The sequence below is a fragment of the Bradyrhizobium ingae genome (assembly GCF_055791185.1).
This window is the reverse complement of the sequence record NZ_JBVUBB010000023.1, coordinates 52,712-110,382: the sequence shown is the minus strand read 5'-3', so window position 1 is coordinate 110,382 and position 57,671 is coordinate 52,712. Positions and strand designations below refer to the sequence as shown.

At 63.6% G+C, this 57,671-nt stretch carries 46 protein-coding genes (2 of these 46 running past the window's edge); 17 read left to right on the top strand and 29 right to left on the bottom strand.

Annotated features, from left to right (window positions below; translation table 11 throughout):
- Window positions 1–683, bottom strand: partial view of a maltose alpha-D-glucosyltransferase gene (gene treS, locus ACV1FX_RS27785; RefSeq protein ID WP_473120752.1) — the 5' end (the start) only. It extends 2,611 nt beyond the left edge of the window; the window shows 683 of its 3,294 coding nt (coding positions 1–683); it begins with the start codon at window positions 681–683; the stop codon falls past the left edge of the window.
- A gap of 11 nt (window positions 684–694) precedes the next feature.
- The gene (locus ACV1FX_RS27780; RefSeq protein WP_473120751.1) at window positions 695–2,635 is read right to left on the bottom strand and encodes a maltotransferase domain-containing protein; all 1,941 of its coding nucleotides are present in this window, start codon (window positions 2,633–2,635) and stop codon (window positions 695–697) included.
- Window positions 2,636–2,839: 204 nt separating this feature from the next.
- Between ACV1FX_RS27780 and malQ the strand changes: the two genes are divergently transcribed.
- A complete protein-coding gene (malQ, locus tag ACV1FX_RS27775) occupies window positions 2,840–4,795 on the top strand; it encodes a 4-alpha-glucanotransferase (RefSeq protein ID WP_473120750.1) in 1,956 nt (651 codons plus the stop codon).
- A 33-nt stretch (window positions 4,796–4,828) separates the two neighbouring features.
- On the top strand, window positions 4,829–6,634 hold the full coding sequence (locus ACV1FX_RS27770) for a glycoside hydrolase family 15 protein (protein WP_473120749.1): 1,806 nt from the start codon (window positions 4,829–4,831) through the stop codon (window positions 6,632–6,634).
- 6 nt (window positions 6,635–6,640) lie between these two features.
- On the opposite strand, the gene ACV1FX_RS27765 is transcribed toward ACV1FX_RS27770, so the two are convergent.
- From ACV1FX_RS27765 to ACV1FX_RS27740, 6 genes are read right to left on the bottom strand one after another with little or no spacing between them, the layout of a single operon-like run.
- The gene (locus ACV1FX_RS27765) at window positions 6,641–7,453 is read right to left on the bottom strand and encodes an HAD family hydrolase (protein ID WP_473120748.1); all 813 of its coding nucleotides are present in this window, start codon (window positions 7,451–7,453) and stop codon (window positions 6,641–6,643) included.
- Entirely contained in the window at window positions 7,450–7,992 is a 543-nt protein-coding gene (locus ACV1FX_RS27760) for a gluconokinase (RefSeq protein ID WP_473120747.1), read from the bottom strand. The genes ACV1FX_RS27765 and ACV1FX_RS27760 overlap by 4 nt, the downstream gene beginning before the upstream one ends.
- Window positions 7,979–8,728 (bottom strand): 6-phosphogluconolactonase, encoded by a 750-nt coding sequence (pgl, locus tag ACV1FX_RS27755; RefSeq protein WP_473120746.1) that lies wholly within the window; start codon window positions 8,726–8,728, stop codon window positions 7,979–7,981. The genes ACV1FX_RS27760 and pgl overlap by 14 nt, the downstream gene beginning before the upstream one ends.
- Window positions 8,728–10,242, bottom strand: coding sequence for a glucose-6-phosphate dehydrogenase (zwf, locus tag ACV1FX_RS27750; protein WP_473120745.1), 1,515 nt, complete (start codon window positions 10,240–10,242; stop codon window positions 8,728–8,730). Before zwf ends, pgl begins: the two co-directional genes overlap by 1 nt.
- A gap of 12 nt (window positions 10,243–10,254) precedes the next feature.
- The gene (gene gnd, locus ACV1FX_RS27745) at window positions 10,255–11,256 is read right to left on the bottom strand and encodes a phosphogluconate dehydrogenase (NAD(+)-dependent, decarboxylating) (protein ID WP_473120744.1); all 1,002 of its coding nucleotides are present in this window, start codon (window positions 11,254–11,256) and stop codon (window positions 10,255–10,257) included.
- 14 nt (window positions 11,257–11,270) lie between these two features.
- The gene (locus ACV1FX_RS27740) at window positions 11,271–14,120 is read right to left on the bottom strand and encodes a bifunctional transaldolase/phosoglucose isomerase (protein ID WP_473120743.1); all 2,850 of its coding nucleotides are present in this window, start codon (window positions 14,118–14,120) and stop codon (window positions 11,271–11,273) included.
- 318 nt (window positions 14,121–14,438) lie between these two features.
- On the opposite strand from ACV1FX_RS27740, the gene ACV1FX_RS27735 reads away from it, so the two are divergent.
- The 4 genes from ACV1FX_RS27735 (at window position 14,439) to ACV1FX_RS27720 (ending at window position 20,144) form a co-directional block, all read left to right on the top strand.
- Entirely contained in the window at window positions 14,439–15,065 is a 627-nt protein-coding gene (locus ACV1FX_RS27735) for an STM3941 family protein (RefSeq protein ID WP_473120742.1), read from the top strand.
- Between the two features lie 303 nt (window positions 15,066–15,368).
- Window positions 15,369–17,312 carry a PrkA family serine protein kinase gene (locus ACV1FX_RS27730; RefSeq protein WP_473120741.1) on the top strand — a complete coding sequence of 648 codons (1,944 nt, stop codon included), beginning with the start codon at window positions 15,369–15,371 and terminating at the stop codon, window positions 17,310–17,312.
- Between the two features lie 13 nt (window positions 17,313–17,325).
- Window positions 17,326–18,603, top strand: coding sequence for a YeaH/YhbH family protein (locus tag ACV1FX_RS27725; RefSeq protein WP_473120740.1), 1,278 nt, complete (start codon window positions 17,326–17,328; stop codon window positions 18,601–18,603).
- Window positions 18,600–20,144 (top strand): SpoVR family protein, encoded by a 1,545-nt coding sequence (locus ACV1FX_RS27720; RefSeq protein ID WP_473120739.1) that lies wholly within the window; start codon window positions 18,600–18,602, stop codon window positions 20,142–20,144. The genes ACV1FX_RS27725 and ACV1FX_RS27720 overlap by 4 nt, the downstream gene beginning before the upstream one ends.
- A 219-nt stretch (window positions 20,145–20,363) precedes the next feature.
- Here the strand turns inward: ACV1FX_RS27720 and ACV1FX_RS27715 are convergent, their stop codons facing one another.
- Together ACV1FX_RS27715 and ACV1FX_RS27710 are read right to left on the bottom strand one after the other, a co-directional pair.
- Complete coding sequence (locus ACV1FX_RS27715) at window positions 20,364–20,813, bottom strand: DsrE family protein (RefSeq protein WP_473120738.1); 450 nt, start codon at window positions 20,811–20,813, stop codon at window positions 20,364–20,366.
- Between the two features lie 27 nt (window positions 20,814–20,840).
- The gene (locus tag ACV1FX_RS27710; protein WP_473120737.1) at window positions 20,841–21,440 is read right to left on the bottom strand and encodes a hypothetical protein; all 600 of its coding nucleotides are present in this window, start codon (window positions 21,438–21,440) and stop codon (window positions 20,841–20,843) included.
- 199 nt (window positions 21,441–21,639) lie between these two features.
- Between ACV1FX_RS27710 and ACV1FX_RS27705 the strand changes: the two genes are divergently transcribed.
- From ACV1FX_RS27705 to ACV1FX_RS27695, 3 genes are all read left to right on the top strand, one after another.
- Complete coding sequence (locus tag ACV1FX_RS27705; RefSeq protein WP_473120736.1) at window positions 21,640–22,620, top strand: ABC transporter substrate-binding protein; 981 nt, start codon at window positions 21,640–21,642, stop codon at window positions 22,618–22,620.
- 244 nt (window positions 22,621–22,864) lie between these two features.
- The gene (locus ACV1FX_RS27700; RefSeq protein WP_473120735.1) at window positions 22,865–24,421 is read left to right on the top strand and encodes an SUMF1/EgtB/PvdO family nonheme iron enzyme; all 1,557 of its coding nucleotides are present in this window, start codon (window positions 22,865–22,867) and stop codon (window positions 24,419–24,421) included.
- A 17-nt stretch (window positions 24,422–24,438) separates the two neighbouring features.
- Window positions 24,439–24,882: a DUF4399 domain-containing protein gene (locus ACV1FX_RS27695; protein ID WP_473120734.1), complete on the top strand. Its 444-nt coding sequence runs from the start codon at window positions 24,439–24,441 to the stop codon at window positions 24,880–24,882.
- Between the two features lie 30 nt (window positions 24,883–24,912).
- Here the strand turns inward: ACV1FX_RS27695 and ACV1FX_RS27690 are convergent, their stop codons facing one another.
- From ACV1FX_RS27690 to pqqA, 9 genes are all read right to left on the bottom strand, one after another.
- Window positions 24,913–25,968 (bottom strand): 2-oxoacid:ferredoxin oxidoreductase subunit beta, encoded by a 1,056-nt coding sequence (locus ACV1FX_RS27690; RefSeq protein WP_473120733.1) that lies wholly within the window; start codon window positions 25,966–25,968, stop codon window positions 24,913–24,915.
- A 130-nt stretch (window positions 25,969–26,098) separates the two neighbouring features.
- Window positions 26,099–27,946, bottom strand: coding sequence for a 2-oxoacid:acceptor oxidoreductase subunit alpha (locus ACV1FX_RS27685; RefSeq protein WP_473120732.1), 1,848 nt, complete (start codon window positions 27,944–27,946; stop codon window positions 26,099–26,101).
- Window positions 27,916–29,715 carry an FAD-dependent oxidoreductase gene (locus ACV1FX_RS27680; RefSeq protein ID WP_473120731.1) on the bottom strand — a complete coding sequence of 600 codons (1,800 nt, stop codon included), beginning with the start codon at window positions 29,713–29,715 and terminating at the stop codon, window positions 27,916–27,918. The genes ACV1FX_RS27685 and ACV1FX_RS27680 overlap by 31 nt, the downstream gene beginning before the upstream one ends.
- Before the next feature lie 360 nt (window positions 29,716–30,075).
- Window positions 30,076–31,062 carry a prolyl aminopeptidase gene (gene pip / locus ACV1FX_RS27675; protein ID WP_473120730.1) on the bottom strand — a complete coding sequence of 329 codons (987 nt, stop codon included), beginning with the start codon at window positions 31,060–31,062 and terminating at the stop codon, window positions 30,076–30,078.
- On the bottom strand, window positions 31,052–32,269 hold the full coding sequence (gene pqqE, locus ACV1FX_RS27670) for a pyrroloquinoline quinone biosynthesis protein PqqE (protein WP_473120729.1): 1,218 nt from the start codon (window positions 32,267–32,269) through the stop codon (window positions 31,052–31,054). Before pqqE ends, pip begins: the two co-directional genes overlap by 11 nt.
- Window positions 32,266–32,577 carry a pyrroloquinoline quinone biosynthesis peptide chaperone PqqD gene (gene pqqD / locus ACV1FX_RS27665; RefSeq protein ID WP_473120728.1) on the bottom strand — a complete coding sequence of 104 codons (312 nt, stop codon included), beginning with the start codon at window positions 32,575–32,577 and terminating at the stop codon, window positions 32,266–32,268. The genes pqqE and pqqD overlap by 4 nt, the downstream gene beginning before the upstream one ends.
- Before the next feature lie 13 nt (window positions 32,578–32,590).
- Window positions 32,591–33,346: a pyrroloquinoline-quinone synthase PqqC gene (pqqC, locus tag ACV1FX_RS27660; protein WP_473120765.1), complete on the bottom strand. Its 756-nt coding sequence runs from the start codon at window positions 33,344–33,346 to the stop codon at window positions 32,591–32,593.
- 20 nt (window positions 33,347–33,366) lie between these two features.
- The gene (gene pqqB / locus ACV1FX_RS27655) at window positions 33,367–34,296 is read right to left on the bottom strand and encodes a pyrroloquinoline quinone biosynthesis protein PqqB (protein ID WP_473120727.1); all 930 of its coding nucleotides are present in this window, start codon (window positions 34,294–34,296) and stop codon (window positions 33,367–33,369) included.
- Between the two features lie 116 nt (window positions 34,297–34,412).
- Window positions 34,413–34,493: a pyrroloquinoline quinone precursor peptide PqqA gene (gene pqqA / locus ACV1FX_RS27650; RefSeq protein ID WP_007595659.1), complete on the bottom strand. Its 81-nt coding sequence runs from the start codon at window positions 34,491–34,493 to the stop codon at window positions 34,413–34,415.
- Between the two features lie 283 nt (window positions 34,494–34,776).
- On the opposite strand from pqqA, the gene ACV1FX_RS27645 reads away from it, so the two are divergent.
- From ACV1FX_RS27645 to tarD, 5 genes are all read left to right on the top strand, one after another.
- Entirely contained in the window at window positions 34,777–35,034 is a 258-nt protein-coding gene (locus ACV1FX_RS27645) for a DUF6894 family protein (protein WP_473120726.1), read from the top strand.
- 82 nt (window positions 35,035–35,116) lie between these two features.
- Entirely contained in the window at window positions 35,117–36,517 is a 1,401-nt protein-coding gene (locus ACV1FX_RS27640) for an amidase family protein (protein ID WP_473120725.1), read from the top strand.
- Between the two features lie 9 nt (window positions 36,518–36,526).
- Window positions 36,527–37,003, top strand: coding sequence for a glutathione peroxidase (locus ACV1FX_RS27635; protein ID WP_473120724.1), 477 nt, complete (start codon window positions 36,527–36,529; stop codon window positions 37,001–37,003).
- A gap of 11 nt (window positions 37,004–37,014) precedes the next feature.
- Entirely contained in the window at window positions 37,015–37,257 is a 243-nt protein-coding gene (locus ACV1FX_RS27630) for a DUF3297 family protein (protein ID WP_038950952.1), read from the top strand.
- Window positions 37,258–37,377: 120 nt separating this feature from the next.
- On the top strand, window positions 37,378–38,544 hold the full coding sequence (gene tarD / locus ACV1FX_RS27625) for a D(-)-tartrate dehydratase (RefSeq protein WP_473120723.1): 1,167 nt from the start codon (window positions 37,378–37,380) through the stop codon (window positions 38,542–38,544).
- Window positions 38,545–38,719: 175 nt separating this feature from the next.
- Here the strand turns inward: tarD and ACV1FX_RS27620 are convergent, their stop codons facing one another.
- Both ACV1FX_RS27620 and ACV1FX_RS27615 read right to left on the bottom strand, forming a co-directional pair.
- Window positions 38,720–40,069, bottom strand: a complete 1,350-nt coding sequence (locus ACV1FX_RS27620; protein ID WP_473120722.1) for a malonyl-CoA decarboxylase — start codon at window positions 40,067–40,069, stop codon at window positions 38,720–38,722.
- Between the two features lie 176 nt (window positions 40,070–40,245).
- Complete coding sequence (locus tag ACV1FX_RS27615; RefSeq protein WP_473120721.1) at window positions 40,246–41,043, bottom strand: AraC family transcriptional regulator; 798 nt, start codon at window positions 41,041–41,043, stop codon at window positions 40,246–40,248.
- Between the two features lie 59 nt (window positions 41,044–41,102).
- On the opposite strand from ACV1FX_RS27615, the gene ACV1FX_RS27610 reads away from it, so the two are divergent.
- Together ACV1FX_RS27610 and ACV1FX_RS27605 are read left to right on the top strand one after the other, a co-directional pair.
- A complete protein-coding gene (locus ACV1FX_RS27610) occupies window positions 41,103–42,275 on the top strand; it encodes an MFS transporter (protein WP_473120720.1) in 1,173 nt (390 codons plus the stop codon).
- Between the two features lie 103 nt (window positions 42,276–42,378).
- Window positions 42,379–44,643 carry a cation:proton antiporter domain-containing protein gene (locus ACV1FX_RS27605; RefSeq protein WP_473120719.1) on the top strand — a complete coding sequence of 755 codons (2,265 nt, stop codon included), beginning with the start codon at window positions 42,379–42,381 and terminating at the stop codon, window positions 44,641–44,643.
- Between the two features lie 235 nt (window positions 44,644–44,878).
- Here ACV1FX_RS27605 and ACV1FX_RS27600 read toward each other — a convergent pair whose 3' ends face one another.
- A complete protein-coding gene (locus tag ACV1FX_RS27600; protein ID WP_473120718.1) occupies window positions 44,879–48,037 on the bottom strand; it encodes an efflux RND transporter permease subunit in 3,159 nt (1,052 codons plus the stop codon).
- Between the two features lie 12 nt (window positions 48,038–48,049).
- Window positions 48,050–49,243 carry an efflux RND transporter periplasmic adaptor subunit gene (locus ACV1FX_RS27595; RefSeq protein ID WP_473120717.1) on the bottom strand — a complete coding sequence of 398 codons (1,194 nt, stop codon included), beginning with the start codon at window positions 49,241–49,243 and terminating at the stop codon, window positions 48,050–48,052.
- 236 nt (window positions 49,244–49,479) lie between these two features.
- Here ACV1FX_RS27595 and ACV1FX_RS27590 point away from each other — a divergent pair, with 236 nt between their 5' ends.
- Window positions 49,480–50,277, top strand: coding sequence for a transporter substrate-binding domain-containing protein (locus ACV1FX_RS27590; protein ID WP_473120716.1), 798 nt, complete (start codon window positions 49,480–49,482; stop codon window positions 50,275–50,277).
- Between the two features lie 342 nt (window positions 50,278–50,619).
- Here the strand turns inward: ACV1FX_RS27590 and ACV1FX_RS27585 are convergent, their stop codons facing one another.
- The 6 genes from ACV1FX_RS27585 to ACV1FX_RS27560 form a co-directional block, all read right to left on the bottom strand.
- A complete protein-coding gene (locus ACV1FX_RS27585) occupies window positions 50,620–51,855 on the bottom strand; it encodes an acyltransferase family protein (protein ID WP_473120715.1) in 1,236 nt (411 codons plus the stop codon).
- An 81-nt stretch (window positions 51,856–51,936) separates the two neighbouring features.
- Window positions 51,937–53,079, bottom strand: coding sequence for a helix-turn-helix domain-containing protein (locus tag ACV1FX_RS27580; RefSeq protein ID WP_473120764.1), 1,143 nt, complete (start codon window positions 53,077–53,079; stop codon window positions 51,937–51,939).
- Between the two features lie 116 nt (window positions 53,080–53,195).
- Window positions 53,196–54,524 (bottom strand): MFS transporter, encoded by a 1,329-nt coding sequence (locus ACV1FX_RS27575; RefSeq protein ID WP_473120714.1) that lies wholly within the window; start codon window positions 54,522–54,524, stop codon window positions 53,196–53,198.
- A 115-nt stretch (window positions 54,525–54,639) separates the two neighbouring features.
- Entirely contained in the window at window positions 54,640–55,488 is an 849-nt protein-coding gene (locus ACV1FX_RS27570; RefSeq protein WP_473120713.1) for a fumarylacetoacetate hydrolase family protein, read from the bottom strand.
- On the bottom strand, window positions 55,485–57,092 hold the full coding sequence (locus ACV1FX_RS27565; protein WP_473120712.1) for a bifunctional 3-(3-hydroxy-phenyl)propionate/3-hydroxycinnamic acid hydroxylase: 1,608 nt from the start codon (window positions 57,090–57,092) through the stop codon (window positions 55,485–55,487). Before ACV1FX_RS27565 ends, ACV1FX_RS27570 begins: the two co-directional genes overlap by 4 nt.
- On the bottom strand, window positions 57,089–57,671 hold the 3' portion of the coding sequence (locus ACV1FX_RS27560; RefSeq protein WP_473120711.1) for a VOC family protein. Its footprint extends 320 nt past the window's final position; 583 of the gene's 903 nt are visible here — the last part of the coding sequence; the start codon falls outside the window, past its right edge; it ends in the stop codon at window positions 57,089–57,091. Before ACV1FX_RS27560 ends, ACV1FX_RS27565 begins: the two co-directional genes overlap by 4 nt.

Below are 57,671 nucleotides of genomic sequence, written 5' to 3'. Positions count from 1 at the left end.
CCCTCGCGCTCGCAGAGATAGGGAATTGCGTCCAACCGGAATCCGTCGACGCCGGCGTCCAGCCAGCGCTTCATCACCTGGATGATGGCGCTGACCACCCGCGGATTGTCGAAATTGAGGTCAGGCTGGTGCGAGAAGAAACGGTGCCAGTAGAACGCACCGGCCTCCGGATCCCAGGTCCAGTTCGACTTCTCCGTATCCGTGAAGATGATCCGCGTGCCCTGATATTTCTGGTCGGTGTCGCTCCAGACATACCAGTTGCGGGCGCTCGAGCCCGCGGGGCTCCTTCGCGCGCGCTTGAACCATCTGTGCTGATCGGAGGTGTGGTTGACGACGAGCTCGGTGATCACTCGCAAGCCGCGCCGCTGCGCCTCCTGGATGAAGCGCTTGAAATCCTTCATCGTCCCGAAATCGGGATTGACCGAGCCGTAATCGGCGATGTCGTAGCCGTCGTCGCGGCCCGGCGAGGGATAGAACGGCAACAGCCACAGCGCGGTGACGCCGAGATCCTGCAGATAAGGCAGTCTTTCGGTCAGCCCGGCGAAGTCGCCGATGCCGTCATGATTGCTGTCGGCGAACGCCTTGACATGGAGCTGGTAGACGATCGCGTCCTTGTACCAGAGCTCGTCCACGACCTCGGCAGCTTCGATCTTCTTCTCGTCAACGGAGGAAAGAACGTTCATGCCGTAGACCCTCACGCCAGGCAGCGGAACAAGAGCGCCGGATCGCGATAGGGATCGATGCGCAGCCGGATTCCGCCCCATTCGATTGCGGACTGCTCGTCGGTGAGAAGGTTCTCAACGCGTGCGATGTAGCGACGTTCCCCGTTCACACCGATCGTGACGTCGTCGAGCGGCAGCCACACTTCCCGCACGTTGGGCGATAGCGCGACGGCGACGAGGACGGTGTTGGTTCCGTCGATCGACTCCTTGACGAAGGCGATCACATCGCCATCGTCGCTGCGGAGAAAGCGCAAATTCGATGTCTGTTGCAGTGCTTTGTTGTCGCGGCGGATGCGATTGAGTTCGGCGATGTAGGGCTTGATGTTGCCGGACTGGTCCCAGTCGCGGATCCTGATCTCGTATTTTTCGGAATCGAGGTATTCTTCGAGCCCGGGAACGGCCTGGTGCTCGAGCAACTCGAAGCCGCTATAGATGCCGTAACTGCCCGACAACGACGCCGCCAGCGCGGCGCGCGACTTGAACATCCAGGGCTTGCCGCTCTGGAGGTGATGCGGCAAGACGTCGGGCGTGTTGACGAACAGGTTGGGGCGATAGAAGTCGCGCTCAGGATAGCCGGTCATTTCAGCCAAATATTGCTCCAGCTCCCATTTTTGCGTTCGCCACGGAAAATAGCTGAACGACTGGGCGAAGCCGAGCCTGGCGAGCCCTTTCATCAGTTTCGGCCGGGCGTAGGTCTTGGAGAACAGGATCACCTCGGGATGGCGGCGGCGGATGTCGCGGATCAACCACTCCCAGAAGCTGAAGGGCGCGGTATCGTGATTGTCGATCGCGAAGATGGTCACACCATGGTCGATCCAGAACAGCATGACGTCGCGGAAGGCGTTCCACAATTCGCTCCGGGTCAGGCAGGAGAAATCGGGAGCGACGATGTCAGGGTAGTCCGCCGTCCGCATCGAGCCGTCCGGCCGCCATTTGAACCATTCCGGATGCTGCGTCAGCCAGGGATGATCCGGCGAACACTGAACCGCGAAATCGAGCGCGAGCTCGACACCGTATTCCAGGCAGGTCGCAACCAGCGCGCGGAAATCTTCAATGGTGCCGAGCTCCGGATGTAGTGCATCGTGACCACCCTCGGATGCGCCGATGGCGTAGGGGCAGCCGGGATCGCCTGCGGCTGCAACCGGCGAATTGTTGCGGCCCTTGCGATGGGTGCGGCCGATCGGATGAATCGGCGTGAAATAGAGCACGTCGAAACCCATTGCGGCGATATCGGGGACGCGTCCGATACAATCCCTGAGCGTGCCGTGCTGTCCGGCCACCGTGCCCTGGCTGCGCGGCATCATCTGGTACCAGGTACTGAAGCATGCTTTCTCGCGGTCGACGACCAGCGGGAATAGGGGCGAGCGGGTGAGATCGGGCCGCGACTGGCTGTCGGCCATGGCGTCCCTCAGCTCAGCCGCCATCAGCGGCGCAACCTCGCCGCTTTGCAGGAAATCCTCGCATTGCCGCAGGATGATGGCTGCGGCATCATCGTCCGCGCCATGGGCCTTGGTCAGCAGTGCCGCGCCTTCGATGGCATCGAGCGTGACGTCGGCTCCGGATCGCTGCCTGAGCGCGAGGCCGTGGCGCCAGGTCGCAAATTCGTCGGTCCAGGCTTCGATCGCGTAAACATATTGGCCCGGCTCCGGCGGGGTGAACGCGCCGGTCCAGCGGTCGTTGCCGTGATGGAGCATCGGTGTGCGCTGCCATTCCCGATCCTGTTCGCGGCGCCATAGCAGCGCGGCGCGGACTGCGTCATGGCCGTCGCGGTAGATGTCCGCCCAGACATCGACGCGCCCGCCCACGACGCGCTTGACGGGAAAGCGGCCGCCATCGACCAGCGGATAGACGTCTTCAATAAGGAAAGCGCCGCCGGCTGCGACACTCTCGACAGTTTGAATTGTCTTGTTCACGGGTGATGCCATTGACAAGAAAGTAGCGTCTCGTGTCCCCTGTCGGGAACCGACGCTTGGTACCTATATAGAAAGCCTCTTGTGTGTCATTAGTTCCCATCAGGAACGATAGCCGCTATCAGCGCGTTAACTTCGACTATCCTATTACTCCGTCTCACAAAAATGAATGTCGCCCCTGATGGTGGCCTGCAAACTGCGTGCCGAATGGATCATTTAGCTGAAGCCAGAATCAAGGGCGTCCAGTCCGAATTCGTCGACGCCTTGGGCAAGTTACGGGTCACCGCGCCCGATGCCCTCTCGTCGATCCTCAAGGCCTTGCCGGAAAAGCGCGCCTACCGCTTCGTCAGCGGTGCTGTCGTGGTCCGGACCGGCCGGCGACCACGCACCGACCTCACCGAGGCTGCCCAGCTTCCGCTGCGTTGGTCCGTCGCCAACGGCACCGTGCTGGTCGCGCAGGGCGAGGCGCGCGAGCGCGTCATTGTCTGGCCGGACAACCTGCCGTCGGGCTACCATCGGCTGAAGCTCGTCGATGCCTCGGGGGCGACAGAAGAGGCGCCGCTGATCGTGGCGCCCGAGCGCGCTTTCACCGGCGATTTCGACCGCGGCTGGCTGCTCGCGGTGCAGCTCTACGGCGTGCGCTCCGCGCGCAATTGGGGCATCGGGGATTTCACGGACCTTGCCGATCTCGTTGGGCTTGCCAACGAGCTTGGCGCCGATGGCGTCGGCCTCAATCCGCTGCACGTTCTGTTCGACGACCGGCCGTCTGATTGCAGCCCCTATTCGCCAAACAGCCGGCTATTCCTCAATCCGCTCTACATCGACGTCGAGAAGATTCCGGAGTTTTCGGCCGATCTGCTGCCGAAGGCGCGCGCCACCGCGGCATCCTTGCGCGAAGGCGACCGCGTCCGATATCGCGAGGCAGGGCCGCTGAAATGGCGCGGCCTGCGCGCCGCGTTCGATGCGTTCAAGGCCAAGGCCGGCCCCGGGCGCCGAGAAGCATTCGATGCCTTCCGCCTCGAGCGGGGTCCGCTGTTGTCGCGCTTTGCCTGTTTCGAGGTGTTGCGTCATCGCTTCACCGGACGACCGTGGTGGGAATGGCCGTCAGAGTGGCAGCGGCCGGACGAGACGAAATGCGCAGAACTGCGCGCAGGCCCCGATCACGACGAGGTCGAGTTCGTCGAGTTCGTGCAATGGACGGCCGACCGGCAGTTGGGTGCGGCCAAGGAGCTCGCAACCCGGCTCGGCATGAAGGTCGGGCTCTATCTCGATGTCGCCGTCGGCGTGCAGTCCGACGGGTTCGATGCCTGGAACGAGCAGGGTGCGATCTCCCGCCATCTCGCGGTCGGCGCGCCGCCCGATGTGCTGAACACGGTGGGCCAGGATTGGGGCCTCGCCGGCTTCAATGCCGGCGGACTGGAGGCACAGTCCTTCGTGCCGTTCGCTGACATGCTGGCCGCCTCGATGCGCCATGCCGGCGCGATCCGGCTCGATCACGTGCTCGGGCTGAAGCGGCTCTACCTCGTGCCGCGCGGCTTCAAGCCGGACAACGGCGCCTATGTGCAGATGCCGTTTGAAGCGCTGCTGGCGGCCGTTGCGCGTGAGAGCGCCGCTCACGAATGCATCGTGATCGGCGAGGACCTTGGCACCGTGCCGGAAGGTTTTCGCGAGACCATGCAGGATTGGGGCATCTGGTCCTATCTCGTGATGATGTTCGAGCGCGATGACGCCGGGCGCTTCCGCAACCTCGATCATTACAAGTCCAACGCGCTGGTCACGTTGAACACGCATGATCTCTGTACTTATGCCGGCTGGCGGTCCTTCAGCGATCTCAAGATGAAGCTCTCGCTCGGGCTCGATCCCGGCGAGAACGAGGAAGCGCGCTGGCATGCGCTCGGCATGCTCGACGACATCCTGCGCTTCAACTCCATCCAGGCCAACGATCTCTATTCGGTGCTGGCGTTTCTGTCCCGGACGCCCTCCCGCCTGCTCGCGGTGTCGCTCGAGGATCTCCTGGGCGTGGTCGATCAACCCAACATCCCCGGCACGATCGACGAGCACCCCAACTGGCGCCAGAGGCTGCCGGTCGCGCTGGACAGAATTGCGTCGAGCATCGATCGCGCTGCGCTGAAGGCGGCAACACGGGAGCGCTCGCACCGTTAGAGTTCACCACGACAATTCGGACGGCAGACGGAATTGTCACAGAAGATCGAAGACTATGCGCTGATTGGCGATTGCGAGACTGCGGCCCTCGTCGGCCGCGACGGCTCGATCGACTGGCTGTGCTGGCCTGCCTTCGATTCGGACGCCTGCTTTGCCGCGATCCTTGGCACCAGCAGGAATGGACGCTGGCAGATTGCGCCAAGCGAAGCCCTCACGGCCAGCTCCCGCCGCTATCTCGGCAACACGCTGATCCTCGAGACTCGTTTCGAGACGGACGGCGGCTCCGTCGCCTTGATCGACTTCATGCCGCCGCGCGGCAAGGCCTCCGACATCGTCCGGCTGGTGCGCGGCCTGAAAGGCCGCGTCAAGCTCAGGATGGAGCTCATCATCCGCTTCGGCTTCGGTGTCGATATCCCCTGGGTCAGGCGGACCGAGGATCGCTCCGCTGTGCTTGCGATCTGCGGGCAGGACATGACGGTGCTCCGCACCCCCGTCGAGACCCGCGGCGAGGACTTGACCACAATCGCCGAGTTCGAGGTGGCCGCAGGCGAGACCGTCCCTTTCGTGCTGACCTATGGGCCATCGCATCTTGCGCCTCCCGAGGCGATCGATCCCGAGCGCGCATTCGCGGAGACCGAAACGTTCTGGAAGGACTGGTGCAGCCACGCCAATCGCGACGATGAATACCACGATCTCATCATGCGCTCGCTGATCACGCTGAAGGCGCTGACCTTCGGTCCGACCGGCGGCATCGTCGCGGCCCCGACGACGTCGCTGCCGGAAAAGCTCGGCGGGATGCGCAACTGGGATTATCGCTATTGCTGGCTGCGCGATGCCACCTTCACGCTGCTGGCGTTGATGAACTCCGGCTACACCGAGGAAGCATCCACCTGGCACAGCTGGCTGTTGCGCGCGGCCGCTGGTTCACCGGCGAACATGCAGATCATGTACGGCATCTGGGGCCAGCGGAGGCTGCTCGAATGGGAAGCCGGGTGGCTCGACGGCTATGAGGGTGCAAAGCCGGTCCGTGTCGGCAACGCAGCGCACGCGCAATTGCAGCTCGACGTCTATGGCGAGTTGATCGACGCGTTCCATCAGTCGCGCATGGCGAAGCTGAAGCTTGACGACGAAAGCTGGGCGCTGGAATGCGCCGTGCTGAAACACCTCGCAGAGGTCTGGGATCAGCCCGACCATGGCATCTGGGAGCGCCGCGGCGAGCCTAAGCACTACGTCTTCTCGAAGGTGATGACGTGGGTCGCCTTCGACCGCGGTATCAAGAGCGCCGAGACCTTCGGCTTCAAGGCGCCGCTGCTGCACTGGCGTACCCTGCGCGACGCCATCCATCGCGATGTCTGTCGGAGCGGCTTCGATACCGAGGCGAATGCTTTCGTCGAATCCTATGGCTCGAAAGTTCTCGACGCCAGCGTGCTGCTATTGCCGGCGGTCGGCTTCCTTCCGGCAAAGGATGCGCGGGTGCGCGGCACCATCGTCGCAGTCGAACGGCACCTGATGCGTGACGGATTCGTATTACGGCATGATCCCCGCGAAGTGTCCGAGGAGACGCAGCCGATCGAGGGGGCATTCCTCGCCTGCAGCCTGTGGCTTGCGGACGCTCATGTGCTCGCCGGCGACCTCGACAAGGCGCAGGCACTGTTCGATCGCGTCGTCCGCATCGCCAACGACGTCGGGCTCCTGGCCGAGGAATACGACCCGGTGGCGCGACGCCAGACCGGCAATTTCCCGCAAGCGCTGACGCATATCGCGCTGATTAATACGGGCCATAATTTGTCGGCTGCCAGGACCCGCAGCGAGAAGCCGGCGGTGCAGCGGTCGCAATAAGCCGGCTTAACCGATCCCGTTCCGATTCAGGATCGTCTCCATGGCTTCGGCAAAACCGTCCTGCTCGTTGGTCGCGGTCACGTTCATCGCCTCCCGCTTGACGTTGTCGGTGGCATTGCCCATGGCAAATGAAAGACCGCTGACGCGGAACATCGCGAGGTCGTTCTGCATGTCGCCGATGGTGGCGATCGCGTCAGTCGAAATGCCGAGGCGCTTGGCCATCGCCTGCACGAAGGTGCCCTTGTCGAAACCGGGCGGCGTGATGTCGAGATAATAAGTTTGCGAGCGGACCGCGGTCGCCTCTTTGCCCAGAGCCTCCTGCATCACCTTTTCGCAACGCTCAAGGCCCGTCGCATCGGCGCTCGCGCCGACGATCTTGCAACCGCTCGCAAGATATGGCGAAAAATCCGCCACGACAGTCGGGTCGGACCGGATCGTGTGCTGCTCGTGCGCGACGTAAGCGCCCTTTGGATTGTCAATCAGCCATTTGTCGGCGGTGAAGACCCAGACGTCGGCGCCGAATTCCCGGAGGATCTGCAGGCAGCGCTCGGCTGCCGCTTTCGGGATCAGGTGCTGCTCGACCGGCTTCATTTGTGGATCGATGATCGAGGAGCCGTTGAACGGGCCGACAGGCAGGGTAATCGCAAGTGGCTCGATCAAAAACCGCATGCCGATCGCAGGACGGCTCGAAGTGATGGTGAAACCGATGCCGGCCTTGTGCAGCCGCTGCACTGCGGCCCTGGCGCGGTCGGTCAGCGTCTTGTCCTTGGTCAGCAGGGTGCCGTCGACGTCGGAGACCACGAGTGAGATGGGCGTCATGACATGGCCTTGTGCTTCTCGCTGCCGAATTTCAGCTGCCGCAGGACGCCGTCCACGATCGCCTCGACGGTCTCGTCGATCGAGACGGTGATCACATGTTCGCTCGCTTCGGGCGGCTCCAACGTTTTGAACTGGCTGGTCAAGAGCTCGGGCGGCATGAAGTGCCCCTTGCGATGGGCGAGCCGCTCGGCGATCAGCTCCTGGTTACCCCTCAGAAAGACGAAGCGGACGTCATCGCGTCCACGCAAGAGCACATCGCGATAAGTGTGCTTCAGCGCCGAGCAGGCGATGATGACGTGATCGCCAGCCTCGCAGACACGCGCGATCTCGTCGGCGATGGCGTTGAGCCAAGGCCAGCGGTCCTCGTCGGTGAGCGGCTGGCCGGCGCTCATTTTCGCGACATTGCTCGGCGGATGGAAGCTATCGCCGTCCTCAAAACGCCAGCCGAGCCGCTGGCCGAGCGCACTGGCAACCGTACTCTTGCCAGAACCCGAAACGCCCATCACGATCAATGCACAAGGTGCTTCAGCGCCCGCCACGAAAATCCTCCGGAAGCGCGGCTCCGTCGACCAGCCAGACGGTCTCACCATTCGAGCGCGCGCGTACGGCAGGCAGATTCTCGCCATTGAGGAGGCGCGTCAAGATCGGTCGCTTGCCAGCGCCTTCGATTTCAAACAGCATTTCGCGGCAGGAGGCAAGAGCCGGCAATGTCAGGGTGACCCGCGGCACGAAGGGCGCGACATTGGCCTTGGGCACGCCGACCACCCAGCGGTCGGTCTCGTCGATCGCGGGGAAGCCGGGAAAGAGCGACGCGGTGTGGCCGTCGGGACCTGCGCCCATCAGGACGAGGTCGAACAGCGGCTTTGACGAGTCGAGGCGATCGGCCCCGTAGAACGTTTGCAGCTCCCGCGCATAGACGGCCGCGCTCTCGTCGGGGCCGCCGGTCGCTGTCGGGATCGAATGGATGTGGGCGGGCGGCGCGTCACGGTCGAGAAACGCCGCGCGCGCAACGTTCATGTTGTTGAGGGGATCACTGTCCGGCACGAAGCGCTCGTCACCGATGAACCAGTGCACGCGCTGCCAGGGAATCCTGCTGCGATAGGCGTCGCTTCCGAGCAACTGGTAGAGCTGTTTCGGGCTCGATCCGCCGGTGAGGCAGATCGCGATGCGGTCGGGGCCAGCTGATATCCGCGCCATCACACGTTCGGCCGCGGCACGTGCGAGCGCTTCGGCATCGGCGACGACGATCAGCCGGGGCTGGTCAGTCGCGGCCATCAGGTCGGCTTCCGCCAGCTTCGCCCCTCGCGTCTCAACAGCTCGTCCGCGCAGGAGGGGCCTTCGCTTCCAGCGCGATACGTCTCGATGCCGTTGGTGCCGGCCTTTTTCCAGGCATCGAGGAACGGCTGCACGGCTTGCCACCCGGCTTCGACACCGTCGGCGCGCTGGAACAGGATGTTGTCACCGATCATGCAGTCGTAGATCAGGGTCTCGTAGCCCGTGCTTGGATCGGCCTTGAAATAGTCGCCGTAGCGGAACTTCATCTCGACGCCGTCGATCGTGACGCTCGGTCCCGGGATCTTGGCGTTGAACTGCAATTCGATGGTCTCGGTCGGCGCAATTCCGATCGTCAGGAAATTCTGCGACAGGCGGTCGACCGTCGTGCCGCTGAACATCGACAGTGGTGCCTGCTTGAACTTGATCGCGACCTCGGTCCGCTTGTGAGCCAGCGCCTTGCCGGTGCGCAGATAGAAGGGCACGCCGGCCCAGCGCCAGTTGTCGATCATCAGCTTGAGCGCGACAAAGGTCTCGGTGGTGCTGCCGGGCTTGACGTCTTCGGTCTTGCGATAGTCTGGAATATCCTCGTCCCCGATCCGGCCGCCGAGATATTGCGCGCGAACCGATCTCCTCAGTGCCTCCTCTTCGCTCGGCTCCTGGATTGCGGCGAGTACCTCGGCCTTTTCGGAGCGCACGGCATGAGCGTCGAAACGGGAGGGCGGCTCCATCGCGACCAGCGACATCAGCTGAAACAGGTGGTTCGGCACCATGTCGCGGAGCGCGCCGGTGGCGTCGTAGAAGCCGCCGCGATGGCCGACGCCGAGCCGTTCCTCCACGGTGATCTGGATGTGGTCGATGTGGTTGCGATTCCAGATCGGCTCGAACATGCCGTTGGCAAAGCGCAGCACCAGGATGTTCTGCACCGTCTCTTTGCCGAGGTAGTGATCGATCCGGTAGATCTGGTGCTCCTCCATGATCTTCAGGAGTTCGGCATTGAGCGCGCGCGCCGATGCGAGGTCGGTGCCGAAGGGCTTTTCGACCACGAGCCGCCGCCAGGCGCCGTTGTCTTCCTTCATCAGGCCGGTGCGGCCGAGCTCGCGTGCGGTCGGCGCAAACGCCGCCGGCGGCGTCGCAAGATAAAACAGCCGGTTGCCGCCGGTGCCGCGGGAGCATTCGAGCGCGTCCAGGTGCTCGCGCAGCGCGTCGAAGGATGGCGGATCTTTTGCGTCTGCCTCGACGAAGGTCACGCATTGCAGGAGTTGCTGGGCGACGACGTCGTCCACCGGACGGGTCGCGTGCTCCCGAAGCCCCTTCATCAGGCTGTCGCGCAGCTCGTCATCCGACATGCCCTTGCGGGCGACGCCGACGACGCAGAACTTCTCCGGCAACAGGTTCTCGGCGGCGAGATTATAGAGCGAGGGGATCACCAGGCGATGGGTCAGGTCTCCGGTGACGCCGAAGATGACGAAGGCGCAGTTCTCAGGTTTGCGTTGGGGCTGCGGGTCTTTCATCACGAACGGGCGCCTTCAGGCTTTGGGCTTGGATGCGCCCGGTTGTTTCGGCTCCTTGTGCCCCCCGAAGCCGGCGCGCATGGCCGAGAGGATCTTCTCCGCAAAGGTATGCTCCTTGCGCGAGCGGAAGCGGGCAAACAGCGCTGCCGTCAGCACTTCGGCGGGTACCGCCTCGTCGATGGCCGCATTCACGGTCCAGCGTCCTTCGCCGGAATCCTCCACGAACCCCGAATATTCCGCCAGCGCCGGGCTGTCGGCGAGTGCGGTCGAAGTGAGGTCGAGAAGCCAGGACGGGATCACGCTGCCGCGCCGCCAGACCTCGGCGATATCGGCGAGATCGAAGTCGAAGCGATGGTCCGCCGGCACGGTCTCGGTGTTGGCGTTCTTGAGGATGTCAAAACCCTCGGCATAGGCCTGCATCAGGCCATACTCGATGCCGTTGTGGATCATCTTGACGAAATGGCCGGCGCCGATCGGTCCGGCATGGATGTAGCCCTGCTCGATACGGGGATCGCGGCCCTCGCGTCCCGGCGTGCGCGGGATGTCGCCGGCGCCCGGCGCCAGCGCGCCGAAGATCGGGTCGAGCCGGTCGACGACCGCCTTGTCGCCGCCGATCATCATGCAATAGCCGCGGTCGAGTCCCCAGACGCCGCCGGAGGTGCCGACATCGACATAGTGGATGCCACGCTCCCTGAGCGCCTTGCCGCGGCGGACGTCGTCCTGCCAGAAGGTGTTGCCGCCGTCGATGATGACGTCGCCGGCTTGCATCAGTTTTGCGAGCGTCTCGATCGTCGTCTCGGTGATGCGCCCGGCGGGCAGCATCACCCAGGCGGTACGCGGCTTGTCGAGCTTGGCGACGAACTCTTCCAGCGTGGCGGCGCCTTGCGCGCCGTCCGCGGCAAGGCCGGCGACGGCCTTGGCGTCCTTGTCATAGACCACGGTCGAATGGCCATTCCGCATCAGCCGGCGAACAATGTTGCCGCCCATCCGGCCAAGGCCGATCATGCCGAGCTGCATTGAAATATCCTCTTTCAGTTCAACGCTTGCGACAGCGCGGCGTTCAGCGTCGCAAGGCTTTTCTTCAGCCCGCCCTTCAGGTGCACGCGGAGTGCGCGTCGTCCGCGCTCGGTGAGCACGTCGAAGTCGCCACGCGCCTGCGCCGCCTTGATGACGCCAAAGCTTGCTTTCTGGCCCGGCACCGGAAGGTCCTTGGCGTCGTCGATCGTGATTTGCAGGAACACGCCGCTGTCGGGCCCCCCCTTGTAGGCCTGTCCGGTCGAATGCAGGAAGCGCGGGCCGAACTCCGCGGCGGTGGCGACATGGCGCTTTTCGAGCACCTCCTTCCGCATCGCCTGCAAAGCCTCGATCGTGGTCTTGTCGCGCGCGATGTAGCCGAGCAGGGCGACATAGTGGCCTCGTCCCGAGCGGTCGAGATGCGCTCTTAGCCACGAGACGAGGTCGCCGTTGGCGCCGGCCGCACGGAGCGCTGCGGCGTTGGCGTCGTCGGTATAGAGATCGGCATCCGCGGTGCTGACGACAGGCTCTTCTGGCGGTAGCTTGCCGGTCTTTTCGAATGTGGCGGTGAGCTCGCGGGTCTTGATCTTGGCAGCTTCCACGTCGGGCTGGTCGAACGGGTTGATGCCGAGGATGGAACCTGCGACCGCCGTCGCCATCTCGAAGCGGAAGAACTCCTGGCCGAGATGCTCGACGGACTTCATGAGGATGCGCACGACAGGATGGCCGGCCTTCTCGAGCGCCGAGAGCATCCCGTCATGGACCGCGTCTGCTTCACCTTCGGTGCGGATGTCGATGAAGAAACGGTCGTTTTCATAGACTGAATGATCGACCAGCGGCTCGCCGTCGATCGGGATCAGGCCCTTGCCTTCCTTGCCGGTCGATTCGGCGATGAGCTGCTCGGCCCAGGCGCCGAAATCGGCGATCTTCTTCGAGGTGTAGATCGTCACCTTGTCGCGGCCTTCCAGGCCTGCAAGGCCCATCGCGAGGCCGAGTTGCACGCCGGGATTCTCATGTGGCGGCACGTCCGGTCCGCATGAGCGCACCATCGCCAGCGCGTGCCCGATGAAGCTCTTGACGTCTATGCCGGCGGTCGCGGCGGGCACGAGGCCGAACGGCGAGAGCACCGAATAGCGCCCGCCGATCGAGGGCTCGCCGTGGAAAGTGCGGGCATAGCTGAGCTTCTTGGCGGCCTTTTCCAGCGAGGAGCCGGGATCGGTGACCGCGATGAAGCGGTGGCCGGTTTTCACCGATGGCCCGACCACCTTGGCGACGCGATCGTAGAAATAATCCTTCATCGCGTTCGGCTCGGTGGTGCCGCCGGATTTGCTGGAGACGATGAAGACGGTATTGGCGAGATCGATCCTGTCTTCCATCGCCCGGACCTGGGCGGGATCGGTCGAGTCAAGCACATGCAGCTTGGGAAAGCCGGCCTTTCTCGGGAATGTCTCGGCTAGAACTTCCGGGCCGAGGCTCGATCCGCCCATCCCGAGCACGACTGCGTCGGAAAATTTCTGGCCCTTCACCCGGTTCGCATAGTCGGCGTAGTCGGCGACGTCGGCCTTTGCCGCGCTGTCGAGCCAGCCAAGCCATTTGTTCTCGTCCGTGCCGGTCCAGACCGACTTGTCGCGCTGCCAGAGCCTGCGGATCTTGGCCTCTCCGCGCCATTCTTCCGTGGTCTTGGTCACGGCCTTGCCGAGTCCGTCGCCGAGCGCAAGCTGCTGGCGGTTGATCGCCGTGCCGAGCACGGTCGAGCGCTTATGGGCGACCGCGCCATAGAGCTTGTCGGCGGCGTCGGCAAACAGCTTCACGCCATCCTTGACGAGCTCCCTGGTGATCTCGTCAAGGGAGATGCCGGAGCGCTCGAGCTCATCCAGGACGCGGGCGGCCTCCTCGATATTCTCCTCGAGGCTGTCGCGCAGCTTGCCGTGATCGCGAAACGCATCGAGCGTCGCCGGCGGCACAGTGTTGATGGTGTTCGGGCCGATCAACTCCTCGACATAGAGGACGTCGCTATAGTCCTTGTTCTTGGTGCCGGTGGAAGCCCACAGCATCCGCTGCGGCCTGGCGCCCTTGGCGGCGAGCTTGTCCCAGCGTGGCCCGGAGAACAGGCGCTTGTAGTCCTGGTAGGCGAGTTTTGCATTCGCGATGGCGACCTTGCCCTTGAGCGCCGCCAGGCGCTCCTTTTCGCTGGGGTCGTTGGCGCGGGCGATCTTGTCGTCGAGCTGCTTGTCGACCACGCTGTCGATCCGGCTCACGAAGAAGCTTGCGACACTTGCGACATGCGACGGATCGCCGCCGCCTGCCACGTATTTCTCGAGGCCGGCAAGATAGGCCTCGGCGACTTCCAGATAGACCTCCTTGGAGAACAAGAGGGTGATGTTGACGCTGATGCCTTCGCCGATGAGCTGCTCGATGGCCGGCAGGCCCTCCGGCGTCGCCGGCACCTTGATCATCAAGTTTTTGCGATCGACATCCTTCCAGAGCCGCCGGGCTTCCGCGACCGTCCCGCCGGTATCCATCGCCAGATAGGGCGACACCTCCAGGCTGACGAAGCCGTCCTGGCCCTTCAGATGGTCGTAGACGGGACGCAGCACGTCGGCGGCGTTCTGGATGTCCTCGACCGCGACCTGCTCGAAGAGGTCGGCGACCGTACGGTCGCCGCGCTTCAGCGCCTTGCCGATCGGGGCGTCATATTCGTCGGAGCTGCCGATCGCCTTCTCGAAGATCGACGGATTGGAGGTGACGCCCTTGACGCCGTCGGTCTCGATCAACCGCTTCAGGTCGCCCTTGGCGATGAAGCCGCGGGCCAGGAAGTCCAGCCAGACGGCTTGACCGTGCTTTTCCAGTTCTTTGACGGGATTCATGATCTCTCTTTTCTCCGAGCCGGTGGCGGGCGAGGGGTTCCAGCGTCGGTCCTGACGCGCTATGGTGTGTTAACATGACCTTCGGAGGGAACCAATCAAGGGTATGTACGTCATACTCTCAGCATAACTCTGTTGAGATCATAGCGATCCTGCCGATCGGTTGTTCTGTTGCGTGAAAGTCGTGGGCCGCAAACTTTTCGGCCCGGGTCTGTAGCGTAGGGTCAGCCTTCGCTGAATGGAGTTTCGTCTCGCGGGCTCATTTGCCCGTGTAGCAGGTTGCGTTAGTTCATTCATGAACTGCCATGCTGGGGGATAAGCATGCACGCAAATTCTGACGGCCTTGCGATGGCCGTCACGCCGCATCGACCGACCTTTCCTACCGATCTCGATGCGTCCGGCGATCTCGAAATCGGCCATAGCTTTTCTCGTCTCGGAGGGTTCATTGCGCTGGGGTTCGTCATGACCCTTCTCAGCGCCGCGCTGGCCTTCGAGTTGTGGGGCGGGCTCGGCGCTTATGAGCGGGCGGCGGGCTGCGCGGGTGTCCTGCTGTTCGGGCTCGTCACCTGCCGGCTGATCTGGATGTTGCCGGCCGAGCGAGGGCCGGTCGTCATCGTCAGCCGCTACGGCATCCGCGATTTGCGTATCGGCAATGAATTCCTGCTCTGGGACTCGATCGAAGACGTTTCGGTGCGCGAAAGCAGGGGATGCAAAACGGTTGTGCTGACGCCGACGCCGGCGCTGCGGCGGCAACTTCGCTGTGTCAGACGCACGATCTCGCCGCCGCGCGATACGGATTTCATCGTCATCGATCCGGCCGGGCTCGCGACGGACTTCGCGACGCTGCTGCGAGCCTGCCAGGCGTGTCACGACGCGAGCGAGCACCGCACCGCATTGCAACAGAAGGGTGCTCATGACGCTCAAAGCTTCGCCGTCAAAGCGTCATAAGTTTGCCGTCGGCGGACCGCTATGTTGCGCTGCCGGATGGATACATCCCCGGTAACGCCCGGATGTTGCGGCAAGGCGACATTTGCTGGAAATTAGCGAATACAGGTATAGATTCGCATAAATAACAGGCAGGTGCCTGTTCGTAACTCACCCGGTTGCCTACGTTGTGCGTTGCGCCGACACGGCGCTCGGGTGTCCAATGATCGTCATGTGCTCACGCTGATTCGAGACGGGCGCTACGGAACGGTCCGGTAACTCCTTTCGTTTCAGCTTGAGTAAGCGGAAATCACGCGGAGAGGGATCATGTACAACGATTCTTTGTTCAACGCTTTCGCTCGGTCGTTCGAGGCGAGAAGCCAGCACGACATGTCGATGGCGGAATATCTAGAATCGTGTCGAAGCGATCCGATGAAGTACGCGAATGCAGCCGAGCGACTACTAGCTGCGATCGGTGAACCCCAGACGATTGACACGGCCAAGGACCCACGCCTTGGCCGTATTTTTTTGAACCGTACGATCCGCACTTATCCGGCCTTCGCCGGTTTCTACGGCATGGAAGAAACGATCGAGCGCATCGTTGGTTTCTTCCGCCACGCTGCGCAAGGCCTCGAAGAACGCAAGCAGATCCTCTATCTGCTCGGCCCTGTCGGCGGCGGCAAATCATCGCTGGCCGAGCGGCTGAAGTCGCTTATGGAGCTGCACCCGATCTACGTGCTCAAGGCCGGGGACGAACTCTCGCCGGTGTTCGAGAGCCCGCTCAGCCTGTTCGATCCTGATCAGCTCGGGCCGATGCTGGAAGAGAAGTACGGCATTCCGCGCCGGCGTCTCACCGGTCTCATGAGCCCGTGGTGCTACAAGCGGCTCGAGGCCTTCGGCGGCGACATCTCGCAATTCCGCGTCGCCAAGATCCAGCCGTCGCGGCTGCGCCAGATTGCCATAGCCAAGACCGAGCCCGGTGACGAGAACAACCAGGACATCTCCTCGCTGGTCGGCAAGGTGGACATCCGCAAGCTCGAGACCTACGCGCAAAACGATCCCGACGCCTACAGCTATTCCGGCGGCCTCAACCGCGCCAATCAGGGCGTGCTCGAGTTCGTCGAGATGTTCAAGGCGCCGATCAAGATGCTGCACCCGCTGCTCACGGCGACGCAGGAGGGCAACTATATCGGAACCGAGAACATCGGCGCGATTCCCTTCACCGGCATCATCCTCGCGCACTCGAACGAGGCCGAGTGGGCGAGCTTTAAGTCAAACAAGAACAATGAAGCCTTCATCGACCGCATTTGCGTGATCAAGGTGCCGTATTGCCTCAGGGTCACGGAAGAGCAGAAGATCTACGAGAAGCTGATCCAGGGCTCCGAGCTCGCGTCGGCGCCGTGCGCGCCGTCGACGCTCGAGACGATGGCACGTTTCTCGGTGATGTCGCGCCTGCGCAGGCACGAGAACTCCACCCTGTTCGGCAAGATGCGGGTCTATGACGGCGAAAGCCTGAAGGAGTCCGATCCGAAGGCGCGCAGCGTCCAGGAGTACCGCGATGCCGCCGGTGTCGACGAGGGTATGGACGGCGTCTCCACGCGCTTCGCCTTCAAGATCCTGGCCGCGACCTTCAACCACGATCCGCAGGAAGTCGCTGCCGACGCCGTGCACCTGATGTACGCGCTGGAACAGGCGATCCGCCGCGAGCAGCTGCCCGAGGAAACCGAGAAGCGCTACCTGGAATTCATCAAGGCGGAACTCGCCCCGCGCTACGCCGAGTTCATTGGCAACGAGATTCAGAAAGCTTATCTCGAATCCTACACGGACTACGGCCAGAACCTTTTCGACCGCTACGTAGACTATGCAGATGCGTGGATCGAGGATCAGGATTTCAAGGATCCGGATACGGGTCAGTTGCTCGATCGCGAGCTGTTGAACCAGGAGTTGACCAAGATCGAAAAGCCGGCCGGTATTGCCAACCCGAAGGACTTCCGGAACGAGGTCGTCAAATTCTCGTTACGGGCCAGGGCCCAGAACAGTGGCAAGAATCCGAACTGGACCTCCTACGAGAAGATTCGCGACGTGATCGAAAAGCGGATATTCTCCCAGGTCGAGGATCTGCTTCCGGTGATCTCGTTCGGATCGAAGAAGGACGGCGAGACCGAGAAGAAGCACGGCGAGTTTGTCGCACGCATGGTGGAGCGCGGCTACACCGAGCGTCAGGTTCGGCGGCTTGTCGAATGGTACATGCGTGTGAAGCAGGCCGGTTGAGACGGATGAGAAAGTGGCCCACATCATTGACAGGCGCCTGAATCCGGGCGGCAAGAGTCTTGAGAACCGCCAGCGGTTCTTGCGTCGGGCCAAGTCCCTGGTGCAGGGCGCCGTCAAGAAGACCTCGCAGGAACGCGATATCAAGGACGTCCTGGAAGGGGGGGAGGTTACGATCCCCCTCGACGGGATGCACGAGCCGCGCTTCCGCCGCGAGGGCGGCACGCGCGACATGGTGCTACCCGGGAACAAGAAGTTCATCGAGGGCGACTATCTGCAGCGCTCGGGGCAGGGCGGTGCCAAGGACTCCGGTCCCGGCGAAGGCGACAGCGAGGATGCCTTCCGCTTCGTCCTCAGCCGCGACGAGTTCGTCGATCTTTTCCTCGACGATCTCGAGCTGCCCGATCTCGCCAAGCGCAAGATCGCCCAGACCGAAAGCGAGGGCATTCAGCGCGCCGGGTACACCACGTCCGGCTCGCCTGCGAACATCTCAGTCAGCCGGACCGTCAAGCTGGCGCTCGCCCGCCGCATCGCGCTGCGCCGGCCGCGTAAGGACGAGATGGACGAGCTGGAAGCCCGGATCGCCGAATGCACCGACGAGGACGAGCGCGCGGCGCTCGTCGCCGAGTTCGAGAAGCTGAAGGCGAAGTCCAAGCGCATCCCGTTCATCGATCCGCTCGACATTCGCTACCGCCGCTTCGAGACGGTGCCGAAGCCCGTGGCGCAGGCGGTGATGTTCTGCCTGATGGACGTCTCCGGCTCGATGTCCGAGCACATGAAGGATCTCGCCAAGCGGTTCTACATGCTGCTCTACGTCTTCCTGAAGCGTCGCTACAAGCACGTCGAGATCGTCTTCATCCGTCACACCGATCGCGCGGAGGAGGTGGACGAGCAGACCTTCTTCTATGGTCCGGCCTCAGGCGGCACGCTGGTGTCGAGCGCGCTCCAGGCGATGCATGAGATCGTGCGCGAGCGCTTCAATCCGTCGGACTGGAATATCTACGCGGCGCAGGCCTCCGATGGCGACAACTCCTATTCCGACGGCGAACTCGCCGGCATGCTGCTGACCGAGAAGATTCTGCCGGTCTGCCAGTTCTTCGCTTATCTCGAGGTCGGCGAGTCCGGCGGCAGCGCGTTCGACCTGTCCGACTCCTCGCTCTGGACGCTTTATGATCGCCTGCGCAACAGCGGCGCGCCGCTGTCGATGCGCAAGGTCAGCGAGCGCAGCGAAATCTTCCCCGTGTTCCACGACCTGTTCCAGCGCCGCGCAAATCAGGAGAAGGCCGCTCCATGACGGACAAGACCGGGCGATTGTTCGAAGGCGCGGACTGGGACTTCCACACCTTGCAGCGTATTCACGATGCCTGCGAGGATGTCGCGAAGAAGGAGCTCGGTCTCGACGTCTATCCGAACCAGATCGAGGTCATTACCGCCGAACAGATGCTGGACGCCTACTCCTCCGTCGGCATGCCGCTGTTCTACAAGCACTGGTCGTTCGGCAAGCACTTCGCCTTCCACGAGGCCTCGTACCGCAAGGGCCTGATGGGCCTTGCCTATGAGATCGTCATCAACTCCTCGCCCTGCATCTCCTATTTGATGGAGGAGAACACGGCGACGATGCAGACGCTGGTGATCGCGCATGCCGCCTTCGGTCACAATCACTTCTTCAAGAACAACTACCTGTTCAAGCAGTGGACCGACGCCGACGGCATTCTGGACTATCTCGATTTCGCCAAGAACTACGTCTCGCAATGCGAGGAGCGCTATGGCCGGGTCGAGGTCGAGCGCACGCTGGATGCCGCACATGCACTGATGTCGCACGGCATCGACCGCTATCCCGGGAAGAAGAAGCTCGATCTGCGCGTCGAGGAGAAGCGCGCCGGCCGCCGCCGCCAGCATGAGGAGGAGGTCTTCAACGACCTTTGGCGCACGGTGCCCAAGGGCGCGGCCAAGAGCCGGTCGGTGCTGAGCATCGAGCGGCGCCGCAAGCTGCTCGGCCTGCCGCAGGAAAACCTGCTCTATTTCCTGGAGAAGAGCGCGCCGCGGCTGGCGCCCTGGCAGCGTGAATTGCTGCGCATCGTCCGCCACATCGCGCAGTATTTCTATCCGCAGAGCCAGACCAAGGTGATGAACGAGGGGACGGCGACCTACGTCCATTATCGCATCATGTCGACCCTGCACAAGCAGGGCCGCATCACCGACGGCAACTTCCTCGAATTCCTCCAGTCACACACCAACGTGGTGTTCCAGCCAGAGTTCGACGATCCGCGTTTCTCCGGCTTCAATCCTTACGCGCTCGGATTTGCGATGATGCAGGATATCGAGCGGATCGCGACGCATCCCGAGGCCGAGGATCGTGAGTGGTTTCCGGACATTGCCGGCAAGGGCGATGCCATGGGCGTGCTGCGCGACGTCTGGGCGAACTACCGCGATGAGAGCTTCATCGGGCAGTTCCTCAGTCCCCGGCTGATGCGGCATCTGCGCATGTTCCATCTCCACGACGATCCGGAGGAGCGCGCCGGCATCCGGGTCGACGCCATCCACGACGAGCGCGGCTTCCGCCGTGTCCGCCGTGAGCTCGCGCGGCAGCACGATGTCGGCTTCATCGACGCCAATATCGAGGTGGTCGACGTCGACCTCGCCGGCGACCGCCGGCTGATCCTGCATCACCACGTCATCAAGGGCTCGCAGCTCAACGAGACCGATGCCAAGCGCGTGCTCCAGCATCTGGCCGATCTCTGGACCTACGACGTGTCGCTGATCGAGGTGGATGCCAACGACAAAGTCTTGCGGGAGTACGTGGTCAGTCCGCGGCCGATCCCCGCGGCGGCTTGAGCTACTCTTGAGGATGCTCTCACCCTCTCCCCTTGCGGGAGAGGGTGGCTTCGCGAAGCGAAGCCGGGTGAGGGGTCTCTCTCCGCGAGTTCGTCTTTCGCATCTGAAGTCGCGGAGAGAGACCCCTCATCCGGCGCTTCGCGCCACCTTCTCCCGCAAGGGGAGAAGGAAGAAAAGTCGCTCGCATTGACGTGCGCAATAGCGCGTTTGGTACGGGACCTACGGCCTCAGGTACAGATACCCCTGCGATTGCAGCTCCGCGAGGTGGACCACGCCGCCTTTTTCCGCGCTGACGAAGCCGGGCAGGAGATCCTTCAGCGTGATGTTCTGCGCCTTCATGGTATTGCCGCAGGCAGCAAGCTCCACGCCATCCCCCGAGAGATCGGCGACGCGCTTGCTGACGTCGGGATTGGCTTGCGCGGAGTGAAACGCCTTGAGCGCCGGCCCGTGGATGACGAGTGCGATGGTCACGTGCTCCGGACCGCCGACGCCGTCGATATGGTTCTGGATGTTGCCGAGCACGAAGTTGACCTTCTCGGCATCGCTCAAATGATAGGCGACCTTCAGTCTGTCCGCTGCCACCGGTTCGGTCGCAGCCTTCGCCCGCGACGTGGCGAAGGCCGCGCCCAAAGCCGATGCTGCGCTCCACAAGATATTACGTCGGTTCATGACGTTCTCCGAGTTCGGGCGAACCTATCATTTGTGGCGGAGCGCGGCGAGTTCCTTGCGGTCGGTCACGAGCGAAGCGCACTCGCTCGTGTCGGCGCGGTCGAGCCGAAAAATCTTGTCGTCGGCGCCGGCCACCAGCGACTCCTCGGCGTCGTCGTCGAGCTTGTTGTTCTGCCAGACCTTGACGCGCTCGAGCCGCACGACCGCCGATTTGTCGTCCTTCGACAGCGCGATTCCGATGCCGCCGCCGTCGCAATCGACGCCGCAGCCGAAGCGGACCTCGTCGCCATTGTCCTGAAACAACGCGTGACCGCAGGAGCCGGAGGAATCGAACTCGCCGGAGCGATGCCGGTATCGGAAGCCAAGGCGGAAGGCGTAGTGCAGCTCCTTGTCCTCGTTTTCGTATTCGGCCGAAACCAGCAGCTTCATGGAGGCGACCTTCTGCTTGGGATGGTGAGCCAGATGGTCGGCATCGTAGCGGCGGATGAAGCAGGCATAGGCCTTGTGGCCCGGCGCGCCCGCAAACATGCGCGCGTCAAAAGCGTCGGACTGGGCCTTGGTGGCCTCCTGAGCATGACCGGCGCCGGCGAGAGCGGTGAGGGTGAGGGCGGCGAAGAGAAGTTTCATGTGGTTCCGAACGCTTCGAACCGGTGAGGTATCCGGCCGGCGGCCGGTGTTTGGCGGTTAGTCGCTACGCGGGCGGGATGCGTTCACCTGGCCGCGATGACCCGGCGCGTCTGGCGTGCCCGGATTTACCTATCCCCTGGATGGCCGAATGCTGATACACGCGCGTGATGCTGTCGACTCCTGCCAATCCAGGCCGCGCATGATCCGGCGTAGCTTCATCCGCGCAATCGGGCTCGTGGCGGCTGCGCCATGGCTTGCGGCGAGCGCCCAGCCCGTGCCGCGCAAGCTCGTCGGCATGGTCTCCTCGTTCAGCGAGCAGCAATTGCTGCCGCTCCGCGCCGCGCTCCTGGAGCGGCTGCGCGAACTCGGCTGGCGCGACGGTGATAATCTGGAGTTCGACCTGCGGCTGGCTAAACCGATGTCATCCTCCCTGTCGGAGGCGTCGGCTTCGTTGGTGCAGCGGAAGCCGGACCTGCTGATTGCGCAGGGAAGTCCGACGCTCGAGGCAATGCGCAAGTATTCCGGCGCGATACCCGTCGTATTCCTGTTGGTGGCCGATCCCGCCGAGCTCGGCGTGGTGGCGTCCTTGTCACATCCCGGAGGAAGCCTCACCGGCTTCACGAATTTCGAGCTCGCGGTCGGGGGCAAATGGGTCGACCTGCTCAAGGCCGTCGACACGACCATCGAACGGATCGTCCTGATCGCCAATCCCGACAACAACACTAGCGCGCCGTTCGCTCGCCAGATCGAAAGCGACGGACGTGAAACCGGCGTGAACGTGCAGACGATCGACGTCCGCGATGCCGGCGAGATCGAGCGCGCCATTCGCAGCGCCGCTGGTTTGCCCAGGGCCGGGCTGATGACGCTCCCCGACTCCCTGCCGATCCTGCATCAGGATCTGATCGTCAGCCTGACCAACGAGCTGCGCATTCCCAGCATCCATCCGTTCCGCAGCTTTCCGGCAAGCGGCGCGCTGATGTCGTACGGGCTCGATTTCCCGGAGCTGTTCCGCGAGGTCGCCTCCTACGTGGACAGGATTCTTCGCGGAACGAAGCCGGCCGATCTTCCCGTGCAGGCGCCGACCAAATTCGAGCTCGTCATCAACTTGAGAACGGCAAAGCTGATGGGGATCGAGGTGCCGCCGGCGGTGCTTGCCAGCGCCGATGAAGCGATCGAGTGAGCGAACGCTCGCTTGGCGCGACGGCGTTCTGCTGCGAGCTTTAGTCGCTCTCGATATCAAAAAAGTTCAAAGCGACCTGCGGCATTTTCGATTGGAACCCGATGCCGATGCTTCGCGAAAAACGTTGACCCGGCCGCACTTTACTTGTTCCTCGCGCGCGATGTGATAGCCTGCACCTTGCACGTCGTGCATTTCAAGTGCTGAACGTGCAAGCCACCATTTGCAAGTTTGTGGAGCCCCAGCATTGGGCGAGATTCGCAACTTCAAATCGGGGAATCAGGGTGAGCCGCCCCCGCATAGCGGGATGCCTCGCCGCCTCGCCGCTATTATCGTCGGCGACATCGCATCCTACAGTCGCTTGATGCAGGCCGATGAGGAAGGCACGCATGTCCGCGTCAAGCGGATCGAACGCGATCTCATTCAGCCCAGCATCGTCGAGCACCATGGGAGTCTGGTGAAGACGACGGGTGACGGTTTTATCGCCATTTTCGACAGCCCGGTCGAGGCTGTCAGATGCAGTATCGTCATCCAGCAGAACCTCGTCGGCCGCAACGCCTCGCTTCCGAAGCATTCGCGGATCGAATATCGCATTGGCGTCAATCTCGGCGACGTCATCGTGGAGTCGGACGACATCTACGGCGACGGCGTCAACATTGCGACGCGCATCGAAGGGATTGCCGAACCTGGTCAGGTCTTCATCTCGGGCGCGATCTATGAGCAGATCAAGCACAAGGTGGTGTGCGGCTACGAGTCTCTCGGGGACCGCAAGGTCAAGAACATCACCGATCCCGTGCGCGTCTATCGCGTGCTGCCCGATGCCGACGCCGTCGGCAGGACGCGAGGTCGGCGCGAGAACATCCTGCTGTTTCTCCTCGGCCTGACGTTGCTCGTGATCGCGAGCGGCGTGCTTTGGTATCTGCTCGCACAGCCAGGCCGGCTCAATCGACAGGCTGCAGCACCCCCGGCCGTGACACCCACGGCAGCCCCGACGCCGCAATCCGTACATCCCGAATCCGGTTCGACGGCGCCGGCGCCGCAGGTCGCCCCTGCGGCCTCTCCGTCGCCCACGGCAATGCCGTCGCCCGTCGCTTCGCCTTCACCGGCCTCGCTGCCGACCGCGGCGTCGATCCAGGAGCCGGAAATGGTCGCGATCCGTGCCGGCAATTTTGCGATGGGCAGCAACGAAGACGCGACGGAAAGGCCGGTCCACCAGGTTGCGATCAAGCCGTTTGCGATCGGCAAATATCCCGTGACGGTTCGTGAATGGAACGAATGTGCGGCGGCGAAGGCCTGCCAATTCACAGCGACCGGAAAGGACGACGCCCCCGTCACGAACGTCAGCTGGACCGACGCGCAGCAATATGCCGGCTGGCTCGCGCAGGCGACAAAGAAGCCGTACCGGCTTCCGAGCGAAGCTGAATGGGAATATGCCGCCCGCGGAGGAACCCAGACGAGATACTGGTGGGGCGACAAGCCGCAGCCAGGCATGGCGGCTTGCAAGGATTGCGGAGACCTCTCGGCCGACCAGCCGGTCAAGGTCGGCAGTTTCAAGCCCAATCCCTTTGGGCTTTACGACATGGGCGGCGGCATCGATCAGTGGGTCGCCGATTGCTGGCACAAGAACTACCAGGGCGCCCCGGCCGACGGCTCGGCCTGGGTCGGCGGTGACTGCACGTCGCATGTTCTGCGCTCGGGGTCCTGGAAGAACGATGCGCGCTATGTGCGACCGGCCAATCGCGACAGTTACGACACCAATGTCCGTTATCCGACACATGGCTTCCGGGTAGCGCTCAGTCCGTAGGCGCTGGAGGAGATGCGATGAAGTTCGTTTGCCTGGCGCTTGCAGCGGCGTTCGCACTGTCTTCTGGCGCGGCCTATTCGCAAGGCAAGCCGGCGCCGAAGGACGCGAAGGTCTATTTCATCACGCCGCACGACGGCCAAAAGATCAGGAGCGGATTCTGGGTCCGGTTCGGCTTGCGAAACATGGGCGTGACGCATGCCGGCGACGAGTACCAGAACAGCGGCCACCATCATCTGCTGATCGATGTCAGCGACCCGATCGATCCCAAGGAGCCGATTCCGCAGGATAAGTCGCATCTGCATTTTGGCGCGGGGCAGACCGAGACTTTTCTCGAACTCTCCCCCGGCTCCCACACGCTGCAGCTGGTGCTGGGTGATGCGAAGCACTATCCGTTCGATCCGCCTGTCGTATCGGACAAGATCACCATACGCGTCAGGCAGCCCGCCACGGCAGGGCGGTAGAAGATCAGGCGCGCCCAATCTCATCGCGCTTTAGCGCAGGCTGGCGTTGATCTTGTCCAGCACGGTCGAGCCCGGGCAGAGATCGCCCGCCTCCAGCCCGTTCAGTGGCGTCTCGACCGTGTTGAGATGCTGGTGCAAATCTTCCGCATCCGGATCGACATAGAGCAGGCCGGTGACGATCTGCCCCTTGGCCGAGTGTTTCTGAAGGAAGGTCATCGCCCCTAATCGGTCATGCGGATCGTAGTCGGCATCGATCTTGCGCAGCGCGATCTTGCTGCCGTCATGCTGCTCGACGACCTGCACGGAGCCGGGCGCGTAGTCGACGCTGATCGGGTCGCGGCCGACCAGTACATCGAGCCGGTTCACGGCGTCATTGTGCTCACGGACATAGTCGAAGCTCTTGGTCGAGCCGGCGTGGTTGTTGAAGGCGATGCAGGGACTGATCACGTCGATGAATGACGCCCCCTTGTGGCGGATCGCTGCGGCGATAAGGGGGACAAGTTGCGTCTTGTCGCCGGAGAAGCTGCGCGCGACGAAGGTGGCCCCCAATTGCAGCGCGATCGCGACGAGGTCGATCGCATTGTCGGTGTTGGTGACGCCCTTCTTGGATTTCGAGCCGCGATCGGCGGTCGCCGAGAACTGGCCCTTGGTCAGGCCATAGACGCCGTTGTTTTCGACGATATAGGTCATGTTGACGCCGCGCCGGATCGAATGCGCGAACTGGCCGAATCCGATCGAGGCGGAATCGCCGTCGCCGGAGACGCCGAGATAGATCAGGTCGCGATTGGCGAGGTTGGCGCCGGTCAGCACGGAGGGCATGCGGCCGTGTACGGAGTTGAAGCCGTGCGAATTGCCGAGGAAATAGTCCGGCGTCTTGGACGAGCAGCCGATGCCGGAAATCTTCGCCACCCGGTGCGGTTCGATCGAGAGTTCGTAGCAGGCTTCGATGATCGAGGCCGTGATCGAGTCATGACCGCAGCCGGCGCACAGCGTCGAGATCTTGCCCTCGTAGTCGCGATGCGTGTAGCCGAGCTCGTTTTTCTTCAGGCCCGGGTGATGAAATTTCGGCTTGGCAATGTAGGTCATCAGAGCACCTGTGATCCCAGCCTCGTCACGGCCGGGCCTGTCCCGGCCATCCACGTCTTGGCCGGGAAAAAGAAAGGCGTGGATGCCCGGGACAAGCCCGGGCATGACGGTGAGGAGAGCAAGGCGTAGGTCATGACACGGCCTTGCGGAGCGGGGTCACCTTGAGGTGATCCTGGTGGTCGCCAATGGCTTTTGCGATGAAACGGGCGGTGATCGGCGAGCCGTCATAATGCACGATCGGTACGAGGCGCACGGGGTCGATGCCGTTCTCGTTGACGATGAGCTGACGGAGCTGGCTGTCGCGGTTCTGCTCGACGACGTAGACGAAATCGTGCTCGGCGAGGAAGCTCGCCACGCTCGAATGGAACGGGAATGCACGGATGCGCAATCGGTCGAGCTGATGCCCGCGAGCTTCCAAAAGGCCGATCGCCTCGTCCATCGCCGGCGCCGTGGAGCCGAAATAGATCACGCCATATTTTGTCGGCCGTTCCGCATTGGCCTGGAGCGGCCGCGGCACGAGATCCTGCGCGGTCTCGAACTTGCGCACCAGGCGCTGCATGTTGTCGGCATAGACCGTGCCTTCCTCGGAGTAGCGCGCATAGCGGTCGCGCGAGGTGCCGCGGGTGAAGTAGGAGCCCTTGGTCGGATGCGTGCCGGGATAGGTGCGATAGGGGATGCCGTCACCGTCGACGTCGAGATAGCGGCCGAAGTCGCGGCCCTCTTCCAGCATCTCCGCCGTCATCACCTTGCCGCGGTCATACTGCCGCGCGTCGTCCCACTTCAGCGGGCGGCAGAGGCGGTGGTTCATACCGATGTCGAGATCGAGCATCAGGAAGATCGTGGTCTGAAGCCGTTCGGCGAGATCGAAGGCGGCTGCAGCGAACTCGAAGGCCTCGGCGGGATCCTCGGGGAAGAGCAGCACATGCTTGGTGTCGCCATGCGAGGCATAGGCGCAGGCGATGATGTCGCATTGCTGCGTGCGGGTCGGCATGCCCGTCGAGGGGCCGGCGCGCTGGATGTTCATGATCACGGCCGGAATCTCGGCGAAATAGGACAGGCCGATGAACTCCGTCATCAGCGAGATGCCGGGGCCCGACGTTGCGGTGAAGGCGCGGGCGCCGTTCCAGGAGGCGCCGATCACGATGCCGATGGAGGCAAGCTCGTCCTCGCCCTGCACGATCGCGTATTTCGCCTTGCCGGTCTCAGGATCGTGCCGATACTTCTTGCAGTGGCTGGTGAAGGCTTCGGCCACAGACGAAGACGGCGTGATCGGATACCACGCGCACACCGTCGCGCCGCCATAGACGGCGCCGAGCGCCGCAGCGCTGTTGCCCTCGATGAAGATGCGATCGCCGACCTTATCGGCCTTCTTCACCCGCAGCCCGATCGGACATTTCAGGTTCTGCAATGCCCAGTCGCGACCGAGATGCAGCGCATGGACGTTGGAGGAGAGCAGCTTCTCCTTGCCCTTGTACTGCTCGCCGATCAGCTGCTCGATTACCTTGGGATCCATGTCGAGCAGCGCGCAGAGCGCGCCGAGATAGATGATGTTCTTGAACAGCTGGCGCTGGCGCGGGTCGGTATAGGTCGAGTTGGTGATCGCGGTCAGGGGAACGCCGATCACGGTGATGTCGTCGCGGAATTTCGTCGACGGCATCGGCTTGGTAGAATCGTAGAACAGGTAGCCGCCGGGTTCGATGCCGGCGACGTCCTTGTCCCAGGTCTGCGGGTTCATCGCCACCATCATGTCGACGCCGCCGCGGGCGCCGAGATGGCCGGCTTCCGTCACCCGTACCTCATACCAGGTCGGCAGGCCCTGGATGTTGGAGGGGAAGATGTTGCGCGGGGAGACCGGCACGCCGTGGCGCAGGATCGCGCGGGCGAACAGTTCGTTGGCCGAAGCCGAGCCCGAGCCGTTGACGTTGGCGAAGCGGACGACGAAGTCGTTTACGCTGCTGATCGGCTTTTTGTCGGACATGATGAACCTGCGTAAGTCATATCGATGAGGTATTTCTGCATGTCCCAGGCGCCGGTGGGACAACGCTCTGCGCACAGACCGCAATGAAGGCAGACGTCCTCGTCCTTCACCATCACGCGCCCGGTCTTCAGATCACCGGAGACGTAAAGGGCCTGCTCGGGATGCGGCGAGGGCGCCTTCAGGCGCTGGCGCAGATCTGCCTCTTCGCCGTTTTGCGTGAAGGTGATGCAATCCATCGGGCAGATGTCGACACAGGCGTCGCACTCGATGCAAAGCGAGGTGGAGAATATGGTCTGCACGTCGCAATTCAGGCAGCGATGCGCTTCGCCGAGCGCGAGCTTGACGTCGTAGCCGAGCTCGACCTCGGTGCGGATGTCCTTCAGGGCGACGACCTTGTCGCGGTGCGGCACCTTGAAGCGCTTCTCCGGCGAGATGTCGTTGTCATAGCTCCATTCGTGGATGCCCATCTTCTGTGAGCTGACATGCACCTGCGGAAGCGGCCGCTCGTCGATCGCCTCGCCCGAAAGCAGCCTGTGGATCGACAGCGCGGCGTCGTGGCCGTGCGAAACCGCCCAGATGATGTTCTTCGGCCCGAACGCGGCGTCACCGCCGAAGAAGACCTTTGGGTTGGTCGAGACGAAGGTCTTCGGATCGACCTTCGGCATATTCCACTTGTCGAACTCGATGCCGCAGTCGCGCTCGATCCAGGGAAACGCGTTCTCCTGGCCAACGGCGACCAGCACGTCGTCGCATTCGAAGGTCTGGTCGGGCTCGCCTGAGGGAACGAGGTTTCGGCGTCCCTTGGCGTCGTACTCGGCGCGCACCTTCTGGAAGGTGACGCCGGTGAGCCTGCCGTTGTCGTGGACGAAGGCGACCGGGACGCGGAAGTTGAGGATCGGGATGTCCTCGTGGATCGCATCCTCCTTCTCCCAGGGCGAGGCCTTCATCTCCTCGAAGCCGGAGCGCACGATGACTTTGACGTTCTCGCCGCCCAGCCTGCGCGCCGTGCGGCAGCAATCCATCGCGGTGTTGCCGCCGCCGAGCACGATCACGCGTTTGCCGATCTTGTCGGTGTGACCAAAGGAGACGGAGGACAGCCAGTCGATGCCGATGTGGATGTTCGCGGCCGCCTCTTTGCGCCCGGGAATGTCGAGTTCGCGGCCGCGCGGCGCGCCGGAGCCGACGAAGATCGCATCATAGTTCTCGGCGAGCAGTCCCTTCATGCTCTCGACGCGGTGGCCGCCTTTGAACTCGACGCCGAGGTCGAGGATGTAGCCGGTCTCCTCGTCGATCACGGAATTTGGCAGCCGGAATTTCGGGATCTGCGAGCGCATCATGCCGCCGGCTTCGGGATCGGCATCGAATACGGTGCAGTGATAGCCGAGCGGCGCGAGATCGCGCGCCACCGTCAGCGACGCTGGGCCACCGCCGACCAGCGCGATGCGCTTGCCATTCTTGGGCGAGGGACGTGGCAGACGCTGCTTGATGTCATCCTTGAAGTCGGCCGCGACGCGCTTCAGGCGGCAGATCGCCACCGGAGTTTCCTCGACGCGTCCGCGGCGGCACGCGGGCTCGCATGGACGATCGCAGGTGCGTCCCAGAATGCCGGGAAACACGTTCGATCTCCAATTGATCATATAGGCGTCGCTGTAGCGGCCCTGCGCGATCAGACGGATATATTCGGGAACCGGAGTGTGCGCAGGACAGGCCCACTGGCAATCGACTACCTTGTGAAAGTAGTCGGGGGCCGCGATATCGGTCGGTTTCATTCCTACCCTGTCCGCGCAGGCCCAAAGACCCGGCGGCCTTCTTGAGCTTGGCGAACGCTTACGCGTCGATATGGTTTTTGAATTGGATCATAGGCTTGCTTTATTAGAGCCATTCCGAGGCGCGCACAAAGGCAAATTTGGGCGATGTCCCCCTTTCATATGAGCTGCGCGCGCACAGCATTAACGGCGCACATTCTATGTGGCGGTGCAGCATCTCGTGATGCGTGTGATCAACCACGTGCAACGTTGCTCGTCGCAAGTCCCAACCATCGAAGAGTAGGTGCTGGTGGAGACGGGAAGCGAGGAGGGGCGCAGCAACACTGCCCTTCGCGAAGCGTTACTCACGATGAGGGGCTAGCTCTAGCGCGTGGCTTTCGAGCCGAGGTCCGCGATCGCTTTCATCACGGCGTCCCTCACGCCGGGATCATAGAGCGAATGCCCGGCCTCTTCCACGATGCGAATCTCGGAAGTGGGCCACGTTTTCGCGAGTGCCCAGGATGTCTCCGGCGGGCACAGCAGATCATAGCGGCCCTGGATGATGATGCCGGGAATGCCGGCGAGCCTGCCTGCATTTTGCAGCAGCTGATCCGGTGCCATGAAGCAGTCGTTGATGAAGTAGTGTGCTTCCATGAACGGTGTCGCGGGCAGCGTGCGCCACACATTGAGCGAGGCTAGATCGAGCCGTGTCCGCGCCGGCTTGTGTTCGGACAGCGTTCGCTCGGTATCGTGCCAGGCCCGCGCGGCAGGGCCATGGATGTCCGGATCGGGATCGAGAATGCGACGCCAATACGCATCGATGGGCTGCTCTCGTTCTTTAGCCGACAGCAGGCTCAAAAAGTCCTCGTTGAGCGCGGGATAGAGCTGCGGCAGTCGCGACGTGAAGCCGGTCTCGACCTCCGCTCGCGTGCCGAGAAAGGTTGCGCGCAGCACGATGCCCGAAACGCGTTCGGGATGAGCTTCGGCGTAGGCCAGCGCCAGCGTAGCGCCCCAGGAGCCGCCGATCACCATCCAGCGTTCGAAGCCGAACTTTTGGCGCATCAGCTCCATGTCAGTAACGAGGTGCGCCGTTGTGTTGTGCTCGCGCGAGCCCTTCGGTCGGCTGCGGCCGGCGCCGCGCTGGTCGAACAACACGGCATGGAATCGTTCAGGATCAAAAAGCCGGCGATGGTCGGGCTGGCAGCCGCTGCCGGGACCGCCATGCAGATAGACGGCCGGAATGCCGTCGGCACGGCCGACGCTTTCGACATAGATCTCGTGATCGTCGGAGACGGCGAGCATTTCCGAAGCCAGCGGCGCAAAGGGATCGGCGCGTTTGGCCGATTTGGCCGCGTCGGCGTCAGGCGCCATGCTTGCCGGACTCCACAGGGTCAGGCTCCAAAGTGCCACCGGCAAAGTTGCGGTAGAGGAAGCGGTTGGTCTCGCCTTCGGCTTCGCGCTCGGCCTGCTTGAAGATGGTCTCGTGCAGCGGCGACAGTGCGCAGGCCGGATCGGTATTGGCCGCATCGCCCGTCAGCGCAAAGGCCTGGCAGCGGCAGCCGCCGAAATCGATCTCGCGGAATTCGCAGGTTCGGCACGGCTCCTTCATCCAGCCGGTGCCACGATAGCGGTTGAAGGCGTCCGAGTTCTGCCAGATCCATGCGATCGAATGATTGGAACGCACTGACTCGAAGTCGAGCCCGGTGATGCTCTCGGCCGCATGGCAGGGCAGCACCTTGCCGGCGGGCGAGATGTTGAAGAACTGCCGGCCCCACCCGCCCATGCACTTCTTCGGCCGGAGCGCATAATAATCCGGCACGACATAGTCGATGGCGAGCGTGCCCTTGAGGCGCTCGCGCGCCTCCTCGACGAGGCGGGTGGTCTCGTCGAGCTGCGCGACCGTCGGCATCAGCGCGGCGCGGTTCTTCAACGCCCAGCCATAGTACTGGACGTTGGCGACCTCGAGCCGGTCGGCATCGAGATCGACGGCCATCTGGATGATGTCGGGGAGCTGGTGCAGGTTCTGGCGGTGCATCACCGCGTTCACCGTGAGCGGCAGATCGAGCTCGCGTGTCCACTTCGCGACTTCGAGCTTCTTGTGATGCGCGCCCTTGTAGCCGGCAACGCGGTCGGCGACGATATCCTCGGTGCCCTGAAAACTGATCTGCACATGGCAGAGACCGGCATCCGCGAGCTCGCTCAGCCTGTCGCGCGTCAGCAGCACGGCCGAGGTGATCAGATTGGTGTAAAGGCCGGCGTCGCTTGCATGCTTGATGAGCTCAGCAAGGTCTTTTCGCGCGGTCGGTTCGCCACCGGAGAAATGGACCTGGAGCACGCCGATCTCGGCGAGCTCGGTCAAGACCTTCTTCCACTCCTCGGTCGTCAGCTCCTTGCCGGCGCGATCGAGCTCGACCGGGTTGGAGCAATAGGGGCATTGCAGCGGGCAGCGATGCGTGACTTCCAGCAGCACCGCCAGCGGAATGCCGAAAGTCTCCGCCGTCGAGCGCTGCCTTTCGAGCACGGCGAGGCTGTCGCTGACATCGTGGGGAACGCCGGGGTCGCCGAGTACGTCGCTCATGACGTCTTCTCCCGTGCTTCGGTGAGAAAGCCTTTGTCCGCCAGATCCTGCAACATGGTGACCACGTCGGCCAGGATCGCCTCGCGCGGCGCAGCATACTTCGCGGCGAGCTGGTCGGCCACATCGCCGACGTTGCGGATGCCGTCGCAGAGCTGCAGGACTTCGACCGCAATCTCGTCCGGCGCCAGCACCCGTTCCGGCGCCAGGATCACCCAGACCTTCCGCGTCTCGTCGTATTTCAGCTTGGCATGCCGCGGCAGCACGGGCCGGCTCGCCTCGCTGACGCTGATGTGACGCGGCCCGGCCATTGCTTATTTCCTCTCAGCTCGCTTTGGGCACGAAGGCGCCCGGCGGAATGTGCCCATCGACATAGGCATGATAGAGCGCATCGAGCTGCACCCACAGCACGTTGGTCTTGAAGATCAGCGCGTTGCAGACGGACGCGCGTTCCTCCGGATTCCTGGCGTGCTTCCTGACATAGTCGAGCGCAAAGTTCGCATCGCGCGGCGCCTGCGTCAGGCGGCGCTTGAAGTAGCTCATGATATCAGGGTTGACGAAGTCATAGTGTTCGAGCATGCCGGAGATGCGCTCCTCATGCAGGTTCGGCGCGAACAATTCGGTGAGCGAAGAGGCGATCGCCTCCAGCGGGCTCTTCTCGCGGCAGAAATGCACATAGGCCTCGACCGCAAAGCGCGTCGCGGGAAGGATGCCTTCGGTCGATTCCACATAGGCCGTGTCGAGCCCCAGGCCCTCGGTCAGCTTGAGCCAGCGCTCGATGCCGCCTTCGCTGCCGATATCGCCGTCATGGTCCTCGATGCGGTGCCGCCATTCCACGCGGGTGGCGCGGTCGCGGAAGCGTGAGATCACCACCGCATCCTTGAGCGGGATCGTGCTCTGGTAGTAGTAGCGGTTGAGCGCCCAGGCCTGCACCTGGCCCTTGTTGAGCTTGCCGCCGTGCAGAAGCTTATGGAACGGATGCAGGCTGTGATAGCGCGTCGCGCCGATGTGGCGCAGCGTCGCCTCGAGCTCCTCGGCCGAGTTGAGCCTGATGTCCTTGCCGATCGAGAGTGCGGTCATTCCGGGAAGCGTCATGGCGTTCACAGCACGATCTCCGTTCCGTCGGCGGGTATCTGCCAGCCCGCATATTCGGCTGCCTTGCGCTCGATTGATCCGGGCAGCAGCGCCGGGTTCGAGTTATTGATATGCAGAAATATCTTCCTGTCGATATCGAGGTCGGCAAGCCGTGCGATCGCGCCGTCCTCTCCCGACATGGCGACATGTCCCATGCTCTTGCCGGTCTTCTGGCCGAGTCCGGCCTGGATCATCTCGTCGTCGCGCCACACAGTGCCGTCGAAGAACACCAGCGATGCGCCGGCAACCTGCGCTCTCAGCGCGTCGGTGACCTCGGCACAGGCGGCGAGGAAGTAGAAATTCTTGCCGGTCGATTTATCCGTGATCTTCAGACCGAGCGTATCGCCGGCACCGCTGCTTCCGCCGGGATGCGCCTTGCCTTCCAGGTACCAGGCCGATTTGCCTGCCACCTCGAGCGCAACGACCTCGATGCCGGAGCGTGCACCGTCGGGAAGGCGCAGCTCGAACGGCTCGTCGACTCCGATCGCCTGACGCCTGACGTTCTTCTCGTTCAGCACGTTGAAGATGCTGTTGGCCTTCAGGATCGCGAGCACCTTGTCATGCGCATAGATCGTGAAGGGCGAACCCTCGCGCATCGACAACAGGCCCGCGACGGCGTCCACCTCGCCATTGGTCAGGATCACGCCGGCGATCGGCGTGTGGCGCAGCGCGCCCGGTTTGGGGTGAAGCTGCGGCGTGGCGTTGAATTGCTGCCGGAGGTCGGGAGAGGCGTTGATCAGGAACCAGCTGGCGCCGTCCGCGCTGAAGGCGACCGAAGTCTGGGTTCTCTGCAATTGTCCGGAGTCAGCGCGCGCTGCCCGGCAGCCTGTGCACCCGCAGTTCCACTGCGGGACCCCGCCGCCAGCCGCGGCGCCCAGGACGACGACGCGAAGCATGATCCGTCTCCTGGAAGCACGTGTCGCGGTGGATCTCGGAGCCGGCACAATTCCCTACGTTCGGGAACGTGGCACGCCCGAAGGATCCACCTGCGCTCAACGTGAAATAGCCGCCCTTACTTGCGGGTGGCGCTCACATACATGTTGATTTCCATGCCGCACGGCACTTCGACGATCTTCGGCGCTTTCCAGGCCATTGTGGCTCTCCTTTTCTGTGACATCGGACGTGTCCGCCCCCCGTTAAACTACTGCGGACGGAAAAGTTCGCCAGTTAAATCTTCCGCGACCTAGGTAGTAGGCGGCTGCAATGCTGCGCTGCAAACGCTAAAAGGCATCATCGCGCCGCGGAGATGACGCAAAAACAGCAAAACAACCCCGTGCAGATAAGAACGACGATAGGGTGTGATCCCTGTCGGGATAAAGCAGTTGTGAGTACGAAGCGGCTTTCAATCGGCTACAGGCGACCCCATTGGATCAGGCATGCCCAGATATTTCTTCAACACCCGCATCGGCGACGAATTGATCGTGGATCCTGACGGCGAGGACCTGCGCAATCCCGATCGCGCCTGGGAAGTAGCGCGCCAGATGATTTTGGAGGTGCTGAAGTCGGAAGGGACGCAGCCGGCGCTGCTCGAGGCCGTCATCGAGGTCACCGATGTCGATGGCGAAATCGTGCTGGAATTCCCCTTCACCGAGGCACTCCTGGACATGCCGGATCAATCGGCCACCCGGCACTGACGATCCGGATTTCGCCCCTGCGTAATGCGCATGGCTTTGCCGCCTGACCGGCGCTAAAAGACCCGGTCACTTGGAGCATGCCATGCAAGATCTCTGGCGCCTGTCGGCCGCCGACCTCGCCGCCCTCGTCCGATCCAGGAAGGTGTCTGCCACCGAAGCCGCGAAGGCGGGCCTTGCCCGGCTCGAAGCCGTTAATCCCAAGCTGAATGCGGTGATCGACCATCGGCCGGAGGACGTGCTCAAGCAGGCGGCAGCAGTGGACGGCGCGATCGCCCGCGGTGAGGATCCGGGCGTTTTGGCAGGCGTCCCCGTGACGGTGAAGGTCAATGTCGACCAGGAGGGCTTTGCCACCACCAATGGCCTGAAGATTCAGCGCGAGGTGATCGCAAAAGCGGATAATCCGGTCGTTGCCAACCTGCGCAAGGCGGGCGCTGTCATCCTCGGCCGCACCAACTGCCCAGCCTTCTCCTACCGCTGGTTCACCACCAATCTGATTCACGGCGACACTAAGAACCCGCGCGACGCGTCGCTGACCCCGGGCGGCTCGTCCGGCGGTGCAGGTTCGGCCGTTGCGGCAGGCATCGGCCACATCGCCCACGGTACCGATATCGCGGGCTCGATCCGCTATCCCGCCTACGCCTGCGGCGTGCACGGCCTGCGGCCGACCATGGGCCGGATTCCCGCCTTCAACGCGGCCCTGCCGGAGCGCCCGATCGGGCCGCAGATCAGCGCCGTCTCGGGGCCGCTGGCGCGTACCATCAATGACATCAGGATTTCGCTCGCCGCGATGGCGGCCCGCGACGTGCGCGACCCCTGGTGGGTGCCGGCGCCGCTCGAGGGACCGGCGATGCCCAAGCGCGCGGCGCTGTGCCTCAATCCGGACGGGCTTGCCACTGCGCCGGAAGTGACGGCAGCGGTCAGCGACGCCGGCAAGCGGCTCGAGCGGGCAGGCTGGACCGTGGATGTGATCGAGAATACCCCGCCGATGCGGGAAGCTGCCGATTGGCAGACCAAACTCTGGATCGGCGACGGCTATGAGGCCGCGCTCGAAGCCGCCGAGCGCGAGGGCGATCCCGGCGCGCTCGCCTGCCTGCGCGGCAATCGCGCCAAGGTCACCCCGTTCGACCAGGCGGCCTACGCCAAGGCGCTGATGCGCCGGGCAACGCTGACGCGCGAATGGATGCTGTTCTTCGAAAAATACGCGGTGGTGCTGACGCCGGTTTCCGGCGAATTGCCGTTTCCCGATCATCTCGATCGCAAGGATGAGGCGTCCTTCAAGCGGGTGTGGGACGCGCAATTGCCACAGATCGCCATTCCCTTCATGGGACTGCCGGGCCTCGTGGTCTCCACCGGTCTCGTAGGCAAGGCGCCAGTCGGCGTGCATGTCGTCTCCGGCCGCTATCGTGAGGACCTCTGCCTGCTCGCCGGCGAGGCGATCGAGGCGGGCGGCGTGCCGGCCTCACCGATCGATCCCGTGGGCTGAAGGACAACGATGTCGGCGATCTACGATTTTTCGGCCAACTCGCTTCTCGGCGAGGACGTGCCGGTGCGACGCTTCGAGGGACAGGTGCTGCTCATCGTCAACACCGCGAGCAAATGCGGCTTCACGCCGCAATATCGTGGCCTCGAGGACCTGCACCGCGACCTCAACCCGCGCGGCTTCACCGTGCTCGGCTTTCCCTGCAACCAGTTCGGTGGCCAGGAGCCGGGCAAGGCAAGCGAGATCCAGGAGTTCTGCTCGACCAATTACGACGTCACCTTTCCGCTGTTCGCCAAGATCGACGTCAACGGCGCCAATGCGCATCCTCTGTATGAGTACCTGAAACGTCAGCAATCCGGCCTGCTAGGTGCCTCCATCAAATGGAATTTCACGAAATTCCTGGTGGACCGAGCAGGCAAGGTGGTGGCGCGCTACGCGCCGACGGCGCGGCCCGAGGGGCTGCGCCAACAAATCGAGACACTGTTGTGAGCGAGACAATCATGAGCGACGAATTCCCGGACCGCCTGTCGGTCGATCCGAACAGCCCGTATTACAACGCGGACATCCTGGCGCGCGACGTCGGCATCCGCTTCAAGGGCGTCGAGAAGACCAACGTCGAGGAGTATTGCATCAGCGAGGGCTGGGTCCGCGTCACCGCCGGCAACGCCAAGGACCGCCATGGCAATCCGCTGACGATCAAGGTGCACGGCCCGGTCGAGCCGTATTTCAGGGATAAGAAATAAGCCGTCATTGCGAGGAGCGGAGCGACGAAGCAATCCAGAATTTTTCCGCGGAGAGAGTCTGGATTGCTTCGCTGCGCTCGCAATGCCGAGGTCCCTATCAGGCAATGAAGGCTAAGCTCCATGGTCCGCATCGTCGATGTCCGCGAGATCACCAAGCCGATCTCCTCGCCGATCCGCAACGCCTATATCGATTTCACCAGGATGACGACGAGCCTCGTTGCCGTCGTCACCGACGTCATGCGTGACGACAAGCGCGTCGTCGGCTACGGCTTCAACTCCAACGGCCGCTACGGGCAGGGTGGCCTGATCCGCGAGCGCTTTGCCTCGCGCATCCTCGAAGCTGATCCGAAATCGCTGCTCGACGAGGCCGGCGACAATTTCGACCCGGACAAAATCTGGGCCGCGATGATGACCAACGAGAAGCCGGGCGGTCACGGCGAGCGCTCGGTCGCGGTCGGCACCATCGACATGGCGGTGTGGGATGCGGTGGCGAAGATCGCCGGCAAGCCACTGTTTCGCCTGCTCGCCGAGCGTCACGGCGTCAAGGCCAATCCGCGCGTCTTCGTCTATGCCGCCGGCGGCTACTACTATCCCGGCAAGGACCTTTCGATGCTGCGCGGCGAGATGCGCGGCTATCTCGATCGCGGCTACAATGTCGTCAAGATGAAGATCGGCGGTGCGCCGATCGCCGAGGACCGCACGCGTATCGAGGCGGTGCTGGAGGAGATCGGCAAGGACGCGCAACTCGCCGTCGATGCCAACGGCCGCTTCGATCTGGAGACCGCGATCGCCTACGCCAAGATGCTGCGGGACTATCCGCTGTTCTGGTACGAGGAGGCGGGCGATCCCCTCGATTATTCGCTGCAGGCCGCACTCGCGGAATTTTATCCGGCCCCGATGGCGACGGGCGAAAACCTCTTCAGCCACCAGGACGCCCGTAACCTGATCCGCCATGGCGGTATGCGGCCCGATCGTGACTGGCTGCAATTCGACTGCGCGCTGTCCTATGGTCTCTGCGAATATCAGCGTACGCTGGAGGTGCTGAAGACCCATGGCTGGTCGCCCGGCCGCTGCATCCCGCATGGCGGCCACCAGATGTCGCTGAACATCGCAGCCGGCTTGGGGCTCGGCGGCAATGAGAGCTACCCCGACCTTTTCCAGCCCTATGGCGGCTTCCCCGATGGTATCCGTGTCGAGAACGGCCACATCACCATGCCGGATTTGCCGGGCATCGGTTTCGAAGGGAAATCGGATCTCTACAGGGAGATGAAGGCGCTGGCGGAGTAGCAGTCGGACTCGCCAAGCTTTCAGTAGTCGTGCCCCGCCACCGGGTCGGCGCGAAGCGCCGCCCGATGACAGGCTCCGGCGGGGCATCCAGTACGCCGCGGCTTCTCCGTATTCGTCGCTGCCTCTGGAATACTGGATCGCCCGAACAAGTCGGGCGATGACACCATACGTGTGGTCAGGACAACCGCATATCCAGCAGCCTCCGCTCGCCCTTGAGCAGCTTCTTCACTGCGCTCGATGCGACCACCTCGCCGTCGTTCGCATAGGCTTCGTGATTCTTCTCGATGTCGTCGAGGCGGTAGAGATAGTTGACCATGACGCCGGCCGACTCGCGCAGGCCCTTGGGCGAGAGGTCGCCAAGCCAGTTGACGCGCTCGAGCCGCGCGCCGTTGCCGAGATGGAAGCGGGCGACGGAATCGATCAGCCGTCCCTTCGGCGTGCGCGCCTTGAGGAAATAATAGGCGGCGAGCGGCTCGATCACGGCGCGCAATTGCGCGGTCGTTTCCGCGCTCTCGAACCATTTCGGATCGTCGAGGCGTTTCACGAGCTCGCGATCTTCCTCCGACAGCGGCAGGTCCTTGTTCTGCTTCAGCCACGGCATGAAGCCCGGCACCGGCGACAACGTTACGAAGGTGTCGAGCTTGGGCAGCTCGCGTCGCAGCTCCTCGACCACCTGCTTGATCAGGAAGCTGCCGAAGGAGATGCCCCCTAACCCCCGCTGGGTGTTCGAGATCGAGTAGAACACGGCGGTGCGCGCGCGCTCGATCGGCACCGGCTCGCGGTCGACCGCGAGCAGCGGCGCGATGGCGCCGGGGAGCGTTTCGGTCAACGCCACCTCGACGAAGATCAGGGGTTCGTCGACCAATGCCGGATGGAAGAAGGCGTAGCAGCGGCGGTCGACCGGATCGATACGGCGGCGCAGATCGTCCCAGTCGCTGATCTCGTGCACGGCCTCGTAGCGGATGATCTTTTCGAGGATGTTGGCCGGTGTCGACCAGTCGATCCTGCGCAGCACGAGAAACCCCCTGTTGAACCACGAACTCAAGAGATGCACGACATCGCGGTCGAGCGCGGCAAGGTCGGTATGCCCGTTCATCATGCTGAGCAGGTCGGCGCGCATGGCGACGAGATCGCCGGTGCCGCCGGGCGCGCGATTGAGGCGGCGGATCAGTTCCTGCCGCCGCGGCTCCGAGGCGAAATGCAGGTCGCTGGCGTCCTCGTCGCTGGGCTGGGTGCGCCATTTCTCGACGGTCTGGGCAAGCTTCTCGCGGTCTGGGCCGAAATCGCGCACCAGCGCCGCGAAGAAGGCGCGGCGTCCGGTCGCATCGAGGCCCTGATAATGGTCGAGCACCTCGCGCGCCATCGCTGTGCCCGAGGCCTCGCCCCGGCCCGACAGCAGCGCCTCGCAGAGCTCGATGAGGCCGCCAGCGTCCTGTCTTGTGTCCGAGGCGTCACCGCGGCGAAGCAGCGTGCGGCCGCGCTCGGAGATCGTGGCGAGCAGGTCGGAGAAAAACGCGTTGGCCATTTGGGCTTTTCGAATCCGGTTTGTGCAGTGCGCAAAGCTTACACGGGATTTAGGCGGAAGCTTATCACAATCAAGCGCGAGTGGGATGCATGTGAAGCTGGGCCATGCGCTTCAAAGAAAGCTGACATGAAAGCTGTCATGCCCCGGCTTCGCGGGCAATGACACCGAGGGTTTGGTTAGCCCTTCCGCGCAAATTCCGTCGGCGTCCGTCCCGTCACCTGGCGGAAGGCTGCCGAAAAAGCCGGCACGCTGGCATAGCCGAGCTGGGCGGCGAGCTGCTTGACCGAAACATCGGCATCCGTCGAAAGCCTTTCGATTGCGGCCGCGATGCGGGCGCGCTGGCACCAGCTCTTGAAGCTAAGCTGTGTCTCGGAAGAGAACAGCCGCGATAGCGTGCGTGCGGAGGTTCCGACCTCGTGCGCGAGCGCCTCGATCTCATAGCTCCCGGTCTGATCGTCGAGCACGATCAGGGCGGCGCGCCGGCAGCGTGGCTCCCGCGGCAGTGGTACGAAGGTCGCGGAATCCTCGGCCCGATGCAGCTCAAGCATCACCAGGCGGACCAGAAGATCCGTGCGCTCGGACGTATTGCGGGAATCAAACAGTGCCAGGATTGCCTGGTGCAGCAGCGGCGACACCCGCACCACGAACTCCTTGGCGAGGCTCTTGGCGCGCTGCTCGCGTTTCAGCCAGGGCAGGTCGAAATAGAGCGTGCGCATCTCGATATCGGCGAGCACGTCGATGGCGTGCTCGAGGTGGGCGGGCACCCAGACCGCGCGATCGGGCGGCACCAGCCAGCGACCCTTGGGGGTGGTCACCTGCATCGTGCCCTTCGCGGCATAGACGAGCTGTGCCTCGCGATGCATGTGCGGGTCGAGCCGTAGCCCCTTCGGGTAGTCGCGCGCGACGAGATGCACGCCCGCGGTCGAGCCGTGGTTTCCGCGCACTTCCTTGATTGGCGTTTCGACGACAGTCATTGGCGGCATCCCGTCATGGCTCCGACATATAACCTATTTCAGAGCAGGAGAGGATTCGTATGAACAGTCCCGGCCGGGTGATCGGTTTCGTCAACGCCGCGCATTTTATCGATCACTATGCGATGCTGATCTTCGCCGCCGCCGTGATCATCATGGGGCCGGCGCTCGGCATGGCCTATTCGGAGCTGCTGCCTTATGCGACGCCGGGCTTCATCGCTTTCGGCGCGGGATCGCTGCTCACCGGCTGGCTCGGCGACCGCTGGAGCCGCCGCCACATGATGGTGATCTTCTTCATCGGCATCGGTGCCTCGATGGTCTCGGTCGGCTTCGTGCAGACGCAGACCGAGCTCGGCGCGGCGCTGCTCGCGATCGGCATCTTCGCCTCGATCTATCATCCCGTCGGCACCGCAATGATCGTGTCCTATGCCGACAGGCTCGGCCGCGAAATGGGGCTGAACGGCGTCTGGGGCAATCTCGGCGTTGCGTCGTCTGCGCTGGTCACCGGCGTGATCGGGCAATATCTCGGCTGGCGCTTTGCCTTCATCGTTCCAGGCGTGGTCACGATGCTGATCGGCATCGCCTTCGCGATGACCGTCGTGCATGAGGATCGCAAGGGCTCTAAGCAGGCGGCCGCGCAGGCGCGCGTGGCCAAGCAGGACATGTGGCGCGTGGTCCTTTCGCTGCTGATCGTCGTGATCGCGATCTCGACGACCTTCAATGCCGTCACCGTGGCGCTGCCAAAGCTGTTCGCGGAGCGGCTCTCGGATCTCACCAGGAGCCCTGCGCTGCTGGGGGTAATTGCCGCCTGTGTCTACGTGTTCGGCGCGATGACGCAGTACACGATCGGCCGGCTGCTCGATCATTATTCGCTGAAGACCGTCGCGCTGCCGCTGTCCTTCATGCTGGCGCCGTTCCTTTATCTGGCGGCGAGCCTGTCCAACCTGCCGCTGATCGTGGTCTCGATCGGCATCGTCATGGGCGCGTTCGGGCAGGTCACGGTGAACGACGCCATGGTCGGCAAATACACCACCGAGGAATGGCGCTCGCGCGCCTATGCGGTGCGCTATTTCGTCGGCTTCACCGCGGCCGGCGCCTCCGTCGGCCTGGTCGCCTGGCTCTACGAGCAGGGCGGCTTCGTCACCATGCTGCGTGTTTTTGCCGGCCTGTGCCTCTTCGCGATTGCAGCCGCGATCATCCTGCCGCGCGAGATCAGGACGCCGCAGCCGGCCTGACGCATCGCGTGCGCCGGAGGCGGGAACTCGCTCAGCCTCCCGCGGGTTCTACCCCTAGTCGCCGGCACCACGCCGGATCAGCCGAAGGGGGAACGATATCCGTATGCAGTGGAGCCTGCTCCGACCGGTCGGCCTCGTCCCCGCGGCGCTTGCCCTCACCAGCATTGCGGCCAGTGCCGAGGGCGGCAAATCCAGTGGACCGTCTGAATTCCTCCTGGTGGCGCAGATCATGCTCCTGATCGCCGTGGGCCGTGGCCTCGGCGAGATCATGCAGCGCATCGGTCAGCCTTCGGTGATCGGCGAATTGCTTGCCGGCATCCTGCTCGGGCCGTCACTGTTCGGCTGGATCTGGCCCGAGGCGCAGCAGGCGATCTTCCCGAAGACGCCCGAGCAGAAGGCGATGATCGATGGCATCGCCCAGTTCGGCATCCTGCTTTTGTTGTTGCTGACCGGCATGGAGACCGACCTCAAGCTGGTGAGAAGGATTGGCAGGGCGGCGATCGCGATCTCGATAGCCGGCATCATCGTTCCCTTCGCCTGCGGCTTCGCGCTCGGCGAATTCCTGCCGGACGCGCTCCTGCCCAATCCGCAACAACGGCTGGTGGCCTCGCTGTTCATGGGCACGGCACTGTCGATCTCGTCGGTGAAGATCGTGGCCGTGGTCGTGCGCGAGATGAATTTCATGCGCCGCAATGTCGGCCAGATCATCGTCGCGACCGCAGTCATCGACGACACCATCGGCTGGATCATCATTGCCGTCATCTTCAGCCTCGCGTCGCGAGGCACGCTCGATGTCGCTTCCATCGCAAAGGCCGTGATGGGCACGCTGGCCTTCCTCGCGGTCAGTTTCACCGTCGGCCGGCGGCTGGTGTTCCAGCTCATCCGCTGGGCCAACGATACCCTCGTCAGCACCGCGCCGGTCATTACCGTGATCCTGCTGCTGATGGGCGCCATGGCGCTGATCACTCATCTGATCGGCGTGCACACCGTGCTCGGCGCCTTCGTCGCCGGCATCCTGGTCGGCGAATCCCCGATCCTGACGCGGCAGATCGACGAGCGCCTGCGCGGATTGATCTCGAGCTTCTTCATGCCGGTGTTCTTCGGTCTCGCCGGGCTCAGCGCAGATCTGACGGTGCTGAAAGATCCGAAGCTGTTGCTGCTGACGGCGATGCTTGTCGTCATCGCCAGCGTCGGCAAATTCGGCGGTGCTTTCGTCGGCGGCACCATGGGCGGTCTCAGCACGCGGGAGTCGCTGGCCCTGGCGAGCGGCATGAATGCACGCGGCTCCACCGAGGTCATCATCGCGACCATCGGTCTCTCCATGGGCGTCCTGAGCCAAAACCTGTTCACGATGATCGTCACCATGGCGATCGTGACAACGATGGCGATGCCGCCGATGCTGCGCGCGGCCCTGACCCGGCTTCCCATGAACAAGGACGAAAAAGAGCGGCTGGAGCGCGAGGAGTTCGAGAAGCGGGGCTTCGTCGCCAATCTCGAGCGTATGCTGCTGGCGGTCGACGAAAGCCCAAATGCCACCTTCGCTTCGCATATCACCGGGTTGCTCGGCGGCACGCGCGGGCTGCCGATCACCGTGCTGCACATCGGGCGCCGCGCCAAGGAGCAGGAGCAGAACCGCGGCGATGACGAGAGCCATGAAGCGGTGGTGAAGAAAGCTGCCGAGGCGGTCGGAGAAAGCGCCGAGGAGGCTGTCGGCCATGTCGACGTGACCACCCGGGCGCGCCGGACCAGGCTGGGCGACGCCATCGGCGAAGAGGCCAAAAAAGGTTTTGATCTCGTGCTCGTCGGCGTCGACAAGGTCGTGGCCACGGAGCGCTTCGACAGGAAGATTGAGGACATCGCCGCCGAGTTTCAAGGTCCGCTCGCGATCGTCGCCGGCAAGGGCAATCATCTGGAGAATCCGATGCCTGGATCGTTCAACATCCTGGTTCCGGTCTCCGGCAGCGGCGTATCGCGGAGGGGAGCGGAGGTGGCCGTGGCGCTGGCGCAGGCCGCCTCGGGCTCGCTCCGCGTGATCTACGTTGCGACAACACGGGACAAGGGCGTGCGGCGCGGGGCCTCGCGCGCGCTGGTCCAGGAGGAGGGCGTCCTGAAGGACGCCAGTGCGCTCGCGGCGCGTTACGACGTCGACATCACCACGACCTTGCGCAGCAACACCGCGCCGGAAGCTGCCATCCTCCAGGAGATCAAGAGTACCGACGTCGATCTCGTCGTCATGGGTGTCGACCGCGTCCAGGCCGAGCATCTGAGCTTTGGCAGCGTGGCCGACGCCGTCATCCGGCAGTCAGGCGCATCGGTCTTGCTGGTTTCGAGTGGTGAGGCTCATCGACCGCCCGAGAGGGAGTCCTAGGGGAAGGCGGCGACCCAAAGCTGACGTCGAGCGGTGGCCGCGTTAGCGGGAACATCGCATCGAGTAGTGCCGGTCACCCCCCATGCGACGTGATGATGGCAGAACGTCCCTGATTTGCCGGCGCGTCAACGGTACTTCGTAAAATACGAAGTCAGTCGCATTTGCGTCGCCGGCTACTTGTGCATGGGGTTGGTTTCGACTTTTTGTTTCTCCCGCTTTCGTGGAGAGGGAGCGCCTAGGATTTCGCCTCCACGGCCGGCTGCGCCGTCTTCGCCGTCTTCTTCGACGCGCGCCAGTTCTCGAAGCGCTGCACCACCACGAAGAAAGCCGGCACGAACAGCACCGCTAGGCAGGTCGAGGCCAGCATGCCCGAGAACACCGTGACGCCGATCGACTTGCGGGCGCTGGCGCCGGCGCCGGTTGCGAGCACCAGCGGCACGACGCCGAGGATGAAGGCAAACGACGTCATCAGGATCGGGCGGAAGCGGGCGCGCGCTGCTTCGATTGCGGATTCCAGCAATGGTTTGCCGTCGCGAAGGTGCAGCTCCAGCCCGACCTCGACGATCAGGATGGCGTTCTTCGCCGACAGCGCGATCAGCAGGATCAGGCCGATCTGGCAATAGAGATTGTTGTCGATGTTGAGGCCATTGAGGATCAGCATCGGTCCGATCAGCGACAACGGCACGGCCAGGATCACCGAGATCGGCGCGTACCAGCTCTCATACTGGCCGGCGAGCACGAGATAGACCAGCAACATGGCAAGGCCGAACACCCAGTAGATCTGGTTGGAGACAGCCTTCTCCTGATAGGACATAGCTGTCCACTCGAAGCCGGTGCCGGGCGGCAGCGTCTTGTCGGCGATCTCCTCCATCAATTGCAGGGACTCACCGGACGAATAGCCCTGCGCCGGCAGGCCGACGATGGTCGAGGAGGGATAGAGATTGTAGAGGCTGATCAGCGACGGGCCCGTGGCCGGCGTGATCTTCGCGACGGTGCCGATCGGGATCATGTCGCCGTTCGAGTTGCGCACCTGCATGTTGGCGATGTCGCGCTCGGTGACGCGGAACGCGGGGTCGGCCTGCGTGTAGACCTGGAATACGCGTCCGAACTTGTTGAACTGGTTGACGTAGGACGAGCCGAGATAGGTCGACAGCGCCGAGAACACCTGGTCCGTCGTCACGTGCAGCGTCTGGGTCTTGATGCGATCGATCTCGACGTTGAATTGCGGAACCGCCGAGCGGAACGAGGAGGAGACGCGCTGCAGCGCGCTCTGGCTCTGGGCGTTGTTGACCATCGCGGTCGTGATCGCCTGAAGCTTCGCAAAATCGCTGTTGCCGTCGCGCAGCTCGACCTGCATCGAGAAGCCGGCCGCGTTGCCGATGCCCTGGATCGGCGGTGGTGGCAGCACCAGTGCGCGCGCCTCCATGACGGTCGCGAGCTTGTCGTTCAGGCCATACACCAGCGAGCGGAGATCCTCGCCTTTGCCGCGCGCACCCCAGTCCTTCAGGATGATGTAGGCGACGCCGGCATTGGCAAGACTCGCGCTGTTGTCGAGCGCGGAGATGCCGGCGATGGTGATGACCTGCTCGACGCCCGGCGTCGTCCTGATCAACTCGCTCGCCTTGTCGAGCACCGTCTGCGTGCGCTCCAGCGAGGCGCCGTCGGGCAGTTGAACGGCGGCGATCAGATAGCCCTGGTCCTCGATCGGGAGGAAGCCGGTCGGCACTCGCGACAGGCCGTAGCCGCCGATGCCGATCAGAACCAAGGCAATCGCGACCGAGACCGTGGCATTCCTGACGAGGGCTCCGATCAGCCGGATATAGGCTCGCTCGACGCGGTTATAGACGGCGTTGAAGCCCCGGTAGAAGAAGTTGCGCTGCTCGGGCAGCACCGTCGGTCGCAGCCATAGCGCGCACTGCGTCGGTTTCAGCGTCGCCGCGTTGATGGCGCTCAGGAGCGCGGTCGCGGCGATCACCAGCGCGAATTGCGAATAGATTCGCCCGGTGAGCCCCGCGAGGAACGATGCCGGGAGGAACACCGAGATCAGCACGAGCGTAATGCCGACGATCGGCGCGAACAGCTGGTCCATCGCCCGGATCGCGGCGTCGTGCCCGTTCATGCCCTGCTCGATGTTGTGCGCGGCGCCTTCCACCACGACGATCGCATCGTCGACCACGATGCCGATCGCGAGCACGATCGCAAACAGCGTCGACATGTTGATGGTGAAGCCGAGCGCGGCCATCGCGGCGAACGCTCCGATGATGGTTACCGGCACGGTCGTCGCCGGCACCAGCATCGCGCGCCAGTCCTGGAGGAACACCAGGATCACGACCAGCACCAGGAGGCCGGCCTCGATCAGGGTCATGTAGACCTCGTGCACCGAGGCCTGCACGAATTTGGTGGTATCGAACGGCGTGTCGTATTTGATGCCCTGCGGAAAGGCTTTTGCGAGCTCCGCCATCTTCTTCTCGACGGCCTGCTCGACCTGAAGCGCGTTGGCGCCGGGCGACTGGAACACGCCGATGCCGGTGGCGGGCTGCTTGTTGAGCGAGAAGATCTGGCTGTAGGTCTGTGCTCCCAGCTCGACCCAGCCGACATCGCGCACGCGCGTCACGTCGCCGCTGGTACCCGTCTTGACGATGATGTTCTCGAACTGGGTGGAGTCGTCGAGCCGGCCATTGACGTTGAGGGTGTACTGGAACGCCTGACCCGGCGGTGTCGGCGGGGCGCCGACCTGGCCGGCCGAGACCTGCTGGCTCTGTTGCTGGATCGCATTGATGACGTCCTGCGGCACGAGATCGCGGGCGAGCAGCTTGTTGGGATCGAGCCACACCCGCATCGAATACTGGCCGGCGCCGAACACCGTGACGTTGCCGACGCCGGGCAGGCGGGAAAGCTCGTCGCGGATGTTGATGGTGGCGTAGTTGCTCAAGTAGAGGCTGTCGAACCGGGAATCCGGCGAGGTCAGGGTGACGAACAGCAGGATCGAGGTCGATCGCTTCTGCACGGTGACGCCCTGGTTCTGCACTGATTGCGGCAATTGCGACAACGCGCTGGAGACACGGTTCTGCACCAGCACCTGCGCGAAGTTCAGGTCGACGCCGATCTTGAAGGTCACGGTGAGCGTATAGGTGCCGTCCGAGCCGCTGTAGGACTGCATGTAGAGCATGTCCTCGACGCCATTGACCTGCTGCTCGATCGGCAGCGCCACCGTATCGATCACGGTTTTCGCGCTGGCGCCGGGATAGCGCGTGGTGACCTGCACGGTCGGCGGCACCACGTCCGGATATTGCGCGATCGCGAGGTTGAACAGTGCGACGCCGCCGATCAGGATCATCAGGAGCGCGATGACGTTCGAGAGGACCGGCCGCTCGATGAAGAATTTTGAGATCATGGCCGGCGGCTCCTACTTGGCAGAGGCCTGCGGTTGCTCGATCTTCGTGAGTTGCGGATCGATCTTCTGGCCCGGGATCACCCGCAGCAGCCCTGCGATCACGACACGGTCGTCCGGCTTCAGGCCGCTTTCGATCACGCGAAGGCCGTTGTCGACCTGACCGATCTGCACCTTGCGCTGCTCGACCGTATTATCGCTGCCAACGACCAGCAGATAGCGGCCGCCCTGGTCGCTGCCGAGCGCGGTGTCGGGGACGAGGAGCGCGTTCTTGTCCTGGTCGAAAGGCACGCGAACGCGGACGAAATAGCCGGGCAGCAACACGCGCTTGTCGTTGGGCACGAGGCCGCGCACCGCGAGCGTGCCGGTCGAGGAATTGAGGGTGGGCGAGACATAATCGAGGTGGCCCTCGTGCGGATAGCCGGTCTCGGTCTGGAGGCCGACCTCGACCGGCAACTGCTTGATGTCGGCGACGGTCATTCCGCGCCGCAGCGCCTCGGCACGGATGCGCAGGACGTCCTGCTCGTTGACCGTGAAGTTCACCCAGATCGGGTCCAGCGCGACGATGGTCGCGAGCTGTGTCGGGGAGGAGACGCCGACGAGTTCGCCGATCGAGACCAAGTGCGCGCTGACGATGCCGTCGAACGGTGCGCTGACCTTGGTGTAGCCGTAATTGACCTCGGCGAGCCTTGTGTTGACCTGGGCCTGCTGGAGACTGGCCTGGGCGTTGTCGCGCGTTGAGGTCGATGTATCGAGGGTTGATTGCGAGACCGCCTGGCGCTGCACGAGCTCGGTCTGCCGCTTGAAATCGGCTTCCGCTTGTTTGACGGTTGCCTGGGCGCCGACTTCGGCCGCCTGCGCCTGCTCGAGCTTGAGCTTGTAGGTCTCCGGCTCGATCGTAAAGAGCTGGGTGCCCTGCTTGACGAAGGTGCCGTCCTGGTAATCGATCGTCTGCAGAAAGCCCTGCACACGTGCCACGAGGTCGACGCTCTTGATCGGCGCGGTGTTGCCTGTGGCCTCGACATAGCGCGTCACCCCCCGCTGCACGGGTATTGCGACGTCAACCTTAGGCGGAGGTGGTGGCGCATAGACGTTCTTCTGATCGCAGCCGGCAAGTGCGACGATGGCGGTCATCGCGGTGATGAGCCGCCCGAACTGTCCAGGCCGTTGATCGTGCCGTGCGGGACAAGCGAGATTCGCGCGCGTCATTGCGGTGTTCCCCGTCTGTTGTATGCCTGCGGCAGGTCGCCTTGTAATTTGATAGCAACAAACGGGGGGCCGTGGAACACCATAGCCATGGCGGCGCGATGGTCTTGCAGTGCGAAGAGCGGCACGGCATGTGACAGTTTTGTCTGCGATTCCAACAAATCCGTTTTTCACCGGGTACATCATCGATCACAATTTCGAAGTACCGTGGACGACGGACGAGCGGACGGGGGAGACCAATGACATGCCGATCTCGATCTGGCACGGCCTGTGCCGGCCTCGCGCTCGCCGCGATGATGGCGGTGCCGGTGATGGCGGAGGACCTCGGGGCTGAAATTGCCCCGACCGGCAAATTGCGCGTCGCCATAGCGATCAGCCCGGCCGGCGGCGCGTTCTGGTCGACCAGGACGGACGCAGGTTTCGCCGGCGTGCCCGTCGACCTCGGCAAGGCGATGGCGGCCGAGCTCGGCGTATCAGTCGAATATGTCGTGTACGACAATTCCGGCCAGATCACCGATACGGCGGCGAAGCGAAGCTGGGACGTCACTTTCCTGCCAAAGGATCCCGAGCGCGAGACCAAGATGGCGTTCGGCCCGATCTATGAGGTCGCGGATGCGACCTATATCGTCAAGGCAGGATCGGGTGTGACCAGTTTTGCAACGCTCGACCAGCCCGGCATCAAGGTCGCCGCCGTCAACGCCACGACCACGATGCGCGGCGCGGTCGCGCATCTAAAGGCCGCGAAGGTGACGGGCTATCAGACCTATGACGAGATCTTCGAGCGGCTGAAGAACGGCGACATCGACGCCTTCGCGCTGTCGCGCGACCAGCTCAACAAGATGGCGCAAAAGATTCCCGGCGCGCGGGTGCTGGAGGAGACTTTCAAGAAGACGATCACGGCGGTCGCCGTGCCGCTCGGCCATTCGCAGGCACTGGCGTTCGTCACCAGGTTCATGACCGATGCGCTCACCAATGGCACCTTGCGCAAGGCCTATGACGCCAACGGCCTGAAGGGCGCGCCGATCCGGACCGAATAGGGCATCCGTCGAACGAACGCGCCCAGTCACAGAACCACGCCTACACGCCGGAACAGCAGGCCTATGACAATGGCAATGCTGATCTGTTTCCGAAATATACCGGGCGCGGCACAGCCGGCGCCGTCGGCGCTTTCGGTACTAACGCCAGGTGAAGGGCCATTTCCACGGCAACACCGTCACCGCGTTCTGAAAAATTTCACGCCAATGTCGACGTCAGCGATCCGCCGTTCGATCGCCACCTCGGCGATACGCCGGCGATGACGGCGCAGGACGAGGCCGACATCATCGCCTTCCTCAAGGCACTGACCGACGGCTATCAGCTGGAGCGCTGAGCTCGCGGCCTCACGGCGCGGCGGGACCTGCGGCGACGATGGCGAGCGGTTGCTCGCGCCGCAAGCGGCGGCCGTTCAGCACCGTGCCGATGAAGGTGTAGCGCACCATCCATTGGTAGCTCGCCAGCATCACGGGAATGGCGACCAGGAGAATGGCCGCGAATTTGAACGGCCATGCCCACTCGAGCTGGGAGACCAAGACCTGGAGCGCCATGACGATCGGCATATGGATGAGATAGAGCCAATAGGAAGCATCGGCGAGATAGCGCCGCGCCGGGCTGAAGCCGGATAGAAACCGCAGCGCAATTCCGATGCTGGCAAAGGTCGTCGTCCAGATCGCAGGCGCGTAAGCGATGGCGCTGGCGAGCCTGATCGTTCCGACGCTGACCGGCAAGGCCCGCGCGGCCGGTACGGAGAGCACGAGCGTCAGGACGAAGCTGATTGCGATCAGAATGATGGCCGCGACGAGATTGGAGAGCCAGCGCGTCCTCAAGATGCCGAGCAGATCGATCCGGCGATGCAGCAGCCAGCCGAACCCGAACGCGACGCCGAAGCCGATCAGCGCCTGCGCATTGGTCACGAAGGACTGATCCGGCGTGCGGACACCGAACCAGCCCACCCAGGTCGGATCGAGGCTGAAAGCCACGCCGATCGGCACGGCGAGAACAGCTGGCGCGAGCCGGCTTCGCATGAGGCCGGCGATCAGGTGGTCGATGCCGGCCCGAAGCTGGCCGGTCCGGTCCAGCCAGGCGACGCCACAGCGCATCAGCAGGGTGGCGGCATAGAGCTCCAGCAGCACGTAGAGAAACCAGAAATGGGCGAGGGGAAATTTGGGCAGCGCCGGCGGCCAGGGACTGCCGGACACCGGTCCACCATGCGGGAAGGTGCTGGCCCAGATCGTGACGGTTGCCATCGCGGCGAAAATAATCGGCCAGCCGACGAGGAGCGGCAGCCCGATCCGCTGGAGCCGGTCAGTCATGAAGTCGAGCGGCCCGCGGCGATGGAAGCTCATATGGGCGAAAAAGCCGGCCATGACGAAGAATGTCGTCATCCGGAACACGTGGATGACGAAGAACAGCAGTGCCAGAGTCATGCTGGGCTGGATGTCCTGGATCACCCAGAACCGTGTCGGCGCCGGGACGAAGGAGAGCGTTGCGTGGAGGACGATGCCGAGCAGAAGCGCAAAGCCTCTGACGGCGTCGAGGGCGTGGAGACGTTCCGCGGCGGGAGCGGTCGGGTTGGACATGATGGCCTCGGGAACAGGAGGGACGACGTCGGTGAGCCTGCCTGACGGCGAGGATCCGCTCTCGCCCGATCCACAATTCGGCTAGCCGAATCCTTGGGACGATTGGCCGATTTTGCGATTCGTCTCGCTTTCGACCTCTGGCGCCTGCGCGCGCGCCAGGGCGTCGCGCCGGAATTCGGTGGGCGTCATGCCGGTTGCGACCTTGAAGGCACGATTGAAAGGACCGATCGATTGGAAGCCGGCGTCCATGGCGATGGTCAGGACCGGGACGTCGCGCTGGCTTGTGTCCGACAGCGCCGCCTTGGCATCCTCAATCCGGTAGCTGTTGAGGAAGGCGTTGAAGTTGCGATAGCCCAGCCCCTCGTTGATCGCTTCCCGGAGCCGGTATTCGGGCAGATCGAGCATCGCCGCCAGCCGGCCGATCGAGAGCCCTTCCTGCCGGTAGACACGCTCGACGGTCATCAGGCTTTCGAGACGGCGCAGCAGCGCCGGGGCGATCGATGCGCGATCACCCCCGTTCGGGGTGGCCGCGACCTCGCTGTCCGCATTGGGCGAGGCAATAGCCGCGGTCGCATCATGCGGAGTCGCGGTGGTCTGGGCACCGAACAGACCGAAACCCCCGAGCATCGCCAGCATGAACAAGCCGGCCGCTGTGGCAAGACTGCCGGATATGCCGCCGCCGGTGACGGGCGGAGGCGGCAGGCCTGTTGCGGCGATGAGGACGACGAAGACGAGGTTGATGACGAGTGCCACGGTGCGCAATCGGCGTCGCCGGGCGACCAGGTCGGCACGCCAGGTCTTCACCATATGAACGGCGGCGGACAGCATCAGCAGGACGACGACCACCGCCAGCACATCGGCGCCGCGGTGCGCGATCGCCGGATAGCTCGTCCAGGTGAGGCTGACCGCAAAGCTGAAACCGACCATGACAAGCCACATTGCAGCATGCCAGGGCAGGGGGACGAAATCGTCCTCGAATGTGATCCGTGCCCACAGCCAGATGACGACGGGTTGCCCGGACAGGATCGACAGCGTCCACCAGAGCGAGGATTTCGGGATGAACGGTGCGGTCGCGATCGCGAAGGCCGCGCCGCCGGCCGACATGGCGATGCCAAGCAGGATGTGCTTGTTGAAGGGCCGCAGACGCAGCAGCACGAGCACCATCAAGAGGAACACGCCGCTCGCCGCACCGCGAAGCCCGAGATCAAGCGCCGAGAGACCCATCGTGGTCACAATTCAGATTATCCCGTTCGGTGCTCCCAATCTCGCACCCACCTTGCACCGGGACAATCCAAAATTGCGGCCGGCGGCCGGACTTTCCCGGCCGCCGCGCGTCGAGGCTACAGGGCGCGTTTTGAACTCTCCGGCGCCAGAAGGATGCCGATGAAGGCGCAGACCGCAATCGCCTCGAAATAGAGGATCACCGGCGTGAAGCTGCCGCCCGCTCCTCCCATCAGCGCTGTGCCGACCAGCGGTGCAATGCCGCCGCCGAGGATGATGCCGAGCTGCTTGCCGAGCGAGGAGCCGCTGACGCGGACTTCAGTCGGAAACAGCTCGGCCGTGAAGGCGGCTTCAGGCGCGAACATCAGCGCGTGAATAATGCCGATGGAGACGACGAGGCCCATGATCAGCAGCGTCGGATCCTTGGTCGCGACAAGCTGGAAGTAGATCGGGTACCACGCCGCGGCGAGCAGGATGCCAAGTGCCATGAATGGGCGCCGGCCGAAGCGGTCCGAAAAGCTCGCGATCACCGGCACCATGCACATCTCCAGCACGTTGGCGACCATGGTGCCGAAGGTGACGTTGGACTGCGCCATGCCGAGCGTCTTCACGGCATAGCCGAGCACGAACACCGTGCTCATGTACTGGAACGTGCTGTGGACCATGTTGGCGAGGCAGCCGAACAGCACTGATTTTTTCCACGACCGCAGCACATCGAGCAGCGGCGCCTTCGGCCGCGCGACCTTCGCTTCGATCGCCCTGAATAGCGTGGACTCGTCGACCTGGAGGCGGATGTAAGTGCCGAGCACCACCAGCACGAGGCTCAGCACGAAGGGCGCGCGCCAGACCCATTGCGCAAAGTCCTGCGGGGTCGAGACGAAGCCGAGCAGGGCAATGAAGCCGGATGCCAGGATCACGCCGATCGGGCCGGAGGCGTTGACAAAGGAGGCGAAGAAGCCGCGCCTTGCCGAGGGTGCATTCTCCAGCGTCAGCGACACGGCGTTCATGTATTCGCCGCCGAAGGCAAAGCCCTGGACGAAGCGCAAGGCGACCAGCGCGATTGGTGCGAGCAGTCCGATCGCGTCATAGCTCGGCAGGCAGCCGATCAAGAAGCTCGCGATGCCCATCAGCACGAAGGTGATCGTCAGCATCGCCTTGCGCCCGAGCCTGTCGCCATAATGGCCGAACACCATGCCACCGAGCGGTCGCGCCACGAAGCCGACCGCGAATGTCGCGTACACCGCCAGCATGCTCGCGGTGGAATCCATTTTCGGGAAGAAGAAGCGGTCGAACACGACCGGCGCGGTGAAGGCATAGATGAAGAAGTCGTAGTGCTCGATCACCGATCCGAGCGAGGACGCGACCACGAGCTTGCGGTACGCGGGCGTGATCGGCGCTGCATCGGTCTGTCCCGTTACCCCGACCATGACATCTGCACTGTTGGTCATGACGTTGCCCTCTGTCTTGTTTGCGTGTTTTGACGTCAGGAGCGTGCCGGCGCGCGGCCGAAGCCGCCTGGGCTTCGCCGCGGCCGTTGCAGGCAGCTTCCAATGAGCGGATCGCTCACTGCGCCTCGTCGACGATCGGGTTGCGCAGCACGGCGAGCTTCTCGACCTCGACCTCGACGACGTCGCCGGGCTTCATCCACAGCGGCGGAGTGCGCTTCGCGCCGACGCCGCCCGGCGTGCCGCTGACGATGACGTCGCCGGGCTCGAGCCGCGTGAAGGTCGAGCAATATTCGATCTGGCGCGGAATATCGAAGATCATGTGCTTGATCTGCGCCTCCTGCACGACCTGTCCGTTGAGGCGGGTGGTGAGCTTCAGCTCGGCAAGTTCGCCGAGCTCGTCCGGCGTCATCATCCACGGGCCGAACGCGCCGGTGTCCGGAAAATTCTTGCCCGGCGTGAACTGATGGGTGTGGCGCTGGAAGTCGCGGATGCTGCCGTCGTTGTAGCAGGCATAGCCGGCGACATGGCCCATTGCTTCGCTGCGGGAGATGTAGCGCCCGGCCTTGCCGATGATGACCGCAAGCTCGCCCTCGAAGTCGAGGTCGGTCGAGACGCGCGGCCGGATGATCGGCTTGAGATGCCCGGTCTGGCTGTTGGCGTAGCGCGAGAAGATCGTGGGGTGCTCGACTTCGGCGCGGCCGGTTTCCTTGCGATGCGTCTCGTAGTTCAGGCCGACACAAAGGATCTTGTCCGGATTGGGTACGACGGGCAGCCAGATGAGCTGCGCAAGCGGCGTGGCAGCCGCCTTCGACTTGGCATCCGCAACGCCGGCGAGGGCACCTGCGAGGGCCGCCCGGAGATCGCCATAGCGTGACGCGAGCACCGCGCCGACATCGAAAAAGTTGTCACCCTCGACGACGCCCCAGGTCGTCCGTCCGTCGATCGCAACGGTTGCGAGTTTCATGCTGTCTTCTCCATTCTTAAGTCCGGATTGTGATTGCCGTGCAGGCGCGAGCTGATGTCGTGCAAGAGGTGGTCGAGCTCGGAGGCGCTGCGCGCGGTGCCGAACACGTAGTGGTCGGGCCGCACGATTGCGGCCACGATGCCGTGACGGTCGAACCAGCCGGCGAGCACGCCGTCGGTCTCTTCCAACGTATCCGGTTTGCCGGCGCCGGCCGGAGCGATGGCCGTTGCGGGCAGATCGGGATGTGCAGCGCACAGTGAGGCGAGCAAGGACGCGTCGCTGCGGCGGCCATCGATGAACACGCGCAAGCCGGGACCTGTGACCTTATCGAGCAGGCGGGAAGCGCCTTCGCTCGCGATCCTCGGCTGCGGAAACAGGCTGCCGCGCGCCGCGCCGTCCTGCTTCGACAGAAAGCCTGCGCGCAGCGGCGGGATGATCTCCTGCCGCGTCAGCGCGAGCGGTTTGCCGCCGCCGTCAGCCAAGATTTGCGCGTCGCGCCGGCGCGCGGCCGCCGGATCGCGTTCGCAGATCGACTGGCCGATCGCCTTGATCTTGCTGGTCAGCTCGATGACGTGCTGCTTGCGCTCCGCCGTGTAGCTGTCGAGCAGTGCTTCGGGCGAGGTGCCCTTGAGCACGCGGTCGAGCTTCCAGACGGTGTTGGTCGCATCGCGCAGGCCCTGGCACATGCCCTGGCCGATGAAAGGCGGCTGCTGATGCGCGGCATCGCCCGCGATGAGAATGCGGCCGTTGCGCCAGTTGGCTGCGACGAGCGCGTGGAAGCGATAGGAGGCAGCGCGCCACAGCTCGCCGTCTTCAGGCCTGAGCCAGGGCGAGAGCAGCGTCCAGACGTTCTCCGGCTGCTCCATCAGCCGCGGGTCCTCGCCCGGCAGCAGCATGATCTCCCAGCGGCGATGATTCTTCGGGCCGATCAGGAAGCTCACGGGTCGCGCCGGATTGCAGAACTGCGCGGAGTTTTGCGGCAGCTTTGCGACAGCGCCCTGATTGACGCGCACGTCGACGACGAGCCACGGTTCGTCGAAGATCAGATCTTCGAGCGGAAGCTGCGCGATCTGCCGCACCGTGCTCGATGCGCCATCGCAGCCCAGGACATAGCGCGCGGTCACCGTTCGCGATTGTCCGTCGGCGTCTTTCAGCTTAGCTTCGACGCAATCGGGCCGTTGAACGAGATCGACCAGCTCGACACCGAGCTCGGCTCGCACGCAAGGGAAGCTCAAGGCGTGACGGCGCAGCTCGGCCTCGACCGGCGGCTGGCTGAACACCATGCTCGGCGTGTAGCCGAGCGGGTAGGGCTTTGCGACCATGTCGATGCGCCGGATCAACTGGCCGTCGGCGCCAAAGTGCTCGGACGCGGTGAAGGGTTCGACGTAAGGCGCGATCGCCTCCGCAACGCCCATATTGTCGAAGTGACGAAAGATCTCGTGATCGAGCGCGATCGCGCGCGGCTTGTCGTAGATGCCGGTGAGGCGATCGATGACGAGCGTGCGATGGCCGAGGTGGCCGAGCAGGCCGGCCGCAACCGCGCCGGTCGGCCCAAAGCCGACGACGAGCACATCGTAGTCGGTGGTGGCTGGAGACATCGTCATGCGCGCGGGCCCGCATCGAACAGCACGGAGAGCTGAGCCGTCTTGCAGGTGTCGCTCTTGGGTGGCGCGATGCCCCATTGATCCGTGCGCCCGGGCGGCCAGACCCATTCGGTCGGTCCCTTGGCACGATAGCTGTCGTCGACCTGCAAAACCTCGGCGGTGTATTCGATGACGACACCGGTCGGATCGACGAAATAGGCGAACACGTTGTCGCCGGGGCCATGCCGGCCGACGCCCCAGCCAATCGGAAAACCGTGATCGACCATGCGGCCGGACCCGCGCATCACCGACTCCAGGTCCGGCATCAGGAAGGCGACGTGGTTGAGGCCGTTGACCTTTGCTTCTGCAAGGACGACGGCGTGGTGATCGCTGTTGCAGCACAGGAACGCCATCAGCTTCGAGCGGTCCGTCAGGCGAAAGCCGAGAACCTGCTGATAGAAGCTCGAGAGCCCTTCGATATCGGCGCTGTTGATGTTGACATGCGCGAGGCGCTCGGGCCGGTCAGCGACGACGCGCGCCGTTTTGGTGCGATCGCCATGGACGAACTCGATGCAGCAGCCCTGCGGCTCGCGGATCACG

What these genes read in the sequence shown, in the direction of transcription:
- malQ (WP_473120750.1), top strand. Translation starts at nt 2,840, where the DNA reads ATGGATCATTTAGCTGAAGCCAGAATCAAGGGCGTCCAGTCCGAATTC.
- ACV1FX_RS27765 (WP_473120748.1), bottom strand. Translation starts at nt 7,453, where the DNA reads ATGACGCCCATCTCACTCGTGGTCTCCGACGTCGACGGCACCCTGCTG.
- pgl (WP_473120746.1), bottom strand. Translation starts at nt 8,728, where the DNA reads ATGGCCGCGACTGACCAGCCCCGGCTGATCGTCGTCGCCGATGCCGAA.
- gnd (WP_473120744.1), bottom strand. Translation starts at nt 11,256, where the DNA reads ATGCAGCTCGGCATGATCGGCCTTGGCCGGATGGGCGGCAACATTGTT.
- ACV1FX_RS27740 (WP_473120743.1), bottom strand. Translation starts at nt 14,120, where the DNA reads ATGAATCCCGTCAAAGAACTGGAAAAGCACGGTCAAGCCGTCTGGCTG.
- ACV1FX_RS27735 (WP_473120742.1), top strand. Translation starts at nt 14,439, where the DNA reads ATGCACGCAAATTCTGACGGCCTTGCGATGGCCGTCACGCCGCATCGA.
- ACV1FX_RS27730 (WP_473120741.1), top strand. Translation starts at nt 15,369, where the DNA reads ATGTACAACGATTCTTTGTTCAACGCTTTCGCTCGGTCGTTCGAGGCG.
- ACV1FX_RS27720 (WP_473120739.1), top strand. Translation starts at nt 18,600, where the DNA reads ATGACGGACAAGACCGGGCGATTGTTCGAAGGCGCGGACTGGGACTTC.
- ACV1FX_RS27715 (WP_473120738.1), bottom strand. Translation starts at nt 20,813, where the DNA reads ATGAACCGACGTAATATCTTGTGGAGCGCAGCATCGGCTTTGGGCGCG.
- ACV1FX_RS27710 (WP_473120737.1), bottom strand. Translation starts at nt 21,440, where the DNA reads ATGAAACTTCTCTTCGCCGCCCTCACCCTCACCGCTCTCGCCGGCGCC.
- ACV1FX_RS27705 (WP_473120736.1), top strand. Translation starts at nt 21,640, where the DNA reads ATGATCCGGCGTAGCTTCATCCGCGCAATCGGGCTCGTGGCGGCTGCG.
- ACV1FX_RS27695 (WP_473120734.1), top strand. Translation starts at nt 24,439, where the DNA reads ATGAAGTTCGTTTGCCTGGCGCTTGCAGCGGCGTTCGCACTGTCTTCT.
- ACV1FX_RS27690 (WP_473120733.1), bottom strand. Translation starts at nt 25,968, where the DNA reads ATGACCTACATTGCCAAGCCGAAATTTCATCACCCGGGCCTGAAGAAA.
- ACV1FX_RS27685 (WP_473120732.1), bottom strand. Translation starts at nt 27,946, where the DNA reads ATGTCCGACAAAAAGCCGATCAGCAGCGTAAACGACTTCGTCGTCCGC.
- ACV1FX_RS27680 (WP_473120731.1), bottom strand. Translation starts at nt 29,715, where the DNA reads ATGAAACCGACCGATATCGCGGCCCCCGACTACTTTCACAAGGTAGTC.
- pip (WP_473120730.1), bottom strand. Translation starts at nt 31,062, where the DNA reads ATGGCGCCTGACGCCGACGCGGCCAAATCGGCCAAACGCGCCGATCCC.
- pqqE (WP_473120729.1), bottom strand. Translation starts at nt 32,269, where the DNA reads ATGAGCGACGTACTCGGCGACCCCGGCGTTCCCCACGATGTCAGCGAC.
- pqqD (WP_473120728.1), bottom strand. Translation starts at nt 32,577, where the DNA reads ATGGCCGGGCCGCGTCACATCAGCGTCAGCGAGGCGAGCCGGCCCGTG.
- pqqC (WP_473120765.1), bottom strand. Translation starts at nt 33,346, where the DNA reads ATGACCGCACTCTCGATCGGCAAGGACATCAGGCTCAACTCGGCCGAG.
- pqqB (WP_473120727.1), bottom strand. Translation starts at nt 34,296, where the DNA reads ATGCTTCGCGTCGTCGTCCTGGGCGCCGCGGCTGGCGGCGGGGTCCCG.
- pqqA (WP_007595659.1), bottom strand. Translation starts at nt 34,493, where the DNA reads ATGGCCTGGAAAGCGCCGAAGATCGTCGAAGTGCCGTGCGGCATGGAA.
- ACV1FX_RS27645 (WP_473120726.1), top strand. Translation starts at nt 34,777, where the DNA reads ATGCCCAGATATTTCTTCAACACCCGCATCGGCGACGAATTGATCGTG.
- ACV1FX_RS27640 (WP_473120725.1), top strand. Translation starts at nt 35,117, where the DNA reads ATGCAAGATCTCTGGCGCCTGTCGGCCGCCGACCTCGCCGCCCTCGTC.
- ACV1FX_RS27635 (WP_473120724.1), top strand. Translation starts at nt 36,527, where the DNA reads ATGTCGGCGATCTACGATTTTTCGGCCAACTCGCTTCTCGGCGAGGAC.
- ACV1FX_RS27630 (WP_038950952.1), top strand. Translation starts at nt 37,015, where the DNA reads ATGAGCGACGAATTCCCGGACCGCCTGTCGGTCGATCCGAACAGCCCG.
- tarD (WP_473120723.1), top strand. Translation starts at nt 37,378, where the DNA reads ATGGTCCGCATCGTCGATGTCCGCGAGATCACCAAGCCGATCTCCTCG.
- ACV1FX_RS27620 (WP_473120722.1), bottom strand. Translation starts at nt 40,069, where the DNA reads ATGGCCAACGCGTTTTTCTCCGACCTGCTCGCCACGATCTCCGAGCGC.
- ACV1FX_RS27615 (WP_473120721.1), bottom strand. Translation starts at nt 41,043, where the DNA reads ATGACTGTCGTCGAAACGCCAATCAAGGAAGTGCGCGGAAACCACGGC.
- ACV1FX_RS27610 (WP_473120720.1), top strand. Translation starts at nt 41,103, where the DNA reads ATGAACAGTCCCGGCCGGGTGATCGGTTTCGTCAACGCCGCGCATTTT.
- ACV1FX_RS27605 (WP_473120719.1), top strand. Translation starts at nt 42,379, where the DNA reads ATGCAGTGGAGCCTGCTCCGACCGGTCGGCCTCGTCCCCGCGGCGCTT.
- ACV1FX_RS27600 (WP_473120718.1), bottom strand. Translation starts at nt 48,037, where the DNA reads ATGATCTCAAAATTCTTCATCGAGCGGCCGGTCCTCTCGAACGTCATC.
- ACV1FX_RS27595 (WP_473120717.1), bottom strand. Translation starts at nt 49,243, where the DNA reads ATGACGCGCGCGAATCTCGCTTGTCCCGCACGGCACGATCAACGGCCT.
- ACV1FX_RS27590 (WP_473120716.1), top strand. Translation starts at nt 49,480, where the DNA reads ATGACATGCCGATCTCGATCTGGCACGGCCTGTGCCGGCCTCGCGCTC.
- ACV1FX_RS27585 (WP_473120715.1), bottom strand. Translation starts at nt 51,855, where the DNA reads ATGTCCAACCCGACCGCTCCCGCCGCGGAACGTCTCCACGCCCTCGAC.
- ACV1FX_RS27580 (WP_473120764.1), bottom strand. Translation starts at nt 53,079, where the DNA reads ATGGGTCTCTCGGCGCTTGATCTCGGGCTTCGCGGTGCGGCGAGCGGC.
- ACV1FX_RS27575 (WP_473120714.1), bottom strand. Translation starts at nt 54,524, where the DNA reads ATGACCAACAGTGCAGATGTCATGGTCGGGGTAACGGGACAGACCGAT.
- ACV1FX_RS27570 (WP_473120713.1), bottom strand. Translation starts at nt 55,488, where the DNA reads ATGAAACTCGCAACCGTTGCGATCGACGGACGGACGACCTGGGGCGTC.
- ACV1FX_RS27565 (WP_473120712.1), bottom strand. Translation starts at nt 57,092, where the DNA reads ATGACGATGTCTCCAGCCACCACCGACTACGATGTGCTCGTCGTCGGC.